At 73.4% G+C, this 57,671-nt stretch carries 39 protein-coding genes (2 of these 39 only partly in view); 14 read left to right on the top strand and 25 right to left on the bottom strand.

Going from position 1 to position 57,671, the window contains the following annotated elements:
- From ACH4D5_RS23470 to zapE, 3 genes are all read right to left on the bottom strand, one after another.
- A protein-coding gene (locus ACH4D5_RS23470; RefSeq protein ID WP_398305791.1) for a DinB family protein crosses the window boundary here: on the bottom strand, positions 1-160 show its start. 446 nt of this gene lie to the left of the window's left edge; only the first 160 of its 606 coding nucleotides appear in the window; its start codon is at positions 158-160; its stop codon lies beyond the left edge, outside the window.
- A gap of 89 nt (positions 161-249) precedes the next feature.
- Positions 250-1,611, bottom strand: a complete 1,362-nt coding sequence (locus ACH4D5_RS23475; protein ID WP_398305794.1) for a PhoX family protein — start codon at positions 1,609-1,611, stop codon at positions 250-252.
- Positions 1,612-1,773: 162 nt separating this feature from the next.
- Complete coding sequence (zapE, locus tag ACH4D5_RS23480) at positions 1,774-2,865, bottom strand: cell division protein ZapE (RefSeq protein WP_398305797.1); 1,092 nt, start codon at positions 2,863-2,865, stop codon at positions 1,774-1,776.
- Between the two features lie 36 nt (positions 2,866-2,901).
- Here zapE and ACH4D5_RS23485 point away from each other — a divergent pair, with 36 nt between their 5' ends.
- The 4 genes from ACH4D5_RS23485 to msrB all read left to right on the top strand — a co-directional run bounded on the left by ACH4D5_RS23485 (position 2,902) and on the right by msrB (position 6,281).
- Complete coding sequence (locus ACH4D5_RS23485; protein ID WP_398305800.1) at positions 2,902-3,738, top strand: pyrimidine reductase family protein; 837 nt, start codon at positions 2,902-2,904, stop codon at positions 3,736-3,738.
- A gap of 136 nt (positions 3,739-3,874) precedes the next feature.
- Positions 3,875-4,357 (top strand): indole-3-glycerol phosphate synthase, encoded by a 483-nt coding sequence (locus tag ACH4D5_RS23490; RefSeq protein WP_398305803.1) that lies wholly within the window; start codon positions 3,875-3,877, stop codon positions 4,355-4,357.
- Between the two features lie 90 nt (positions 4,358-4,447).
- Complete coding sequence (murC, locus tag ACH4D5_RS23495) at positions 4,448-5,860, top strand: UDP-N-acetylmuramate--L-alanine ligase (protein WP_398305806.1); 1,413 nt, start codon at positions 4,448-4,450, stop codon at positions 5,858-5,860.
- Between the two features lie 13 nt (positions 5,861-5,873).
- Positions 5,874-6,281: a peptide-methionine (R)-S-oxide reductase MsrB gene (gene msrB / locus ACH4D5_RS23500; protein WP_398305808.1), complete on the top strand. Its 408-nt coding sequence runs from the start codon at positions 5,874-5,876 to the stop codon at positions 6,279-6,281.
- A gap of 368 nt (positions 6,282-6,649) precedes the next feature.
- Here msrB and ACH4D5_RS23505 read toward each other — a convergent pair whose 3' ends face one another.
- Entirely contained in the window at positions 6,650-9,688 is a 3,039-nt protein-coding gene (locus tag ACH4D5_RS23505) for an AfsR/SARP family transcriptional regulator (protein WP_398305811.1), read from the bottom strand.
- Positions 9,689-9,932: 244 nt separating this feature from the next.
- Here ACH4D5_RS23505 and ACH4D5_RS23510 point away from each other — a divergent pair, with 244 nt between their 5' ends.
- A complete protein-coding gene (locus ACH4D5_RS23510) occupies positions 9,933-12,434 on the top strand; it encodes a tetratricopeptide repeat protein (RefSeq protein WP_398305814.1) in 2,502 nt (833 codons plus the stop codon).
- 351 nt (positions 12,435-12,785) lie between these two features.
- On the opposite strand, the gene ACH4D5_RS23515 is transcribed toward ACH4D5_RS23510, so the two are convergent.
- The 7 genes from ACH4D5_RS23515 to ACH4D5_RS23545 form a co-directional block, all read right to left on the bottom strand.
- Complete coding sequence (locus tag ACH4D5_RS23515) at positions 12,786-14,042, bottom strand: hypothetical protein (RefSeq protein ID WP_398305817.1); 1,257 nt, start codon at positions 14,040-14,042, stop codon at positions 12,786-12,788.
- Between the two features lie 144 nt (positions 14,043-14,186).
- A complete protein-coding gene (locus ACH4D5_RS23520) occupies positions 14,187-15,497 on the bottom strand; it encodes a M28 family metallopeptidase (protein ID WP_398305820.1) in 1,311 nt (436 codons plus the stop codon).
- A 195-nt stretch (positions 15,498-15,692) separates the two neighbouring features.
- Complete coding sequence (gene rbsD / locus ACH4D5_RS23525) at positions 15,693-16,082, bottom strand: D-ribose pyranase (protein ID WP_398305823.1); 390 nt, start codon at positions 16,080-16,082, stop codon at positions 15,693-15,695.
- Positions 16,079-17,020, bottom strand: a complete 942-nt coding sequence (locus ACH4D5_RS23530) for a ribokinase (protein WP_398305826.1) — start codon at positions 17,018-17,020, stop codon at positions 16,079-16,081. Before ACH4D5_RS23530 ends, rbsD begins: the two co-directional genes overlap by 4 nt.
- A 55-nt stretch (positions 17,021-17,075) precedes the next feature.
- Complete coding sequence (locus tag ACH4D5_RS23535) at positions 17,076-19,022, bottom strand: substrate-binding domain-containing protein (RefSeq protein WP_398305829.1); 1,947 nt, start codon at positions 19,020-19,022, stop codon at positions 17,076-17,078.
- Complete coding sequence (locus ACH4D5_RS23540; RefSeq protein ID WP_398305832.1) at positions 19,012-20,544, bottom strand: sugar ABC transporter ATP-binding protein; 1,533 nt, start codon at positions 20,542-20,544, stop codon at positions 19,012-19,014. Before ACH4D5_RS23540 ends, ACH4D5_RS23535 begins: the two co-directional genes overlap by 11 nt.
- Positions 20,541-21,635, bottom strand: a complete 1,095-nt coding sequence (locus ACH4D5_RS23545) for a LacI family DNA-binding transcriptional regulator (RefSeq protein WP_398305835.1) — start codon at positions 21,633-21,635, stop codon at positions 20,541-20,543. Before ACH4D5_RS23545 ends, ACH4D5_RS23540 begins: the two co-directional genes overlap by 4 nt.
- A gap of 324 nt (positions 21,636-21,959) precedes the next feature.
- Between ACH4D5_RS23545 and ACH4D5_RS23550 the strand changes: the two genes are divergently transcribed.
- On the top strand, positions 21,960-22,346 hold the full coding sequence (locus ACH4D5_RS23550; RefSeq protein WP_398305838.1) for an SH3 domain-containing protein: 387 nt from the start codon (positions 21,960-21,962) through the stop codon (positions 22,344-22,346).
- A 35-nt stretch (positions 22,347-22,381) separates the two neighbouring features.
- On the opposite strand, the gene ACH4D5_RS23555 is transcribed toward ACH4D5_RS23550, so the two are convergent.
- The 3 genes from ACH4D5_RS23555 to ACH4D5_RS23565 are packed head-to-tail and all read right to left on the bottom strand — an operon-like array spanning position 22,382 to position 25,960.
- Entirely contained in the window at positions 22,382-23,704 is a 1,323-nt protein-coding gene (locus ACH4D5_RS23555) for a DUF1266 domain-containing protein (RefSeq protein WP_398305841.1), read from the bottom strand.
- A 49-nt stretch (positions 23,705-23,753) separates the two neighbouring features.
- Positions 23,754-25,055, bottom strand: a complete 1,302-nt coding sequence (locus ACH4D5_RS23560; protein WP_398305844.1) for a cytochrome P450 — start codon at positions 25,053-25,055, stop codon at positions 23,754-23,756.
- Positions 25,052-25,960 carry an alpha/beta fold hydrolase gene (locus ACH4D5_RS23565; RefSeq protein WP_398305847.1) on the bottom strand — a complete coding sequence of 303 codons (909 nt, stop codon included), beginning with the start codon at positions 25,958-25,960 and terminating at the stop codon, positions 25,052-25,054. The genes ACH4D5_RS23560 and ACH4D5_RS23565 overlap by 4 nt, the downstream gene beginning before the upstream one ends.
- A gap of 201 nt (positions 25,961-26,161) precedes the next feature.
- Between ACH4D5_RS23565 and ACH4D5_RS23570 the strand changes: the two genes are divergently transcribed.
- The 4 genes from ACH4D5_RS23570 (at position 26,162) to ACH4D5_RS23585 (ending at position 31,686) form a co-directional block, all read left to right on the top strand.
- The gene (locus ACH4D5_RS23570) at positions 26,162-28,573 is read left to right on the top strand and encodes a GTPase-associated protein 1-related protein (protein ID WP_398305850.1); all 2,412 of its coding nucleotides are present in this window, start codon (positions 26,162-26,164) and stop codon (positions 28,571-28,573) included.
- Between the two features lie 172 nt (positions 28,574-28,745).
- On the top strand, positions 28,746-29,405 hold the full coding sequence (locus ACH4D5_RS23575) for a tellurium resistance protein (RefSeq protein ID WP_398306065.1): 660 nt from the start codon (positions 28,746-28,748) through the stop codon (positions 29,403-29,405).
- Entirely contained in the window at positions 29,402-30,313 is a 912-nt protein-coding gene (locus ACH4D5_RS23580) for a protein phosphatase 2C domain-containing protein (protein ID WP_398305853.1), read from the top strand. The genes ACH4D5_RS23575 and ACH4D5_RS23580 overlap by 4 nt, the downstream gene beginning before the upstream one ends.
- A 23-nt stretch (positions 30,314-30,336) precedes the next feature.
- Positions 30,337-31,686 (top strand): protein kinase, encoded by a 1,350-nt coding sequence (locus ACH4D5_RS23585; RefSeq protein WP_398305856.1) that lies wholly within the window; start codon positions 30,337-30,339, stop codon positions 31,684-31,686.
- 39 nt (positions 31,687-31,725) lie between these two features.
- Here ACH4D5_RS23585 and ACH4D5_RS23590 read toward each other — a convergent pair whose 3' ends face one another.
- The 9 genes from ACH4D5_RS23590 to ACH4D5_RS23630 all read right to left on the bottom strand — a co-directional run bounded on the left by ACH4D5_RS23590 (position 31,726) and on the right by ACH4D5_RS23630 (position 48,603).
- Positions 31,726-33,846 carry a hypothetical protein gene (locus tag ACH4D5_RS23590; RefSeq protein WP_398305859.1) on the bottom strand — a complete coding sequence of 707 codons (2,121 nt, stop codon included), beginning with the start codon at positions 33,844-33,846 and terminating at the stop codon, positions 31,726-31,728.
- Positions 33,847-33,849: 3 nt separating this feature from the next.
- On the bottom strand, positions 33,850-34,344 hold the full coding sequence (locus ACH4D5_RS23595; RefSeq protein ID WP_398305862.1) for a hypothetical protein: 495 nt from the start codon (positions 34,342-34,344) through the stop codon (positions 33,850-33,852).
- On the bottom strand, positions 34,341-35,729 hold the full coding sequence (locus ACH4D5_RS23600; protein WP_398305865.1) for a hypothetical protein: 1,389 nt from the start codon (positions 35,727-35,729) through the stop codon (positions 34,341-34,343). Before ACH4D5_RS23600 ends, ACH4D5_RS23595 begins: the two co-directional genes overlap by 4 nt.
- A 64-nt stretch (positions 35,730-35,793) precedes the next feature.
- Positions 35,794-38,100: an Hsp70 family protein gene (locus tag ACH4D5_RS23605; RefSeq protein WP_398305868.1), complete on the bottom strand. Its 2,307-nt coding sequence runs from the start codon at positions 38,098-38,100 to the stop codon at positions 35,794-35,796.
- A complete protein-coding gene (locus ACH4D5_RS23610) occupies positions 38,097-40,238 on the bottom strand; it encodes an Hsp70 family protein (protein WP_398305871.1) in 2,142 nt (713 codons plus the stop codon). Before ACH4D5_RS23610 ends, ACH4D5_RS23605 begins: the two co-directional genes overlap by 4 nt.
- Positions 40,235-40,666, bottom strand: a complete 432-nt coding sequence (locus ACH4D5_RS23615; protein WP_398305874.1) for a nucleotide exchange factor GrpE — start codon at positions 40,664-40,666, stop codon at positions 40,235-40,237. The genes ACH4D5_RS23610 and ACH4D5_RS23615 overlap by 4 nt, the downstream gene beginning before the upstream one ends.
- A complete protein-coding gene (locus tag ACH4D5_RS23620; protein WP_398305877.1) occupies positions 40,659-41,006 on the bottom strand; it encodes a hypothetical protein in 348 nt (115 codons plus the stop codon). The genes ACH4D5_RS23615 and ACH4D5_RS23620 overlap by 8 nt, the downstream gene beginning before the upstream one ends.
- A complete protein-coding gene (locus ACH4D5_RS23625; RefSeq protein ID WP_398305880.1) occupies positions 41,003-46,861 on the bottom strand; it encodes a CHAT domain-containing protein in 5,859 nt (1,952 codons plus the stop codon). The genes ACH4D5_RS23620 and ACH4D5_RS23625 overlap by 4 nt, the downstream gene beginning before the upstream one ends.
- On the bottom strand, positions 46,858-48,603 hold the full coding sequence (locus ACH4D5_RS23630; RefSeq protein ID WP_398305883.1) for a hypothetical protein: 1,746 nt from the start codon (positions 48,601-48,603) through the stop codon (positions 46,858-46,860). Before ACH4D5_RS23630 ends, ACH4D5_RS23625 begins: the two co-directional genes overlap by 4 nt.
- Before the next feature lie 669 nt (positions 48,604-49,272).
- Here ACH4D5_RS23630 and ACH4D5_RS23635 point away from each other — a divergent pair.
- On the top strand, positions 49,273-50,028 hold the full coding sequence (locus ACH4D5_RS23635) for a hypothetical protein (protein ID WP_398305886.1): 756 nt from the start codon (positions 49,273-49,275) through the stop codon (positions 50,026-50,028).
- A gap of 880 nt (positions 50,029-50,908) precedes the next feature.
- On the opposite strand, the gene ACH4D5_RS23640 is transcribed toward ACH4D5_RS23635, so the two are convergent.
- A complete protein-coding gene (locus tag ACH4D5_RS23640; protein ID WP_398305889.1) occupies positions 50,909-51,442 on the bottom strand; it encodes a hypothetical protein in 534 nt (177 codons plus the stop codon).
- A gap of 324 nt (positions 51,443-51,766) precedes the next feature.
- Between ACH4D5_RS23640 and cyc2 the strand changes: the two genes are divergently transcribed.
- Both cyc2 and phsA read left to right on the top strand, forming a co-directional pair.
- Entirely contained in the window at positions 51,767-54,001 is a 2,235-nt protein-coding gene (gene cyc2 / locus ACH4D5_RS23645; RefSeq protein ID WP_398305892.1) for a germacradienol/geosmin synthase Cyc2, read from the top strand.
- A 58-nt stretch (positions 54,002-54,059) separates the two neighbouring features.
- Entirely contained in the window at positions 54,060-55,976 is a 1,917-nt protein-coding gene (gene phsA, locus ACH4D5_RS23650; RefSeq protein WP_398305895.1) for an O-aminophenol oxidase PhsA, read from the top strand.
- Between the two features lie 38 nt (positions 55,977-56,014).
- On the opposite strand, the gene ACH4D5_RS23655 is transcribed toward phsA, so the two are convergent.
- Positions 56,015-56,764, bottom strand: a complete 750-nt coding sequence (locus ACH4D5_RS23655) for a hypothetical protein (protein ID WP_398305898.1) — start codon at positions 56,762-56,764, stop codon at positions 56,015-56,017.
- Positions 56,765-56,859: 95 nt separating this feature from the next.
- Here ACH4D5_RS23655 and ACH4D5_RS23660 point away from each other — a divergent pair, with 95 nt between their 5' ends.
- Positions 56,860-57,671, top strand: partial view of a LysR family transcriptional regulator gene (locus ACH4D5_RS23660; protein ID WP_398305901.1) — the 5' portion only. It continues 64 nt past the right edge of the window; only the first 812 of its 876 coding nucleotides appear in the window; its start codon is at positions 56,860-56,862; its stop codon lies off the right edge, out of view.

A 57,671-nucleotide genomic window follows, 5' to 3' on the forward strand; every position in this document is an offset into this window, starting at 1 on the left:
TGGGGAGTTCGCCGTCCGGGCTGCCGCCCTCGCTGTTGCGTGGGTCCTGGTCCGGGTCGGCCCACATGTCGGGATAGGTGGTCGCCCGGGTCCACCGCGTGGGGTGCTCGCTCCGGTCGTTCTCGCCGCTCTGGTCGCTCTGGTCGCTCATGCGGGTCATGGTCGACCGTGCGGGCCCGGCCCGTCCAGTGATTTGTCACCGGGGGCCGGGCCACCGGGCCGGGCCGGGGGCCGCTACTTGTGCCGGGCCTACTTGTGCCAGGGCCCCGTCACCGCGAACGTCGTGCCGGGCGTGTAGCAGTTCACGTACATCGTGTCGTGATCGGGGGAGAAGGTGACGCCCGCGAACTCGCCCCACTCGGGCTTATCGGGGGTGCCGATGTTCTGGCGGTTGCGGGCCATCGCGTAGACCTCGCCGCCCCGGGTGACGCCGTACACGTGCTGGGCGCCGTCGCCGTCCTCGCACACCATCAGGCCGCCGCTGGGAGCGAGGCAGATGTTGTCGGGGGACTCGCCCGGCAGCTGGATGTCGGTGCTCGGGCCGAACACGACGACGAGGGTGAGCCGTCGGCCGGACGGGTCGTACCGCCAGATCTGGCCGAAGTGGTCGGCCGCCGAGCCGTCGCCGCTGCGCGCGAAGGACGACACGAAGTAGACGGACGAGCCGCCCCAGTAGCAGCCCTCCAGCTTCTGCGCGTGGGTGATGCCCTTCTTGCCGAAGTCCTGGTGGCGGATGGGCGTTCGGACGGCCAGCGGATCGGGGACGTCGACCCATTCGATGCCGTCGAAGGTCGCGCCCGTCTCCTGGATCGAGGACAGGTCGGGCACGCCGGGCACCCGCATGGCCTGCAGTCGGCCGCCCGCGCGCAGCGAACCGCGGCCGCCCCCGGGCTTCTTGGGCAGGAAGCGGTAGAAGAGGCCGAAGGGCTTCTCGAAGGCGTCCTCGGTCTCGTAGACGACGCCGCGCTTCGGGTCGACGGCGACGGCCTCGTGCTGGAAGCGGCCCATCGCGGTCAGCGGCACCGCTCCGGTGCGCCGCGGGTCCACCGGGTCGACCTCGAAGATGAAGCCGTGGTCCTTGGTGTAGCCGTTCGTGCCGGCCTTGTCCTCGGTCTCCTCGCAGGTGAGCCAGGTGCCCCAAGGGGTAGGACCGCCCGCGCAGTTGACGGCGGTCCCGGCGATCGCGACGCGTTCGTCCAGGACCTTGTCCCGCCGGTCGAGCGCGAGCGCCGTACACCCGCCCTTGGCCGCCGGGTCGTAGGTCAGCTCCTTGACGGTCGGCACGCCGATCCTGCCGGTGACGCGGTTCTCGTGGTTGCGCACGAGGTGGACGCCGCCGTTCCTGCCCCGGAAGGCGGCCATGCCGTCGTGGTTGCTGGGGACTCTGCCCTCACCCGACCGCAGGGGCTCGCCCTCGCGGGAGAGGACCTGGTAGCGGAAACCTTTCGGCAGATCGAGCAGACCCTTGGGGTCGGGGACGAGAGGGCCGTAACCGGCCTTCCCGTGCGCGGCCGCGGTGCCCGCGAAGAGTTCCGAAAGGGCGCCGGTGAAGGCGATTCCGGCGCCGAGGGCACCGGTTCGGGCAAGAACCTGACGTCGAGTGGCGGACATGATGGGCAACCTCCTGCTGGCGGACAGGAATGTGACCGGATGTGTGTACCACGCGCATTAGTTCGCGGGAACCACGCGCGTAGCTTCCGTTTCACGTGCCGACTTCGCGCGCCGTCCCGTGTCCCCGCCGGGGCCCCGCCGGAGGTCTCCGCCGGAGCGGGGCTACTCGCCGACGAGGCCCTTCGCGTCCCGCGCGAGCGCCGTGAGCCGCGAGATGGCCCGGAAGTACTTCTTCCGGTATCCGCCGTTCAGCATGTCCTCGCTGAAGAGCCGGTCGAAGGGCACACCGGAGGCGAGCACCGGTACCTCTCGGTCGTACAGCCGGTCGGCGAGCACCACAAGGCGCAGGGCGGTCGACTGGTCGGGCACCGGCGTCACGTCGGTGAGGCAGACGGCGGCGAGCCGGTCGGTCAGCGCGCCGTACCGGCTCGGGTGGACCTTGGCCAGGTGTGCGAGGAGGTGCGGGAAGTCGTCGAGCGAGGCGCCGTCGGTGGCGTACGCCGCCTTGGTGACCTGCTCCTCCGAGTACGGGGCGGGCGCCTCGGGCAGGCCGCGGTGGCGGTAGTCCTCGCCGTCGATCCGCAACGCCTTGAAGTGGGACGACAGGCCCTGGATCTCCCGCATGAAGTCCGTGGCCGCGAACCGGCCCTCGCCGAGCTTGCCCGGCAGCGTGTTCGAGGTCGCGGCGAGCGCCACGCCCTGCTCGACGAGCTTGGAGAGCAGCGAGGAGACCAGGACCGTGTCGCCCGGGTCGTCGAGCTCGAACTCGTCGATGCAGAGCAGCCGGTGACCGCTGAGGGTGCGCACGGTCTGCTGGAAGCCGAGCGCGCCGACCAGGTTCGTGAGCTCGACGAAGGTGCCGAAGGCCTTCTGCTCGGGCGCGGCGGGCGCCGCGTGCCACAGGGAGGCGAGGAGGTGGGTCTTGCCGACGCCGTAGCCACCGTCGAGGTAGATGCCGCGCGGGCCCGCGGGGGCGGCGGCCTTCCTCTGGAACCAACGCTTCCGGCCGGAGCCGGAGGCGTGCGCCCCGCCGAGCCCCGCCGCGAAGCCGCTGAGGACGCGGACCGCCTCGGTCTGGCTCGGCTGGTTCGGGTCCGGAATGTACGTATCGAAGCGGACCGAGTCGAAGCGCGGCGGCGGCACCATCTCGGCGACCAGTCGGTCGGCCGGGACGTGGGGCTCACGGGCGCAGAGGGACAGCGGAGCCACTTCGGCTATGGGGCGGTGCCCGGAGGCGGCGGAGGAGGACGACACGGTTCCCCAGCTTAAGGGGCGTGCAAGACTGCGGATATGCGACGCCTGTTCCCTGTGACCGACCAGACAGCAGACCAGACGGCAGATCGGACGGCGGACCGGACTGCAGATCGGACAGCAGACCGGACGCCCCCTCGGACGGATGAGACGGCCGACCGGGAGTGGAGCCTCGACGAGCTGGCCGACGCCTACGCCTACCCCGAGGGGGAGACGACCTGGCTGCGCGCCAACATGGTGTCCACCCTCGACGGCGCGGCCCACCACGACGGCCGCGCCCACCCGATCTCCGGCGACACCGACATGCGGATCTTCGGCACCCTGCGCAGCCTCGCCGATGCCGTGGTCGTCGGCGCCGAGACCGTCCGCAAGGAGGGTTATCGCCCGGCGAAAGCACGTGCGGTCTTCGAGCGGCACAGGGCGGCGGCCGGACAGACGGCGGCGCCCGCCATCGCGGTCGTCAGCGCCGGTCTCGACCTGGACTTCTCGCTTCCGCTCTTCACCGCGCCGGTGACGCCCACGCTCCTGGTGACCGGGGCCTCCGCGCCCGCCGACCGGATCGCCGCGGCGGAGAAGGCCGGCGCCGTCGTGGTGATCGCCGGCGAGGGCGCGACCGTGGAGCCGGAGCGGGTGGCGCCCGCCCTGGCCGAGCGGGGTCTCACCCGGCTGCTCACGGAGGGCGGGCCCCGCCTTCTCGGGCAGTTCGTGGCCGCCGGGGCGCTGGACGAGCTCTGTCTGACGGTGTCGCCGATGCTCACGGCGGGGGACGCGCAGCGGATCGCGGGCGGGTCCGCTCTCCAGGTCCCCGCGCGCTTCGCGCTGGCGTCCGTACTGGAGGAGGCCGGGTTCCTCTTCACCCGATACCGTCGAACCTGACAATCAGCGGAATCAGCCGTTCCGTTTGGCTTCGGCTGGGCACACTAGATCTCGCAGACCCCGTGCGGCCACGGGGCAGGATGGTTTCCGCAAGGGCCTCAGGACGCGGGGCCCACGGATGAGAAGGGCGCCTGGCGTGTTCACAAGCGTATTGATGATCGAGAAGGCCCTGACCTCCGCCGACGTGGAGTTCGTCACCACCTTGCACGGGGACGAGCCGGTCGCCTTCCACGTACTGCTCCAGCCCAGGGGCGATCAGGCGGACCGGCTGCTGCGGGCCATCGACGACGTTGCCCTCGGTGAGCTGGACGAGGCGGCGCGCGAGGGCGAGACCCCGGAGGGCGAGGAGGCCACGGGCCCCGGCGAGCAGGCGCTGCGGGTCTCGCTGACCGCGCTGCGCGCGGCCGGCTGCGCGGCGCAGGGGCGGCTCATCGAGGACCACCCACTGGATGCGCTCAAGACCCTGGTCGAGGACGCCGGCGCCGACGAGGTGATCGTCCTGACCGACCCGCACTACGTGGAGGAGTTCTTCCACCGGGACTGGGCCTCGCGGGCGCGCCACAAGGTGGGCGTCCCGGTCCTGAAGCTGTTCTCGCACAGCCTGGCCGACGAGGCGTAGCCGGGAGCCGGGTGCCTCGGGCGTCGTGGGCCGCGCGAGGCCATAGGCTGGGGCCTGCTCAGTCGTCGTAACACCAGGGGAGACACACGCATGGCACCCGGCCTGCCCCAGTCCATGGCCGACATGGACCGACCGCACTTCATCGGCATCGGCGGCGCCGGAATGTCGGGCATCGCGAAGATCCTGGCCCAGCGCGGCGCCAAGGTCGCGGGCAGCGACGCCCGCGAGTCCGCCACCGCCGACGCGCTGCGCGCGCTCGGCGTCACGGTCCACATCGGCCACGACGCCGCGCACCTCGCGTCCGACGCGACCTGCGTCGTCGTCTCCTCCGCCATCCGCGCGGACAACCCCGAGCTGGCCCGCGCCGCCGAGCTGGACATCCCGGTCGTGCACCGCTCGGACGCCCTCGCGTCGCTGATGGACGGCCGCCGCCCGATCGCGGTGGCGGGTACGCACGGCAAGACGACCACGACGTCGATGCTGGCCGTCACCCTCGCCACCCTCGGCCTCGCCCCGTCGTACGCGATCGGCGGCGACCTGGACGTGCCGGGGTCGAACGCGCTGCACGGCGAGGGCGACATCTTCGTCGCCGAGGCCGACGAAAGCGACCGCAGCTTCCACAAGTACGCGCCCGAGGTCGCCATCGTCCTCAACGTGGAGCTCGACCACCACGCCAACTACGCGTCGATGGACGAGATCTACGAATCCTTCGAGATCTTCGCGGGCAAGATCGTCCCCGGCGGCACGCTGGTCATCTCGGCGGACCAGCCGGGCGCGGTGGAGCTGACCAAGCGCGTCCGGGACCTCGGACAGCTCAAGGTCGTCACGTACGGCGAGTCCGAGGACGCCGACCTGCGCATCCACAAGATCACCGCGCGCGGCCTGACCAGCGAGGTCACTGTGCTCCTCGACGGCAAGCTGCTGACCTTCACGGTCTCGGTGCCCGGCCGCCACTACGCGAACAACGCGGTCGCGGCCCTCGCGGCCGGCATCGCACTCGGCATCCCGTCCCGCAACCTCGCGGGCGCCCTGAAGTCGTACACCGGCGTCAAGCGCCGCCTCCAGCTCAAGGGCGAGGCGGCGGGCGTCCAGGTCGTCGACTCCTACGCCCACCACCCGACGGAGATGACGGCCGACCTGGAGGCGATGCGCTCCGCCGCGGGCGAGGCGGGCGACTCCCGCATCCTCGTCCTCTTCCAGCCCCACCTCTTCTCGCGCACCCAGGAGCTGGGCACGGAGATGGGCCAGGCCCTCGCCCTCGCCGACTCCTCCGTGGTCCTCGACATCTACCCCGCCCGCGAGGACCCGATTCCCGGCATCACCAGCGCCCTGATCATCGACGCCGCCCGCGCGGCGGGCGCCGAGGTCGCGGCCGCGCACGACAAGGCGGAGGCCGTGCGGATGATCGCGGGAATGGCGAAGCCCGGTGATCTCGTTCTCACGATGGGAGCGGGCGACGTCACGGACCTCGGCCCGCAGATCCTGGCCGAGCTGTCGAAGTAAGGGGTTCAGAGTCATGTCGTACGACGTCGAGAAGCCGGACGAGCAGTGGCGCGCGGAGCTGACCCCGTCGGAGTACGCGGTCCTGCGCCAGGCCGGCACGGAGCCCGCCTTCGTCGGTGAGTACACCGACACGAAGACGAAGGGCGTGTACTCCTGTCGCGCGTGCGGCGCGGAGCTGTTCACCTCGTCGGAGAAGTTCGAGTCGCACTGCGGCTGGCCGAGCTTCTTCGACCCCAAGGACACCGACGCGGTCGAACTGGTCCAGGACACCTCGCACGGCATGGTCCGCACGGAGGTGCGGTGCGCCCGGTGCGGGTCGCATCTCGGGCACGTGTTCGAGGGGGAGGGGTATCCGACCCCCACGGATCAGCGGTACTGCATCAACTCGATCTCGCTGCGCCTTACGCCGGACGAGGGCTGAGCCTCTCCGCGCGGGCACGGCGACGGGGTCTCCGTCGCCGTGCCGGGTCGCCGTCAGGCGCGAGGTGTTCCCGGATGGGGAGTCGCCGTCCGGGCGGAGGCCTGGGCGGCTTCTGTTTCCTCGGTGAACTTAAATGCAGAGGGCATGCAGATCAATGCTCCCACGGCAAAGGCGATGGCCGGGACCACCAGGAATAGCGGGACCTTCTTCGGGCGTCCCGCAAAGTGCTTTCGTGCCATGCGCTGACGTTCTCCGTTACTCAATAGTAGTCCGGGGCGGCGGTATTTCGCTGCCCGCCGGAATCAAAGCGCAGGGGCGGCACGCGACGCAAGAAGTTCGCCGAATCTCCCCATCCGCTTTTTTTGGGGCTAATCCGGAACGGAGAATTCCGCCCGGACCTCGGCGAGAGCGGCCCGGGCGCGCGCCGCTTCGTCCGCCGCCCCCGTGCGGTCCGCGGCGGCCACGGCGGCGGTGAGGTGGGCAGCCGCCGAAGCCGCCCGGCCCAGGCGGTGCTCGGCCGCCCCCAGCCCGTGCAGGGCCTGCGCCTCCTCGTGCGTCGCGCCGATGCTCCTGGCCAGTTCGAGGGCGCGCGTGTGATGCTCGGCCGCCTCACGGAAACGGGCCGCCGAATACAGCGCGCTGCCCATTCCGTGCAGCGTTATCGACGCGTTCCGTCGGTCGCCGAGACGGCGGAACGAGGTCAATGAGTCCTGGTACAGGTCGAGCATTTCGTTGAGTTCCGTCGACGCATTCATGGTGTTCGCCAGATTGACCTGTGCCATGGCGTGTTCCGCAGTGGTACCCGACGTCGCAAGTATATTTCGGGCCTGTTGGAGGAGGTGCCGTGCGGATTCCTTCTGCCCGATGCGGAGGGCGAGGTCGGATAAATTGTTGAGTACGTGCGCCTCTTCGTGAGAGTCACCCACTGCGCGGAATCTCACGAGCGCGGAATGGAAATGCTCGTCGGCGACCTTGTGGTTGCCGAGATAGAGGTGCGTGATGCCTAAATTGTTCTCCGAGCGGGCGATCTGCCAGGGGTCGCCCGAGCGCGTGCGCAGCGCCAGGGCCTCCTCCTGGTCGGCGAGCGCCTCCGGCAGGCGGCCGAGGTTCCACCGCAGTACGCCCCGCGCGTGCCGCACTTCGGCCACCGTCGTGTCGTCGATGCCCCGGGCCGTCCCGAGGGCCCGCCCGAGGGTGACGAGGGCCCGGTCGTAGTGGCCGCTGCGGGACAGCGCGGTGCCCAGGTTGATCAGCGCGTACACCTCGGCCGCCGGCTCGCCCGCGGCACGCCAGTGCGCCGCGGCCGCCAGGTGCATGTCCTGGGTGTGGGCCGAGTACCTCTCCTCGTGGAGGAAGCCCGCGAGCGAGCCGGCGAGCAGCGCCGCCTCGTGCGGTCGGCCGTTGGCCCGGCAGTGGCGCTCGGCCGCGATGAGCCCCGAGCACTCCGCCACCAGCCAGCGCCGGGCGTCCGCGGGGCTGTTCCACAGGGGTTTCCGGTAGGCGGAAACATGGCGGGGCAGATTCGGGCGCGGGCGGCGCGGGGCGATCAGCCGGTCCGCCGCGTCGGATGCCTGTACGTAGAAATCGATCAGTCGATGGAGTGCCTGTTCCCGTTCGGCGGCTGCCAGTTCGGAGGACGCCAGCATGCGCGAGTATTCGCCGAGAAGATCGTGAGTGGTGTAACGCTCGGGTGCCGGTTCCTGGACCAGGTGGGCGTCGAGAAGTCCCTCCAGAACACGCTCCGTACGGTCGAGCGGGAGATCCGCAAGGGCGGCCGTCGTGAATGCGTCATAATCCGGGCCGAGTTGGAGGCCGAGAATGCGGAAAACCGCTCTCTCTTCGGCGTCGAGTGTGTGGTACGAGACCTCGAATGCCCGCGCTATCTCCTGTGTGCCGTCCCGGATTTCCCGCAGTCTGCCGTGGCCGTGCGTGAGCCGGTGCAGCAGATGGCCGGCCGTCCAGGAGGGGCGGGAGGCCAGGCGCCGGGCGGCGAGCTCGATCGCGAGGGGCAGCCGCCCGCAGAGCCGCACGATCGCGGTGACCTCGCGGTCCGGGGCGGCATGAGGCTCGTCGGCCAGCTCACGGAACAGCGCGACGGCGTCCTCCTCGGGGAGTACGTCGAGCAGGACAGGGCGGACGCCGGGGAGCCCGGAGAGCCGGCGACGGCTGGTGACGATCATCAGGGAGGGCGAGGGGCCGGGGAGCAGCGGCCGCAGGTGGTCGGGGTCGGCCACGTCGTCCAGGACGATGACGGCGCGGCGGCGGCTGAGGAGCGTGCGCCACAGGCCGATGAGGTCGTCGAGTTCGTCGGGCAGGTCGCCGGGCGCGATGCCCAGCATCCGCAGCAGCGCCGTGAGGGCGGCCCGGGTGGAGAGGGGATCCTGGCCGGGCGAGTGGGCGCGCAGGTCGAGGTGGAGCTGGCCGTCGGGGAAGAGCGGCTCCAGGCCGCGGGCCGCGTGCAGGGCCAGCAGCGTCTTGCCGACGCCGGCCATGCCGGAGATGGCCTGCAACGCGATCACGGTGCCGGCCGACCGGCCCGGCGCCCTGCCCGCCGCCCGGATGATCGTCGTCAACTCCTCCTGGCGGCCGACGAGTTCCGCGTGCCGGGGCAGGGTGTGCGGGGTGGCGACCCGCGGTTCCCTGCGGGGGAGCAGCTCGCCCAGGGGAGCCCTGGTCAGGATGAGGTGGTGCAGGCGCGCGAGCGCTTCGCCGGGGTCGGCGCCGAGGTGCTCGCGGAGGTGGCGGCGGACGGTCTCGTACACCTGGAGGGCGTCGGCCTGCCGGCCGCAGCCGTACGTCGCGGTCATGAGCTGGGCGGCCAGCGTCTCGTCGCCGGGATGCCGGTCGAGGAGCGCGGCCACGTCGGGCACGAGCTCGGCGAAATGACCCCTGCGCAGCTCGATCCCGAACCGGGTCAGATGGGCGGCCAGCTGCTTCTGCGACAGGGTCGCGCGCACGCTCTCCACCCAGGGACCGCTCAGCCCGGCCAGCGGCTCGCCGCGCCAGAGGGCGGCCGCTTCCCGCAGCAGGTCGAGGGCCGCGCCGTCGTCGGCGTCGTCCGCCAGGGTGCGGGCCCGCGCGGCGAGCTGCTCGAACCGGTGGCAGTCGACCTGCTCCGGGCGGATGTCGAGCAGGTACGTGTGGGCCCGCTGCACGAGCGGTTCGCCGCTGCCGATGGCCCGGAGGCGGCGGCGGATCCGGGCGGCGTACGTGTGCAGGCCCGCGCGGGGTTTGGCGGGCGGAGTGTCCTCCCACAGGCGGTGGATCAGGGTGTCCAGGGAGACCGGCCGGCCCGCGTCGAGGGCAAGGGCCGCGACGATCAGGCGTTCTTTCGCGGAGCCGAGAAGATCGAGACGGCCGTCGTATTCCAGCGCGACGGTTCCGAGGACGCGAATTCCGATCTCCACCAGTGCCCCCGTCCGCCGGCCGGCCTGTGTTCTGAATAGGCGTCAAAGAATCGCATGATGTCAATATCGTTCAAATAGTGGCGCTAGATGGTTCACTTCATTGGCTTGTTTTGGCGTAAACACTCTTCAGTGCGCGGAGTTCGGTCTGACGGGAACGGCGGACGGGTAGGACGCAGGCGCGCCGTGAGAGACGCGGGCGCCTTGTGGGTCACGGCAGGCCGCGGAACGCGGGAAAGGGCGGGCGATGGACCAGGTGACGGCCCCGGAATTGCAGGCCGGCCTGGCGCTGGCGGCCGCTCGCCCTGCGGTGGCACGCGCTTTCCTGGACACCGTGCGCGCCCGGGCGGACACCGCGACGGCCGCACTCGCCGACGCGTGGGCGTCACCGCGGTCCGGCACCGACAGCGAGGAGCTGACCCGGTCCCTAGCGGTCGCCCTGGCCGAACAGGCCGCGCACCGGCCCGGACTCGCCGGGGACCTCCGCGCCTGGCTCGGCGCGGCACTGGCCTGTGCCCCGGCCGATGTCGCCAACGCCGTCGGCGGGGACGCCCGCGTGCACGGAACGGTCGTCCAGGCACACGGCATCCACGGCGGAGTGCACATCCACCCCGCGGCGCCCGGCACGGAACGGGCGCGTGCCGTGCCCCGCCAGATCCCCGCAGTGCCCGCCCACTTCACCAACCGCGAGCGGGAGCTGGCCGCCCTCGACCGGACGGCGGCGACGTCACCGGACGGCCCGGTGCTCGCGGTCATCAGCGGCCCCGCAGGCGTCGGCAAGACCACGTTGGCCCGCCGCTGGCTGCTCGGCCTCGCCGACGCCTTCCCCGACGGGCAGTTCTACGCCGACCTGCGCGGCCACTCCGACAGCGACCCCGCACGCCCGGGCGAACTCCTCGGGCAGCTCCTGCGGGCCGTCGGGGAGGACCGGGTCCCCGCGGACCTCGGGGAGCAGTCCGCCCTGTGGCGGTCGGCCACCGCCGGGGCGCGGATCGCCCTGCTGCTGGACAACGCGGTGAGCGCGGCCCAGGTGCGCCCGCTGCTGCCCGGCGGCGCCCGCGCGCTGACGGCGGTGACGAGCCGGGGGCGCCTGAGCGGTCTCGGCATGGACGGCGCGGCCTTCCATCCGCTGGACGTCCTCGCCACGCACGAGGCGGTGGAGCTGCTCAGCCGCCGGATCGGTGCCGACCGCGTCTCCCGGGAGCCCGAGGCCGCGCTGTCGGTCGCCCGGGCCTGCGCCGGGCTGCCCCTCGCCGTGTGTGTCGCAGCGGCACGCGTGGCGGCGCGGCCCCGGCAGCCGCTGGCCGCGATGGCGGGGGCGCTGGACGGCAGGGGAGGTGGCGGCGCCCTCGACGCGCTGAGAGTGGAGGGGGAGTACGCGGTGCGCGGCGCCCTCGACACGTCGTACCGCCTCCTGCCGCCCGAACACGCCCGCGGCTACCGCATGTTGGGGCTCGCCCCCGTGCAGCTGCTCGGCGTCGAGGTCGCGGCCGAGGCCTGCGCCCTGCGCGGGGACGAGGCGGACCGCCTCCTCGACGAGCTGGCCGAGGTGAACCTCCTGGAGGATCTCGGCCCCGACCCGCGCACCGGCACCGGACGGTACCGCTTCCACGACCTGGTGAAGACCCACGCGGCACAGCTGGCCGCGGACCACGACGGGCGCGCCGACGCAGAAGCAGCGGTGCGGCGCGTCGTCGACTTCTACCTGTACGCCGCGACCGAGGCCGAATCCCTCCTGACCCCCAGCCACCGCATCTTGCCCCGCCGCTACGCCCGGCACCCCGCCCAGCGCCCGCCGTTCACGGACGCGCCCGGCGCGCTCCGCTGGCTCGACGCCGAACGCACCCACCTCATGGCGGCGCTGCGCACCGCGGCGGAGCGCGGCTGGGACGAGACCGCATGGATGCTCGCCGACGCCATGTTCCCGCTCTTCCTGCGCCTGCGTCCGTACGACCTGTGGATCGAGGCCCATGAGATCGGCCTCGCGGCGGCCCGCCGCGCCGGTGACCGGGCGGCCGAGAGCCAGATGCTCACCTCCGGCGGCACGGGCCTGCGCAACGCGGGCCGGCACGACGAAGCGGTGGCCTGGTTCGGCCAGGCGCTGGAGGTGGCGCGGGAGAGAGTGGCCGCGCTGGAGAGCGGCCGGGCGCAGGGCACGGGCTCCGTCGGCCAGGAGGAGCGGACCGCCGCCCGGCGGGCCGAGGCTCAGGCTCTGCACGGGCTCGGGCAGTCGCACCGGCTGGCCGGGCGGCTCGCCGAGGCCACCCGGTACTTCCGGCTCGCTCTGCCGTTGCGCGAGGCGATCGGGTACCGGCGCGGTGCCGCCCTGACCAGGATCTGCCTGGGAGACGTGGCGTTGGCCGACGGGCGTCCCCAGGAGGCGCTGCCCCAGCTGGCCGCGGCCCGGGCGGAGTTGCTGGCCGAGGACGACCCTTACGACGCCGCACGCGCCCTGGCCTTCCTCGGGCAGGCCGCACTGCGGTGCGCGGGTGACGACGCCTCCGCCGTCGAGTCGGCGGAGGCGCAACTGAAACAGGCTGTAAGGGAGTTCGAGGAGACCGGTTCCGTGCACTGGCAGGCGCGTGTGCTGGAGATGCTCGGCGAGGCGGCCGAGGAGCGAAGGGAACCGGAGCGGGCCAGGCGCTGGTACGAGCAGTCCCTGGCCCGCTACGCATCCGTCAGCGCTCCCGACGTGCGGCGGATCCAGGAGCGGCTGCGGGGCCGGGGCGAAGCCCTGGGCCCGGAGTGACGAGTTCCGCGTACCACGCGCACAGCAGCCGCATGACCTCGCGGTGTGTCAGGGCTGCCGCGGCCGGGCAGCGCACGGGTGGGCGGTACGAACGGCGGGCGTGGGGGATCCAGCCGCCCTCCGCCCGGCGCACCACCACCAGCTCGCACCCCGGGTAGCGCCGCAGGGCGCGTGAGGCCAGTGACGCGGCGGCCCGGCACGGGCGCGGACGGCCCGCGTACAGCACGTCGGCGCACTGCCGCCACGTCTCGCCCGTACGGCAGCAATCGCACCCACCGGGCCGACCGGAGCAGCGGCAACCGCGGCAGTCCAGGCAGGCGATCACCGGATCGTCCGGGTCGGCGAGCGCGCTCATGCCGGGAGCTCGCCGGGAGGCGCCGGGACCGGCAGCGGCGGCAGCGACGCCTCGTAGGCGGGCTCGCCGAGTCCGAGGAGCCGGTACATCAACTTCCGTGTGTTGCGGGCGAACCGGCCGGGCTCGGAGGAGATGCGCCGACCGATCCGCGCGTACTCCGCGGCGGGGTACTCGGCCCGCGCGTAGGCGAGCTGCTCATCGAGCGGGTGCACGGGCGAGAGGGCGGGCGCGGTCCTCGCCAGCTCGGCCGCGGGCGAATCGGGGTTGACGTCCGCGGCGGGGAAGCGGGCCAACAGGACGGCCGCGCGGGTGAGAGTGGCGTACAGCGTGACGGAGCCGTGGTCGCCGATCACCCAGTCCGCGGCGATCAGCGGCACCCGCCAGTCGGTGTCCGGCGGCAGGACGACGATGCCCCGGCGCCGGGCGGCGGCCAGCCAGGACCGCACCTGCCAGTCGCCGTGCCCGGACCAGACGTTGGGGTGCACCAGGACCGCGACCAGATGGCGGGCCGGGTCGAGCTCGGTCAGGAGCCGGGGCAGCAGGGCGTCCAGACGGTTGAACGACGAACCGAGACCCCAGGTCGAGGAGACGAGGACCAGGCGCTGCCCGCGGCGCAGCCCCAGCGCCGCCCGGTACCGCCTCCGCAGCGGCAGGCTCGCCACCAGCCGGTCGTGGCAGGCGTCCCCCACGACTTCGCTGACGGGCAGGGCCTCCGGGCATGTGCGGGCGAGCGTGGCCAGCTCCTCGCGGTGGGCGAGCGCCAGCGCCTTCGGCACCACCTTCCCGTGCCGCGTCAGATACTGCCGTCCGAGCTCGCCGACGGTCCGGGGCGCGCCCGGGTCGCGGTCGTCCGTGAGGCGGGACAGTTTGATGTGTCCCGCGCCGTGCGGCATCCGCAGCAGCGGGCCCCGCAGCCGGTGGACACCCTGGGAGCCGGCCGCGAGGACGAGGTCGAACTCCATGCGCAGCGCCGCCTCCCACGGCAGGACCGTGTCGCCCAGGGCGCGCAGCACGCGCTCCGCCCCGGCGTTGAAGGCGTGGGGCGCGATCGTGAAGTGGGTCTGGATCCGCAGGTCCGACTCCAGGAGCGGGAGCAGATCCCGCAGCCGGCCGCCGTACACCTCGGTGTGCACGACGACCAGCACGCGCTTGCAGTCGGTCAGGGTGAGCCACTGCGCGTCGTGCCCGGATCCGGGGCGGAGCCCGGACCCGGGTAACGGCTTCGTCGCGACGGCTCTGCTCTCAACCACCATGGTGCCCCCCGGTGTTGTGTTCTCCTGATGGACAGGACGCTTCGGGTCGGGGGTGCCCCGGAGCGCGGGCGGAAAGCTTGCGCGAGGCTTGCGGGATCCTTGCAGGAGCCGCCCGCAGGCGGTTCGCCCAGCGGTTTCAGTGCCTCAGAACGTCAGCTTCCAGCTGTTGATGTAACCCGTGTCCTGCGCGGCGACGTCCTGGACGCGCAGTTTCCAGGCGCCGTTGGCCGGCTCGCTGGACGCGTCGACCGTGTACGTCGCGATGACGTTGTCCGCCGAGTCGTTGCCGCTGGAGTTCTTCAGGCGGTACGCCGTGCCGTCGGGCGCCAGCAGGTCGACGACCACGTCGCCGCGCCAGGTGTGCCGGATGTCGACGTCGACCTTGAGGGTCGCGGGCGCGTTGCCGGTGCGGCCGGTCACGTCCACCGTGGACGTCACCGCGGGGCCGTTGTCCGGGACGGCGACGTCCGTGGTGTTCTCGTACGTGTCGCCGGGCGGGACCGTGGTGCCTGCGCCGAGGGTCCAGACCGCGTGGGCGATGGCGTCGCTGTTGCGGTCCAGGGCGGTGTCGTTGATGTTCGACGTGGTGTCGCAGGACGAGTGGTAGCAGCGGTCGAAGGCCTGGCCGGCCGTGCCGCCCCACTTCTGCGCCTGGGCACTGGACTTGGCGCGTTCGGCGCCGGTGAAGAGACCGCCGACCGGGATGCCGACGTTCTTGAACGGGGCGTGGTCGGAGCGGCCGTCGCCGTCGGTCTCGATCTCCGTGGGGACGTTCAGGCCCGCGTAGAAGTCCTTGAACGTCTTCTCGATCGTGGGGTCGTCGTCGTAGACGAAGTAGCCCGGGTTCGGCGATCCGATCATGTCGAAGTTCAGATAGCCGCTGACCTTCGAACGGTCCGCCGTCGGCAGGTTGTTGACGTAGTAGCGCGAGCCGACCATGCCCAGCTCCTCGGCGCCCCACCAGGCGAACCGCAGGTGCTTCGTCGGCTTGAGCTGCGCGCGCGAGACGGCGAGCGCGGTCTCCAGGACCCCGGCCGAGCCGGAGCCGTTGTCGTTGATGCCGGGGCCCGACGAGACGCTGTCGAGGTGGGCGCCCGCCATCAGGACCTGGTTCGCGTCGCCGCCCGGCCAGTCGGCGATCAGGTTGTAGCCGGTGCCGCCGCTCGCGGTGAACTGCTGGATGCGGGTGGTGTATCCGGCCGCGTCCAGCTTCGCCTTCACATAGTCGAGCGATGCCTTGTAGCCGGGGCGGCCGTGGGCGCGGTTGCCGCCATTGGCCGAGGCTATGGACTGGAACTGGGAGAGGTGCGCCTTGACGTTGGCGAGCGGTATGTCGGGCGCCGCTAGCGTGGGCGAGGGGGCGGCCGGCGCGGCGACGGCGGGCGCGGCGGTGGCGAGCAGGCCGCCGATGGCCAGGGTGGCGGCACCGACGGCCGCACGTCTGAAGAGGTTCATGTGGGGCTCCGTATTCCGAACAGCGAGAGGGACGGAACGTGCGAGGCGCCCCGCGACGCGGGTGCCGCGGGGCGCCTTTGGAGCTGTGCGTTGCCTGATGTTGAGGGCGCGACGACCCACCGTCAAGAGCGGAAACCGGTCACATTGCGGTCAGCCGTGTTCGTATAGCGGACGACTCCTCGGCGGCCGTCGGGCTCAGAAGAAGACGCCGCACCTCAGCAGCACATTCGCGTACGGCCGTGCCTCGCCGGTGCGGACCACCAGACGGGCCGCGGCCGAGCGGCGCTTGAGTTCCTCGTGCGGGACGAGGTCGAGCGCCGGGAGGCACTCCCGCAGCAGCCGCGCCGCCGCCGGATTCGCCTCCCGCACCTCCTGCGCCGCCGTCCCGCCCTCCACCACCAGCTCGGTGAGGAGGCCGTCGAGGACCTCGGCGAAGGACGGGACCCCGGCCCGGAACGCCAGGTCCACCACGCGCGGGCCCGCCGGGATCGGCATGCCCGCGTCGCAGACGAGCACGGTGTCCCCGTGCCCCAACTCGGCCAGCGCGCCCGCGAGATGGCGGTTGAGGATGCCCGACTTCTTCACCGGGTCGAGGCCTCTCCTGCGGTGCCGGGCAGCTCCGAAGCCGTCGGGTAGGAGTCCTGCGCCCCCTTGCGGGTGACCGCCGCCGCACCCACCCGTACCGCGTACGCCGCCGCCGTCGGCAGGTCCTCGCCGAGCCCGAGGCGCCAGCCGAGCGCCGCGGTGAAGGCGTCGCCCGCGCCCGTCGTGTCCACCGCGTCGACCTTCGGGCTCGGCACCCGCACGGCCTCGGAACCGTCGGAGCCGTCCGCGGTCAGCGCGCCCTCGGCGCCCAGCGTGATCACCACCGAGCGGGGGCCGAGCGCGAGCAGCCCGCGCGCCCACTCCTCCGGGGTCTCGCCCGCCTCTTCGCCGAGGATGACGCGCGCCTCGTGCTCGTTCACCACCAGCGGGTCGCAGGCGGCGAGCACCTCGGCGGGCAGCGGGGCCGGCGGCGACGGGTTGAGGACGAAGCGGGTGCCGGGGCGCAGCGTGCGGACGACCTCGGCGACCGTGTCCAAGGGGATCTCCAGCTGGCTGGAGACCACCCGGGCCGCCGCGAGCAGGCCGCTCGCCGCGCGGATGTCCTCGGGAGTGAGGCGTCCGTTGGCGCCGGGGGAGACCACGATGCTGTTGTCGCCCGACGGGTCGACCGTGATCAGCGCGACCCCGGTCGGCGCGCCGCCCACCAGCACACCGGCCGTGTCCACGCCGGCCGCCCGCTGCGCGTCCAGGAGGAGCATGCCGTGGGCGTCGTCGCCGACCCGGGCGAGCAGCGCGGTGCGGGCTCCGAGGCGGGCCGCGGCCACCGCCTGGTTGCCGCCCTTGCCGCCGGGGTGGACGGCCAGGTCGGAGCCGAGCACCGTCTCGCCGGGCGCGGGACGCCGCTCCACGCCGATCACCAGGTCGGCGTTGGCGGAGCCCACGACCAGCAGCTCGTAGTCGGTGTTGTCGGCGTTCATGCGCTGATTCCTGCTTTCGTACGGTGTGGAGGCGAGAGTCACGAGACGTCGCGGGTCACGAGAAATTGTGCACGTTCTTCGCCGTGACGACCTTCACCGGGACCTTCACCGTCTCCTGGACCTTCTTGCCCTGCGTGGCCCGCACCGCGTTGCGGACCGCGATCTTCCCGAGCTCCTTGGGCTGCTGCGCCACCGACGCGTACAGCGTGCCCGCCTCGACCGCCTTGAGGCCGTCGGGCGTGCCGTCGAAGCCGACGACCGGGACGGAGTCGCCCGCCTTGTCGCCGAGCGCCTTGACCGCGCCGAGCGCCATCTCGTCGTTCTCGGCGAAGACGCCGTTCACGCCCTTGTTGGACTGCAGGAGGTTCGTCATGACGTCCAGGCCCTTGGTCCGGTCGAAGTCCGCGGGCTGCTTGGCGACGACGTCGATGCCCGGGTACGCCTTGATGCCCTCGGCGAAGCCCTGCCCGCGCTCGCGGCTCGCGGAGGTGCCTGGCGTGCCCTGGAGGACGACGACCTTGCCCTTGCCGCCGAGCTTCTCGGCGAGCGTCTTCGCCGCCAGCCTGCCGCCCGCGACGTTGTCGGAGGCGACGAGCGTCGCGGTCTTGGCCTTGTTCACCCCGCGGTCGGCCGCGACCACTGGGATGTCCTGCTTGTTGGCGCCGCGCACGGCGGGGCCCGCCGCGTCGGAGTCCACCGGGTTGACGATGATCGACTTCACGCCCTCGCCGGTGAAGTTCTGCAGCTGGTTGGATTGCTGGGAGGCGTCGTTCTGCGCGTCGGTGACCGTCAGGTCGATGCCCGCCTTCTCGGCCTCGGCCTGCGCGCCCTCCTTCATCTGGACGAAGAAGGGGTTGTTGAGGGTGGACAGCGACATGCCGATCTTCGTGGTCGTGCCCGACGAGCCCGAGTTGAAGAAGGAGACCGCGCCGACGACGGCCGCCACGACCACGGCGGCGACCGCGTACTTCACCGCCTGCGGCCCCTTCCCGCGGATGCCCCCGGCCGCCCCCGACGAGGCGCCCGGCGTCGCCCCGGCCCGCCGCCGCAGCGTGTCCAGGAGGACCGCGAGCGCGATGACGACACCGATGACGACCTGCTGCCAGAACGCCGACACGGAGAGGAGGTTGAGCCCGTTGCGCAGCACCGCAAGGATCAGTGCGCCGATCAGCGTCCCGGACGCCTTGCCGACGCCGCCCGCGAGGCTCGCGCCGCCGATGACGACCGCGGCGATCGCGTCGAGTTCGTAGCCCTGCGCGGCCTGCGGCTGCGCGGAGACGAGGCGGGACGCGAGGACGATGCCCGCGACGGCCGCGAACAGGCCGGAGAGGGCATAGATGACGAGCTTCTGCCGCTTGACGCGCAGCCCGGACAGGCGCGCGGCCTCTTCGTTGCCGCCGATCGCGTACATGGAGCGGCCGATGAACGTACGCCCGAGGACGACGGCCGTCACGAGCCCCATCACGACCATCACGATCACCGGGACCGGCAGCCAGCCGCCCACCGTGTCACCGAGGTGCGAGACCGAGTCGGGGAACGCGATCGGGCTGCCCTGCGAGATCACCAGGGAGAGGCCGCGGGCCACCGACAGCATCGCCAGCGTCGCGATGAACGGCGGGAGTTTCCCGTACGAGACGAGCAGGCCGTTGACGAACCCGCAGGCCATGCCGGTCGCCACGGCGAGGACCACCGCGAGCCAGACCGGCAGCCCCTCCGAGGTCGCCGTCCAGGCGAGGACGGTGGCCGAAAGGGCGGCCACCGAGCCGACCGACAGGTCGATGCCCGCCGAGACGATCACGAACGTGACACCGAAGGCGAGGATCGCGGTCACCGCGGCCTGCACGCCCACGTTGAGCAGGTTCTGGGTGGTGAGGAAGTCTCCGGACAGCAGCGACATCGCCACGACCAGGACGATCAGGGCGCTCAGCGCGCCGTTGTCGAGCAGCACGCGGCGGAGCGAGGCCGCGCCACCCGCGTCGCGCTTCAGGGTTTCAGTGGCCACGGGAGCCCTCCGCTTCTTCTTCGTTCCGTACCGCCGCGGTGCCGACGGCGAGCGCCATCACCGCGTCCTGGGTGGCCTCTTCGGCCGTGAGCTCGCCGGCGATCCGGCCCTGCGCCATGACGAGGACCCGGTCGCTCATGCCGAGCACCTCGGGCAGATCACTGGAGATCATCAGGACCGCGTGCCCGGCGGCCGTCAGTTCGTTGATGAGCTGGTAGATCTCGACCTTCGCGCCCACGTCGATGCCGCGGGTCGGCTCGTCGAGGATGAGGACCTTGATGTCGGCGAGCAGCCACTTGCCGATGACGACCTTCTGCTGGTTGCCGCCGGACAGGGTGCGGACGTGCTGGCCGAGCCCGGCCATCCGCACGCCCAGCTGTTCGGCGATCCGCGCGGCGTCCCGCTGCTGCCGCTTGAGGTCCACGAGCCCGGCGCGCGTCGCCGAACGCAGCGTCACCAGACCGAGGTTCTCCCGCACCGACGCGTCGAGGAGGAGCCCCTGGCCCTTGCGGTCCTCGGGGACCAGGCCGATGCCCGCGCCCATCGCCGCGTTCACGTCGTGCCGGGGCAGCCGCTCGCCACGCACGTCGACGGACCCGGCGTCGTACGGATCGGCGCCGAACACGGCCCGCGCCACCTCGGTGCGGCCCGCGCCCACCAGGCCCGCGAGGCCGACGACCTCACCGGCCCGCACCTCGAAGCTGACGTCGTGGAAGACGCCGTCCCGGGTGAGGCCCTCGACGGACAGCAACGGTGGTCCTGCGTCCGGGCGTTCGCGCGGATACTGCTGCTCGATGCTGCGGCCCACCATGAGGCGTACGAGCTCGTCCTCGTCGGTCGACGCGGGCACCTGGTCGACGCTGCGGCCGTCGCGCAGGACGGTGACGCGGTCGCCGAGCGCCGCGATCTCCTCCAGGTGGTGGGTGATGAAGACGATGCCGACGCCGTCCTCGCGCAGCGTGCGCACGATCCGGAAGAGCTTGTCGACCTCCTCGGAGGTGAGGACGGCGGTGGGCTCGTCCATGATGAGCACGCGCGCGTCCAGGCTCAGCGCCTTGGCGATCTCGACCATCTGCAGCCGGGCGATGCCCAGTTCGCGCACCTTGGCACGCGGCGACACCTGGACGCCGACCCGCGCGAGGAGCACCTCGGCGTCGGCCTCCATCTTCTTCCGGTCGACGAGGCCGAAGCGGCGCGGCTGCCGCCCGAGGAAGATGTTCTCGGCGACGGTCAGGTCGGGGACGAGGTTGAACTCCTGGTAGATGGTGGCGATGCCGAGCCGTTCGGCGTCCTGCGCGCCGTTGATGCGCACCTCGCGTCCCTCGGCGAAGATGCGTCCGCTGTCGGGCCGGTAGGCGCCGGAGAGCATCTTGATCAGGGTGCTCTTGCCCGCGCCGTTCTCGCCGAGCAGGACGTGCACCTCGCCGCGGCGCAGATCGAAGTCGACGGAGTCCAGGGCGACGACGCCGGGGAACGTCTTGCGGATGCCTTCGATGCGCAGCAACTCGCTCTGGTCACTCACGGGTTGCTCCTTCGAGATCGTACGGAAGTGTCCTCACCGGTACCGGTGTGCGCGCCGGCGCCCTCACCGGTCGCCTCACCGGTCTCCTCGCCGCAGGAACGGCGGACGACGAGGCGGGCGGGCAGGGTCACCGAGCGCGGGCTCCTGCCCTCGATCCGGTCGACAAGGGCGCGCACGGCGGCCCGGCCGAGGTCGGCGGTCGGCTGGGCGATCGCGGTGACCGGCGGGTCGGTGTGCACGAACCACGGGATGTCGTCGAAGGCCGCGAGCCCGATGTCGTGCGGCACGCGCAGGCCGTGCGCGCGGATCGCGTCGAGCGCGCCGAGCGCCATCAGGTTGTCGGCGGCGAAGACGACGTCGGGCGGCTCGGGCAGGGCGAGGAAGCGCTCGGTGGCGCGCCGCCCGCTGGCGGCCTGGAAGTCGCCCTGCCCGATGTACGCGTCGGGCAGCGCGGTGCCGTGCTCGCGCAGCGCGTCCCGGAATGCCTCGACGCGCTCGCTGCCGGTGGTGGTGGCGGCCGGGCCCGCGATGATGGCGAGCCTGCGGTGGCCGAGCCCGTGCAGGTGGGTGACGAGGTCGCGGACGGCCTGCCGCCCGTCGGAGCGGACGACGGGGACGTCGGCGCCCACGCCGGGGATCCACCGGTCCACGAAGACCATCGGGGTGCCGGCCCGCACGGCGTCGAGCATCAGCGGCGAGCCGCCGTCGGTGGGCGACACGAGCAGCCCGTCGATGCGCCGGTCGAGCAGGGTGCGTACGTGATGGTCCTGGAGCTCGGGCCGTTCGTCGGCGTTGCCGATGATCACGCTGTAGCCGAGCGCGCGGGCCGCCTCCTCGACGGACCGGGCCAGCTCGGTGAAGTACGGGTTGAGCACGTCGCTGATGACCAGGCCGAGGGTGCGGGTCTGGTCGGTGCGCAGGGACCGGGCGACGGCGTTGGGCCGGTAACCGAGCGCCTCGACGGCGGCGACGACCCGGGCGCGGGACGCGGGGCTGACGGAGGGGTGACTGTTCAGGACGCGCGACACGGTGGCAACGGACACACCGGCCTCGGCCGCGACGTCCTTGATGCTCACCGAACTCGGGGTCATCGTCGGTCCACCTCCTCGTGGAATCGATTACACGGAGGATTGGAAACGATTACACGGGGCTGTGACAAGGGGGGAGAGGGCGGTGAACGGCGAGTGAGACCTGATCGTGATGGTTGCCGGGGGGCCTGCGTACCGCAGAGGTGGCCGGGGGTGTGCCTGCGTACCGCAGAGGTTTACCCGCACTTGCACCGCTGGTTTGACGTGTCCTCGACGAGGCGTCCGTAGAGTCCTGCCGCGTCAGACCGTCAGACCATCAGATCGCCGGATCGTCAGCGGCCTGCCTTGCGGGACCGCCGACGCGTCCATGAACCGGGGGAGTCAGCCATGCGCGTTTCCAAGCCACGCATATGCGCCACCACCTTTGCCACCACGCTCGCCGTCGCGGCGGCCGTGCTCACGCCCGTCGTCACCGCGGCGCCCGCCCAGGCCGCCGCCCCGTGCGGCAAGACGGCCCCCGACCGGGACAACAGCACCTGGCGTGCCACGGCCAACGGGGTCAACATGCGCTCGGGCTCCAGCACGGGATGCCGGTCCAACGGCCTCGCCGCGCGCGGCGACAAGCTGGACTACCACTGCTACACCTGGGGCCCCTGGATCGGGGAGACGCGCACCGCGTGGACGTACGCGCGGAACACCCGTACGGGCGTCCAGGGCTGGCTGCGGACCGACACCATGAGTGACTTCGGCAGCGACGTGTACTGCGGCTTCTGACGGGGCGGGCGCGGGGCAAGGCCGAAGGCTACGGGTCAGGCCTGCTGGAACGGCACCGTGAGCCAAGGGCTGTCCGGGTCCGTCGTCAGAGCCCGGTGGGCGCGCAGCACGTCCGTGTACCAGGAGCCGAACGACTCCTCGTCGAAGTGGAGGCAGCGGCCCAGGACGTAGCCCGCGGAGAACGTCTCCCAGGAGGGGTACGCGGCGCGCGCGGCGTCGGAGGCGCGTTCCAGGGCCTTGATCAGTTCCGCGTGGGTGGCGTACCGGGCGCCGCGGCCCCAGCGGGCCATCTTCGATGCGCGGCCGATGTCCCAGGCCGCGACGGTGGTGACGTGACCGTCGGGCGGCAGGAGCCCGTCGGCGCGGAAGCGGGCCTCGTAGCGGAGCACCTTGCCGACGAGGCCCCGCAAGTGCCCGACGAACTGGTCCAGTTCGGCGTCCTCGCCGGGGCGGTGCGGTTCGTCGGGGCCGCCGGTCTCCACCACGCGGCGGCGCAGCGCCGCCTCCACCTCGTCGCGCCAGACCTCCGGGTCGACGCGGGGCCCGTGCCGCCGGATCAGGGCGGTGCGGGCGTCGAGGACGAAGTCCCAGTACCAGGGGCTGACGTCCCGGGTGAGCAGCCGCTCCTGGAGGGACAGCCAGTCGTCGCGGTCCTGCACGCCCCACCACTCCGCCAGGCGGCCGACTTCGTTGTGGTGGCCCGCGCCGTGCCAGTCGACGGTGTTCCAGGCGTCGCCGTTGGTGAAGCACAGGTGCGCGCCGCACGCCAGGCCGTGCAGGAGCGCGCTGCCGGGCTCGGGGGTCCTCGTGCGGCGGGTGTCGATGCGGTTCGCGAGACCGTCGGAGCGGTGGTACTTGTCGTGCAGGTCCGACCAGACCTGCCGCTCGTCGTCGGTGGTCAGATAGAACTGCTGGCACGGCGTCGCCGCGTTCACGACGAGGAAGTCGACGTCGTCCGGGCAGCCGACGGCGAGCGAGTCCAGCGTGACGTACTCGTAGACGACGGCGGGATGCGGGCGGGGCAGGACGCCCGCCGTGTACACCTGTGCGACCTTCCTGCCGTCCGGCAGGTCGACGGTGAGCAACGGGCTCTCGGTGGCGTCGCGTTCCGTCCCGGTGGCCGAGACCGGGCGGTACAGGCCCTCGACGGCTATCGCCCGCAAGTAGCCGTAGGCGTCGTCCGCCCGGCACAGCTCGTACAGGTGCTGCTCCAGGTCGGCGGGGGCCTGCCAGGGGCTGCCGTCCGCCGGTGCGGGGAAGTCGGGGAAGACCTCGTCGTGGAGCTCGTCGTCATGGAGCTCGCCGTCGTGGAGCTCGTCGTCGTGCAGCTCATGGTCGTGGAGCTCGTCGTCGTGCATGGGCGTGCTTCTCCGCTCGGGCGCTGCGCTGGTTTCGCGATCTTGCACCTTACGCGGGCGCCACCAGGCGCAGCGACTTCAGGCCGTTGATGAAGTGCGAGACCAGCCGGCGTGGCGGTGCGGCGAGCCGCAGGGTCGGCAGCGCACGGGCCGACTCCTCGTGGAACACGCGCAGTTGGAGCCGGGCGAAGTGCGCGCCCAGGCAGACGTGCGGGCCGTCGCCGAACGCCACGTGCGGGTTGGGCGCGCGCGACAGGTCGAGGCGGTGCGGGTCGGTGAAGGCGCGCTCGTCGTGGTGGGCGGACGCGTGGAAGACGACGACCTTGTCCCCGGCCGCGATGCGCGTCCCCGCCAGCTCGGTGTCGCGGGCCGCCGTGCGCCGGAAGCTGAGCACCGGCGGGTGCCGGCGCAGCAGTTCCTCCACGGCGGTGGCGGTGGTGACCGTGCCGGCCCGCAGCCGCGCGTACTCGGCGGGGCTCTCCGCGAGCGCCAGCAGCCCGCCGGGTGCCGCGCTGCGCACGGTGTCGTTGCCCGCGACGGTGAGGAGGAAGAAGAACATCTCCAGTTCGGCAGAGGTGAGTTCGGGGTCGTGGGCGAGTGTCGTCAGGACGTCGTCGCCGGGGTGATCGCGTTTGTGCGCGGCCAGCGTCCTGGCGTACGCGAACATGTCGCGCAGCATCGCGGGCGAGCGTGGGTTGACCGGCTCGCCGTCGGGTCCGAGCACGGGCGGCGCCGCCTCGTCCGGGTCCTGGTAGCCGATGACGCGCTGGGTCCAGTGCAGCAGCAGGCCGCGGTCGGACGCGGGGACGCCCAGCAGGTCGGCGAGGTTGAGCAGGGCGAACTCGTCGGTGACGGCGGTGACGACGTCGAAGGTGCCGTCGCCGTCGCGGGCGTCGGCCAGGGCGGCCGCGAGGAGCGTCCGGGCCCGCTCGCGCACCCGCGCTTCGAAGCGCTCGATCCGGCGCGGCGTGAACGCGCGGCTGACCAGCCTGCGCAGCCGCCCGTGGTCGTTGGGGCCCGTTCCCTTGTGCGCGGCGGGATCCTGGTTGAGCATCATGCGCCGGATGAACGGCAGGTCGTCCGGGGCGGGATCGCGGATCTGGGTGGCGCCCAGGTACGAGGAGTACGTCGCCGGGTCCTTCAGGACGCGTACGACGTCCGCGTGCCGGGTCACCGCCCAGAACCCCGGGCCCGCGGGCCAGCCGAGCACCGCGGGCTCCTCCTGCCGGGCCACGGGGTGGTGGTCGCGCAGCACGCGGTAGTGGTCGTGGGGGATGCCTTCCGCGTAGAGGCGGGGATCGAAGACGTCGGGAACGGGGGGTATCGCGGCGGGCGCGTCACGCACGCTCACGCGCGGCCGCCGCCGTCCCGGGGGTGGTCCAGATCCGCGGCCTCGCCGGTGCCGGTGGCCCCGCCGGTGCCGGCGGCCTCGCCCGTGCCAGTGGCCTTACCTGTGTCGGCGGTCCCGCCCGCGGCCTCGCCCCCGCCGTCCTCCGCGCGCAGGAAGTCCTCCACCGTACGGATCCGTTCGAGGGGCACCTCATCCATCGCGTAGTGCCCGGCCCCGGGCAGCTCCGCGAGTTCGCCGTGCGGGTACGAGCGCAGCCATGTGCGGCGCATGAGGTCTGCCGACAGGGCCGGGTCGAGCGCCCCGGTGACGGCGAGCGCGGCCACGGGCGAACCGTCGACCTCCGTGTGGAAGTCGTCGTTCGCCCACGAGTCCAGCCAGGCGCGGAACGCCTTCGCGTCGCTGACCTCCAGGGAGCGCCGCACCATCCGGTCGAGCCACGCCCGCGGACGTACGCCACCCGTGGTGATGTCGAGGATGGCGCGCCGGTTCTCCGGGGTGTGCGCGGCGGAGGCGAACAACTCCCATTGTTCCGGAGGGAGTTGCAGTCCGCTCGCGGGTACCGGTGACACCCCGACCAGGCGGCGCACCCGGTGCGGGGCCTCGGCCAGGACGCGCTGGGCGACGCTGCCGCCCATGGAGTGCCCGATCAGCGAGAACCGCTCCCAGCCGAGCCCGTCGGCCAGGTCGAGGACGTCGGCGGCGCCCTCACCCGTGGTGTACGCGCCGACGGCGTCCTTCGCCTCGCCGTACCCGCGCAGGTCCACCACCGCGTACTGGAACGCGGCGCCGTCCAGGTCCGCGAGCACCGGCCCGTACGCCGACCGGTCGGCGAACCAGCCGTGGACCGCGATCACCTTGTGCGGGCCTTCGCCGAGCAGGGTGTGGGGGAGCAGGAAAGGAGGCACAGCGACTCCGATCGCCGGGGAGGCCACGGACGGCACCGGTCGGTGCGGGACCGTGACCACGGTGTCCCCAACCGCGATGCCGCGCAAGGGCGCACGCCGGTACGCCCGGTGTTCGACCAGGTGCGAATGGCCTGCCCGAGGGGCGGGGGTGAACTTGGCGGACGGCCTGCGGTCCGGTGCCGCGGTTGGTCAGAATGTGGCATGGCCATCCGTCGCCTCAGCTACCGGCTCGGTCACGAGCCGGACACCGGAACCCTCCTCCTGGTCCCCGCGGACCAGGACGGGCGTGGGCAGCAACCACACGAGAACACGCCCGATGACGCGAGCGCGCTGCGTGCCGTCGTCGCGCGCGTCATGGGAGCCGGGACCGAGCTGAGCTACAGCCTCCTCCCGGACGGCGGCCGACTGCTGTGCGCCGCGCTTCCCGGCCGGCGCGTGGAAGCGCTGCATCTGAGCGCCGACACCCCCGGGCCCGGACCCGTGTGGCCCATCGACACCTGGCGCTCCGCGGGCTGGGAGGCGGACGCCGACGACACGCTCGGCGCCGGGTTCGTCGAGTCCGAACTGCCCGTGCCCGAGGCGCACTTCGACCGCGAGCTCCTGGTCGCGTTCGCCCGGGCGCGCGCCGACCGCGTCGCGCCCTTCCTCGCCGACGTGCGCCGGCTCTTCGAGGACCCCGCCGGGCGGCAGATCGTCCTCGTGGAGGAGGACTCCGAGACCGTCGCCCGCTGGATCGCGCTGGCGTGCGCCTCACTGCCCGAGGAGTACGTCGCCGCACTGACGTTCACCACCTGGACCACCGACCCGCGCCGGGCCCCGCAGCAGATCATCGGCACCGGCCCGGACACGGTGTTCGACCGCTCCGACGACGCCACGGTCGAGTACCTGTACCGCGTGCACGACGGCACGGGCGGGCCGGAGAGCCCGCCCGCCGAGCCCGACGCCTGGGCCCGGCTGACCGCCGAGCGGTGGCTCGCCGGGAACCCGCCGCGCCCCGCCCCCGGAGCGGCCGCACGCCCGGAGGGCCCCTTCGCGCTGCTCCCGCTGATCTCCGGAGGAAACACCGGGACGGCAGGCGGCGACGGGACGGATGCCCTCTCCGGACCCGGCGCCCTCTCGGGCGCCGAACTCGCCGGGCTCGGCGGCGACTCCCTCCGCGCCGTCATCGACGCCTTCGCCCAGAGCGTGACCAGGGGAGAGGCCGACCCGCGCACCCTCGACGAACTCGACAGGCTCTGCCGGGGACTCGACGGCGACCACGCCCTCGCGGCCCGGCCCCTCGCCCTCGCCCTCGTCAAGCACCGCCTCGACGCGTCCCGCGGCCGCGGCACACTGCCCGACCTGGCCGCCTTCGAAGGCCTGCCGCTCGGCCAGGAGGCCTGGCGGGAACTGCGCGACGAGTACGGCGGCCGCGCCGACGACGCCCTGCGCGCCAGGCTCCGCGACCCCATGTCCACCTGGACCGAGCCGCTGCGGCTCGCCCTCGCCGTGGGAGCCGACGGCGGCCCCGGCCTCGCCAAGGCCATGGAACGCCTCGCGGACGCCCTGCTCCACCCCGAGCGGCGCGACTGCGCACAGGCCGTCCAGGTCCTGACCGAACTCGACAGCCTCGCCCTCACCCGCCGCGTGCTCCGGCTGCTCATCGCCGACTTCACCGAGCGCAAACTGGACCGCCTGCGCGACCTCGCCGACTCCCCCCAGGGCGACTGGCTGCGGCGCCACATCGACGACGCGCCGCTCACCGTCCGCCTCGCCGCGGCCGCCGCCCACTGGAGCGGCCCCCCGGACCGGCTGCACGGCGCCGCACTCTTCGAGCGGCTCACCGAACTCCTCACCGGGCAGCGGGTCCAGGACACGACGACCCTGCTCCTGCTCTGGCGCATCGTCTGGCGCAACGACCCGCCGGACCGGGCCGAACAGCCCTGGGTGGCCCGCACCTGCACCCCCCGCCTGATCATCGAGGCGGACCTCGGCCGCCGCGTCATGGGCTGGCTCAAGGAACCCGACCACTGCGACCTCGAACTGGTCGAGTTCGCACGGGAGATGCGCAAGGACGGCAAGCTGGGCGCCCAGGACCGCGACACGGCCGACCTGCTCGTGACCGCCCAGGACCTCGCCGACGGGCGGCTCGCCCTGACCAGGGCGTCCGTCGCCCGCCTACGGGAACTCAACCGGAAGGTGCTGCCGCTCGGCACGGTCCTGCGGCGGGGGGTCGACGAGCGGGTGGGCCGCGCCCTCGCCGGGGCGAACCCGCTCGACGTGTGCGAGGCGCACGGACTGCAGATCCTCGTCGCTGCGAGCCCCGACCTGCTGCGGTCCTACCGCGCGCACCTCCTCGACGAGCGGACCCGAGACCGTCTCGTACGCGAACTGCCCGGCAGGCCCGCCGAGTTAGCCGCCTACTACCACATCTGGCGGCCCCGGCGGCGGCACGGCGTCAGCGCGGAATGGCGCGAGGTCGCCGCCGAACTGCTCGACCGGGCCCTCGCGCCCGTCCTCGCGCACCTCGACCACCACCACCTCGGGCAGGTGGCCACCGTCCTCCAGCGGGAGGAGCAGGACGTACAGGAATGGACGGCATGGCGTCACCGGGTCGCCCAGGAGCAGAGCTGACCTTCCCTCCCCGGCGGCAGAGCTGACCGTCCCCCAGCGGCAGAGCCGACCGTCGCCCGGAAGCAGAGACCGTCGCCCGGAAACAGAGCTGAGCGAGTTACCGACACCCCACGAAAGGACCAGTGTGAGCGACACCAGCGAGACCGTCGTCGACAACTTCCCCGGCGGCAGTATGGCGAGCCGCCCCGTGCACTTCATCTGGATGCTCGACTGCTCGGGCTCCATGGGGGTGAACGGCAAGATCGGCGAACTGAACTTCGCCATCCGCGAAGCCATCCCCGAGATGCAGCAGGCCGCCCAGTCCAACCCCGCCGCGTCCCTCCTCGTGCGCGCCATCACCTTCGCGAGCGGCGCCAGCTGGCACGTCGGTGATGCCACCCCGGTCGACCGGTTCACCTGGGAGGACGTCCACATCTACGGCGGCACGGACATGGGCGCCGCCTTCAAGCTGGCGGCCGGCGCGCTCCAGACCCCGCCGATGCCGCAGCGCGCCCTGCCGCCCGTGCTCGCCCTCGCCTCGGACGGGCAGCCCACCGACGACTGGCGGGCCGGACTGCGCGCCATCGACGGCACACCGTGGGGCAAGCGGGCCGTCCGCGTCGCGGTGGCCATCGGCGACGACGCCGACAAGAGCATGCTCAAGGAGTTCCTCGGCAACCCCGAGCTGGAGCCCCTGCAGGCGAAGAACCCGCGCCAGCTCGCCGCCGCCATCCGCTGGATGTCCACCGCGGTCGTCAAGGACGCCTCCACCCCCAAGGTCGACGACGGCGCGAAGCCCGCGACGCCGCTCGACGTGCCGTCGATGACCAAGGGCGAAGACGACATCTGGTGACCGGACCGGAGACGACGACCGGGCCGGGGCCCGCGGCGGCCGGGCCCTGGGCGCTGCTCAGCGGCGCGGTCAAGGGAGTGGCGAAGAAGTACAGCCAGGACCGCGGTGTCGCCCTGCCGGTGGCCGAGGGCCGTGCGGCCGTCCTCGCGGTCGCCGACGGGCACGGCAGCGCCGCGCACTTCCGCAGCGACCTCGGCGCGTACTGGGCGGTCGAGGAGTTCACCCGGTGCGCGGAGGCCTTCGCGCGCGAGGCCGCCCGCGTCGGCGCCGACGCGGCGGGGTGGTCCGCGCTGCGCGAGGAGGCCCGGCGGCTGCCGCAGCAGGTGGGGCACCGCTGGCGCGAGCGCGCCGTCCTGTACGACAGCAACTCGCCCGCCCACGGCGCCCGGCCGCTCGCGACGAAGGACAGGACCGGCCGCGGCGCTCGCCCGCAGGCCCCCGACCTCGCCGCGTACGGCAGTACCCTCATCGGTGCCGTACTGACCGAACACACATTGTTCTGCTGGCAGTTGGGTGACGGCGACATCGTGCTCGTCGACGACCGCGGTGTCCCGCACACCCCGCTCTCCACCGGGCCCGACATGGGCGACGAGACCGACTCGCTCTGCGAGCCGGAGCCCTGGCGCAAGATGCGGTCGCACTGGCAGCCCTTCACCGGCGGCGCGCCGCCGTGCGTGCTGCTCTCCACCGACGGGCTCTCCAAGAGCTTCGCCGACCACCAGGGGTTCCTGGACTTCGCCACCGGCCTCGGCGACCGCGCCGCGGGACAGGGCGTGGCGGCGGTGCAGGCCCAACTCCCGGACTGGCTCGGGCGGGCCGCCAAGTACTCCGGGGACGACACGACCCTCGTGGGCGCCATAGCGGTGCCCCCACAGCGCAGCGACGAACCGCGAGGGCAGCAGCCCTGAGCGCAGAGAGGAACAGAAACAGAATGGTGAACGGCATGCTCGCCGCCGGGAAGACCCTGGTGGCCGAGTCGGGGGAGAAGCTGAAGGTCGCCGACCTCTTCGGCTCGGGCGGCCAGGGCGAGGTGTACCGCGTCCAGACGGCCACCGGGGACCGCGCGGTCAAGTGGTACTACCCCCAGCTGGCGGACGCCCGCCAGCGGGAGATCCTCGAAGGGCTCATCGCCAAGGGCTGGGACGACCCCCGCTTCCTGTGGCCCCGCTCCATCGTCATGGACCCCGAGGGCAAGCAGCCCGGCTTCGGCTACCTCATGGACGTACGGCCCGCGCGCTTCTGCGACCTGCCCGCGCTCTTCCGCCGCGACCCGTCGGTGGCGTCCGCGACGATGCGCACCCTGGTGACGGTGGCGCTGCACACCGTCGAGGCCTACCGCGCCCTGCACTCCCGCGGCATCGCCTACCGCGACATCAACTGGGGCAACATCTTCTTCGACCCGCGCACCGGCGACGTCCTGATCTGCGACAACGACAACGCCGTCGTGGAGGGCGCAGAGGCCGCCGTCGCGGGCACCATGGACTTCATGGCGCCGGAGCTGGTCCGCGGCGACAAGGGCAAGGAGCCCGGCACCCAGACCGACCTGCACTCCCTGGCCGTGCTGCTCTTCCTGCTCCTGATGAACGACCACCCGTTCAACGGCGCCCTCGCCCTGAACATCCGCTGCATGGACGAGGCCGCCAAACGCAGGCTGTACGGCACCGACCCGGTCTTCGTCTACGACCCGTCCGACACCCGCAACCGCCCGGTGCCCGGCGAGCAGCCGACCGTCGTGGCGACGTGGGGCGCGCTGCCGCAGATCCTGCGCGACCTGTTCGTCCACACGTTCACCAAGGGCCTGAGCAACCCCACGCAGCGGGTGCGCGAGACGGTGTGGCGCGACGCGCTCAGCCAGGTCCTCGACGCCATCACCCAGTGCGGCACCTGCGGCAAGCAGAACCTCACCCAGCCCGACGGCGCGCCGCCCGACTGCTGGAAGTGCCGCACCACCCTGACGCTGCCGCCCCGCCTCGAACTGGTCACCGGCACCGGTTCGCTCCGCACCCGGCGCGGCATCCGCCTCGCCCCGAGCGCCCGCGTCTACGCCCACCACCTGCGCGACGACCCCGACCGCCACGACTTCTCCGCCGTGGTCGGCGAGGTCACCGAACACCCGCAGCAGCGCGGCAGGTTCGGCCTCACCAACCGCACCAAGTCCGTCTGGACGGCCCGCAAGGACGACGGCACGGTACGGGACGTCGACCCCGGCAAGACCATCGCCCTCCGCACGGGCCTCCTCATCGAGTTCGGCGGGGGCACGGAGGCGGTGGTGAAGGAATGACCGAGCGTTTCGCCCGGTGAGACAGCCCCCGCCCTCCTCTCAGGGGCGTCGGCGGCGCCAGTGCCGACGCCACCAGGTGGTCCAGCGGGACAGGGCGGGCGGCGGCGGAGGCGGCGGTGGCGGCGGTGGCGGGGGCGCCGCGGGCAGAGTGGTGACGGCAGGGGCGGGAGTGATCGCCACCGCGTCGGGGCGGGGGAGCGGGGTCACCGTGACGGTGCACTCCGTGGCCGGGACGGGGATGACGACGGGGTGTCCGGCACGGTGGGTGCTGCGCGCGACGCGCTGTTCCCCGCCCCGCCGCCCGTCGGTCCACGCGGCGCGCACCAGGACCGCCGGCTCCGGCCAGTCGAAGTGCAGCTCGGCCCGGTCGGCGGCGACCCTGCGGGCCGTCAACACGCCGATCCGCGCCGGGTGTTCGATGATGACGCTGGGGCCCGACACGGCCCGCCCGCCCAGCACGCTCACCGCCGTGACCCGGACCCGCTGCTCGGGCGCGGGCACCAGCTCGACGTGGGACTCCGCGCCCACCGCGGTCGCCGGGATCCGGTCCACGAGACCCACGACGTGGGAGACGTCCGTGCCCGGCTCGACGGGGCCCGCCGTCCACGGCAGGAGCAGCCCGTCGCCGAGTGCGGGCGGCCGCCAGGCAATGGTCACCCGCTCGCCGTCCGCGTGCCGCCGCACGGTCAGCTCCTCGACCGGTGACGGCCACTGCTCGGCGCGGGCGGTGACGGTCACGCCGCGGGACCAGACGAGGTCGCCGTCCGGGTCGCGGTAGCCGCAGCGCACTTCGTACGTGTACGTGCCCGGGGCGAGCGGCACGTCGAGCACCCGGTCGTGTGCGCACGGCACCCGCACCAACGACGACTCGCCCCAGCCGCCGGTCTCCGCCCCGGTCCCCGACCGGGTCACCCGCACCTCGGCCGCCGCCGGGTCGGGCCGCCACCGCAGCCGCAGCCCGCCCGGCACGACGGCGGCGCGCGCCTCCGTCACCACCGGGGTGAGCAGCACCGGGGCGGTCACGCGCGGCACACCGGCGAGGCGCTCCCCGCGCAGCGGGACGACGGCGTAGCGGAGGGGCCGGCCGACGGGCGCGTCCGCGTCGACGGAGTCGAGGCCCGTCTCGCCCGCAGCCGTCTCGACGGCCAGGTGCGGGGCGCCGTCGGGGAAGCGGAGCACGCGGTACGACACGTCGTCGAGGCGGCCGCCGCGCTCGGGCGCGCACCAGGACAGGCGTACGGCACGGTCGTCGGTCACGGCCGTCACCCGCGACCCCGCGGGGACGAAGGGATCGTCGGCGAGGAACGCGGCCACGCGCAGCAGCCCCGCCTGGGCCTCCGGGTCGTCCCTGGCCAGACGCAGCGCGCCCAGCCAGGCGTCGGCGGCCGTGCGCCACGCGCCGGTGGCCTCGGCCGCGGCGGCGTCGGCGGCGAGCCGCCCGACCTCGTCGGCCCGCGCGCGGATGCCGTCGACGAGTGCGGCAAGGCGGTGGTCGGCCGGTCCGTCGGGGTACTCGGACGCGCGCGGGAGCCGCGCCACGAGCCGTTCCGCCGCGCGCAGCCGCACACCGGGCCACACGTCGTTCAGGGTCTCGGCGGCGTGCCGGGCGGGACCGGTCGCGGGGAACCCGGCGGCGACGGCCGCGGCGAGCAGCCCCGCCTCGCTGCGGTGCACGCCGAGGGCGACGGCCTCGGCCTCACCGGGCCGCTCGCCGCCGTCCCTGAGGAGGCAGCACACCTCCCACAGGACCAGGCGCCGCAGCCCCATCGTGTCGTCCCGCACCAGGGTCTCCAGCGTGTCCACCACGGCCGCCGCGGTGTCGGCGCGCGGATCCGACGAGGACAGCCACTGGCCGCGTGCCCGCCGGACGAAGGGCAGGTCGACGCGGTGCCAGAGGCCGCCGCGGCCGGGGAACCAGAGCCCGTCGAGGACACGGAAGCCGTCGTCCGTGCGGGCCTTGGGGAGCGTGCCGAAGACGGCGTCGTGCGCGGGGGCGGGGGTGGGCGCGCGCAGGGCGTCCGCCGCGTGCCGGAAGTTCAACTGCCGGATCGCGTCGTGCATCTGGACGTAACCGCGCAGACCGGGGCAGCGGGGCAGGACGGGCAGCGGCGGGCGCGCGCCGCTCGCCTTCGGGTGCTCGCCGGGACGCAGGACCGCCATGGCTCAGCCGCCCGGCGCGGTGTAGAAGTAGACGCGGACCACCGCGGTCTCCGCGCGCTTGCCGAGGCTGTGGTAGTCGTCCGTCGCCGTCTTCCTGGTGAACATCTCCGGACGTGCCTTGCCGAGCAGGCCGTTGACGCGGTGGGCGTAGGCCGTGCCGTTCGAACTGCCGCCGAAGGTGAGGACGAGCGCGGCCTCGCGCCCCGCCCACTTGCGGGTGTCCTTCCTGATCTGTTCGACGAGGTCGCCCTTCTTGCGGCCCGCCACCTCGAACTCCTGGGGGTGGCGGTCGACGGCACGCGGTCCCGTCGGGGTGGGGGTGGCCGAACCGCTCTTGGAGGGGCGGGGCTCGGGCCGGTCGTCTGCCTGGGGGTCGGGCCGGTCGGCCATCGACACCAGCGCGAGCACGAGCAGCAGATCGGCGAAGAGCCACCCCGCGAGCACGACGACGCCGGGCCGGCCGCCGCGCCGCGGCCGGCTCCGGCCGCCTCGGCTCACGCGGCGCCTCCGTCCTGCGGCCGGGGCGGCGGCAGGCGCGTCGTCGGGGGATCGAGAGGTGTGTCGAGGGGTGGGTCCAGTGGTGCATCGACGGTTGTGCTCGGCGCCGGCACGGAACTCCCCTCGTTAGGGGGGTGGTTGGCGGCCGCCGCGCCGGGCGAGCGGCCCCCGCCATTCACAGAGCCACCGTTGCCACCGTACGCCCCGTCGCCCCCGCCGTACGTCCCGCTCCGCGGCGACAGCGGAGGCAGTGCGCCCGCCAGCGTGCCCATGCGGGCGTCGAGGCGGGCGGCCGCGTCCTGCCAGTGGGCCGCCGCCGCGTCCCAGCGCTCCGTGGCCTCACGCATGCCGTCCACCGCGTCGCCCGTGCGCCCCGTGCTCGTCACCAGGGCCTGCGAGGCCAGCTCGGTCGCCTTCGCCACCGACTCGGACTTCGCGACGAGCGACTGCTGGGCCGCGACGAGGGCCTTCAGGGACGCCTCGACCGTGTCGCCCGCCGTCTTGACGTGGTCGGCGATCCCGCGGGCCGCGAGCGCGTTGGCCCGGCCCGCCTTGGCGGTCTCCTCCGCGCCGGTGCGCAGCGTGGTGTTGATGCGGTCCGCCGCGTCGCCGAGCTTCGGCACCTCCTTCGTCAGGGACTGCGCCGCCTGCTTGAGTGCGTCGGTGGCCTGGCTGACGGAGGTCGTGGCGCCGGTGAGCGCGTTGTGGCTCCGCTCCGCCTTGTTCGTCAGCTGCTGCATCTTCAGGGCGGCCTTGGTGAGCTCCGCGGTGAACTGTTGCGGCGACGCGCTGCGGTGCGACGCGAGCAGCATCTGCGTGCGCGTGAGCACCGAAGCCAGCTCCGCGAGCAGCCGGTCCTGTGTCGCCTCCTGCGCGTCCTCGGCACGCTCGGAGCGCACCCGCACGCGCGCGTGCCACACGGAGAGCCCCACGAGCAGGGCGATCAGGAGGACCGCCATCAGGGCCACGTTCTCGAAGCGCCCGAGCGACGAGAGGTGCCCGCCGAAGCCGGACTGCCACAGCTGGAGGAAGGGTCGCGTGGACTGCTCGGGGTCCTCCTTCGCGAGTTCCCCGTACGCGCGCACGGCCTCCCGGAGGCCGAACCAGGTGATCAGCAGCGGTACGAAGACGAGCACACCGAGGGCCGCCTCCAGCAGGCGGTCGTGCCGCCCCGGCCGCCGGTCGGGGGAGACCCGGACGCTCTCCGGGCGTACATAGGCCTGGACGAGGTCGATCTCCGCCCACCGGTCGAGCTGGTTGCCGGAGCTCAAGTCCTGGTGCAGCACGGTCAGTTCGGCCGACCGCGGCGCGAGCGCGGGCAGGACCGCCAGCCGCCGCAACTCCTTGACGACCAAGGCTTTGTCGAGCAGTTGTGCGGGCGTCAAACGGAACCCTCCCTGGCGTACGGGCCTGGCTTACGGCGTGCTTGTGGAGTGCTTGTGAAGTGCTTCATGGGGGCGGATCGAGGGGTCTCTGCCCGAGGACGTCCCCCCTGCCGCGCCGGTTCCTGCCATCACGGTTCAATCGCCGCAACAGCGCATCCGCTTCGGCGTGTTCAGGATCCCACGTGAGGCACTTCCCCAGGGCCTCTATCGCCTCATCCCGCGCACCGCGCCGGTCCAGTTCCACGGCGTGCCGGAAGGTGCGCTCGGCGAGCAGGCCGCGTACGCGCACGTTCGTCGGATCGTGGTTGTACGCGCAGTTGAGCCACCGCTCGGCGTCGGCGAAGTGCTCGGGCGCCATGTCCGCCATCGCGGCCGCGCAGTGCACGTCGATCATCGCGTCCAGCATGTCGGCGCCGGTCGGCCTGGTCGCCGCGTCCTGCCACGCGAGGTGCGCGGCCTGCACGGCGTGGTCGTACCGGCCGAGCGACAGGAGGGCCCGGGCGCGGGCGAGCCGGCGCCGCGAGACGTGGTCGAGGGCCGGTCCTGAGGTGGGCCCGGCGGGCGGCGACGGGGGCGGGCCGGTCGAGGGGAAGGGGTCGGTCGCGGAGAAGGGGTCGTTCCTGGTGAGCGGGGCGGTGTCGGGGGCGGGCGGTACGGGATCGGGCGGCGGCGGTGGGGGACGCCGGTTCAGCTCGTCCAGCAACTCCCGCGCCTCCGCGATGATCTCCCGCAACAATGCGGCCGCCTCGCCCTCCCGCCCCTGCCGAACCAACATCCGCGCCTGCCGCACATCCCGCCCGACACGCACCTCACCCACAACATCCGGGCCGTGTCCGGCACCTCCGTCCCGTCCGGCGCCGGGATCACGTCCGGCACGCGGGTCGCGTCCGACACCTGTGTCCCGTCCGGTACCTGCGTCGCGTCCGGCACCGAGGTCGTGTCCGGCACCGGAATCACGTCGGGCACGCGGGTCGCGTCCGACACCTGCGTCCCGTCCGGTACCTGCGCCCCGTCCGGTACCTGCGTCCCCGGCACCCGTGTCCCGTCCGGCACCCGGCTCATGTAGGGCACCCCCGCCCCGTCCGCCACCCGACTCGCGCAGGGCACCCCAACCCCGTACATCACCCGATTCCCGTACCTCACCGGTCCTCGCCCCAGCCTCGCCCCGCGAACCCTCCGAAGCGTCGCCCCCGCGCGCACCCCCCCGTTCCTCCAGCCCCACCAGCGTCGCCGTGAGCGGCGGTGCGTCGGAGAGGGTGTCGTGGGACGAACCGGAGGGTTCCAGCGGGCCCTCCTCCAGGGCGGCGGGGCCGGAGGACGCCGCGCCGCCCGCGAGGCGCACCGCGTGCTTCAGGGCGCCGAGCGCGAGGAGTTCGGGCGGCGCCTGCACGCTCTGCCCGCCGAGCCCCGCGACCCGCGAACGAACCTGCTCCATACGGGTGTTGCCGCCCACGAGCAGCAGCGTGTCCACGTCCGACGGCGTCATCCCCGACTGGTCGAGCAGGGCCTGCGCCCGGTCGAGGGTGCGCCCCACGTGCCGGTCCAGATACGCGTCGAGGTCGGGCCGCGCGAACCGCACCCACAGCGCGGGCCCGGCGCCCAGCTCCAGGTCGAGCACGGCCGCCTCCGGGCCGCCCGGCGCGCCGAGCGCCTCCCGCGCCTCCTGTCCGCGCGCGCGAAGGCCCTGCCAGACGGCCGGGTCGACGCCCGTGACCGAGGCCGCGCCACGGTGCCTGCGCAGCAGCCGCACCGCCGACGACAGCGTCTCCGCGTCGAAGGCGCGCCCTCCCGATGTCGCCCCGCCCTCGTAGCCGAGGGAGCGGAAGTGGCCGCGGACACTGCGGATCAGGCCGAGTTCGTACCCCTCGTACCCCATGCCGTAGACCAGGCAGGTGCCGCTGTCCCGGTCCGTCATGTGGCCGATCACCGCGGCCATGGAGTCGCTGACGAGCCGCGCCGGGTCGAGGCCCGCCTCGCGCGCCGCGTCCCGCAGCGCCGCCCGCTGCGCCGAGCCGAAGCGCGCGGGCACACTGATCACCGTCTGTGCCACGCGGCCCGGCGCCGCCGCCTCCACTCGCTCCCGCACCGACCGCAGCAGGCGCACCACGACCCGGTCCGCGTCGACCGGCTTTCCCCCGACGTGCACCGGACGGCCGCTGCCCAGGCGGCTCTTGAGGCTCGGGAAGGTCACGGGCAGCTCGCCCATGTCGGTCGGCTCGCACAGCAGCCACGGCCCGTCGCCCCACTCCGCGTCGAGCCGCCGCCCCGGCCCGTTCGGCAGCGCGTGGAGCGCGCGGATGCCCGTGGCGCCGAAGTCGATGCCGAGGCTGACGGGGGCCGCCTCCCCCGCCGCGGGCCGCGCCTGTGTCATCCGCCCGCCGTCTCTTCGGCGAACCGCAGGATGCCTTCGTAGTCCGGCTTGTCGGGGAGCGTCGGCACGGCCCGCTCGGACTGGGCGACCGCGACCAGGTTCACGAGGTTGCGGGCCTGCTGGGCGGTGCCGACGCTGTTGCCCTGCCGGTGGGCCTGTTTGACGTACTCCACCGCTTCGTTGATCTGCCGGACCGTCTCCGGCGGGGCGCCCTCGGAGGCGAGTTCGGCCTGCCGGAACTGGCTGGCCAGACCGCACTGGCGGTACATGTCGTCGAGCAGCAGCTCGGTGAGGCGCTTGTACTCGCCGCTGTCGCCCATCGCGACCGCCCGCTTCGCCTGCTCGATGTCGCGGCGCACCTTCATCGCCTGCACCGGCTCGATGTAGGGCCCGTACCGCTTCAGGAAGTGGTCGGCCTCCCGCTCGGCGTAGCCCAGCTGCTCGCGCAGCACCGCGCTGTCCAGCTCCTCGACGGGCTCGGGCGGCGGGGTGCGCGGCTTTTCCCGGCTCGGCGTCGCCTCGTGGACCATGTCCGTGCCGCGCACCGAGATCTTCACCGTGATGATGCGGTCCGCCGAGTAGTTGAAGGAGACGTCCACCTGGCGGTTGACCTCGATCTCCTGCGGCAGCTCGAACTCGACGACGCCCTGCTCGTGGTTCTCGCTGGCCACCTTGCTGTCGCCCTCGTAGACCGGCACGCGGATGCGGCGGCTGTCCGTCGCGTGGAACGTCCGCCGGCGCGGCTCGGAGAGCGGATAGGGCGAGCCGGCCTCGATGATCTCGACGAACACATCGCGCTGGCTGCCTTTGATCGCGGCAATGCCCATCGCCATGGGCGTCGACTCGTACAGCCCCGTGTCGCCCTTGGAGCGCCCGTCGGCCAGGCCGCGGCCGCAGGCTCCGCAGGCCTCCGCCCCGTACTCGTTGACCTTGGCGCACTCCGGGTCAGAGCACTCGACGCCGCGCAGCGTCTCGGCGAGCACGCCCGCGCCGAAGGCGACGCACTCCATGGGGTTGATGTTCCTGCGGACCTTGTCCGCGCCGAAGAACGCCTCGACCGCCTCGTACACCGGGCGGGTGAGCGTGCCGCCGCCCACCAGCAGCACGTCCGAGATGTCGTCGGTGGAGAGTTCGTAGCGGGCCAGGGACTCCTGGACCAGATCCATGGTGCGGGCCACCAGCGGCGCGATCATCGACTGGAACTCGCCGCGCGTCAGTTTCATCTCGACGTCGAGGACGCCGTTCTCGCTGCGGTACGCCGCCGGGATCACGATGTACGCCTCGGGCATGTCGTTCAGCTCCCGTTTGGCGCGCTCGGCGGCCTTCTTCGCCTGGAACAGGAAGCCCTTGTCCCCGGCCGGGTCCACGTGGTGCTCCTCCCGCATCCACGCGATGATCCGCTCCACGATCGCCAGGTCGAAGTCGTCGCCGCCCAGCCAGATGTCCCCGGCCGCCCGCAGGACCTGGAACTGGCTGCGGCCCTCCTGGTCCTTGACCGTGTTGAGGATCGAGATGTCGAAGGTGCCGCCGCCCAGGTCGTAGACGAGCACCCGGCTGCGCGCCCCGCCCGGCTTGTGCAGGCCGAAGGCGACCGCGGCCGCCGTCGGCTCGTCGACGATCTTCTTCACCACCAGGCCCGCCTTCTCGGCGGCCTCGCGCGTGGCCGCCCGCTGCGCGTCCCGGAAGTAGGCGGGCACGGTGATCACGGCGTGCGTCACGGGCTCGCCGAGGACCCGCGAGGCGTCCCTGACCAGCTTGTCCAGGATCACGCTTGAGATCTCCGCGGGGGTGCGGGCGCGGCCGCCGAGCAGCACGTACGCCCGCGGGTCGTCGTCGGGGCCCGCCACGATGTCGTAACTCATCCGGTCGCGCGCCCGCGCCACCGACGCGTCGGCGAAGTCCCTGCCCATCAGGCGCTTGACGGAGACGATGGTCTCCTTGGGCTGCCTGACCGCCCAGTTCAGCGCGTCCTCGCCGACGAGCGGCTGGTCCTTGCCGTCGCGGTGCATGACGCCGACCACGGACGGCGTCAGCCGCTCGCCCTTGCTGTTGGTGAGCACCGCGATGCCCGCGCGGTGCGGATCGTGGGCGGCGACCGCGCTGTTCGTGGTGCCGAGATCGATACCGATGGCCTTCATTCCCGCTCCGTCCCTTGCTCAGTGCCGCCGTCGACGGCGACCACCACCCGGGCGGCGCGCAGCACGTGCCCCCGGTACCGACATCCGCGCCGCACGATCTCCAGGACCTCGTCGGCGGCCGCGCCGGGCGGCGCGGCGCGCACCTCGACGATGTGGTGCGTGGCCGGTTCGGCCGGCTCACCCACGTGCCCGACGCGTTCGAGCCCCTCCTCCGCCAGGTCCCTCTCCAGTTGTCCGGCGATCAGCGCGAGGCTGCGGCGGTACGTCTCCACATCGGTCGCCGCGCCGTCGGCGAGGAGCCGGTCGAAGGAGTCGAGGGCGTCGGCGCACCGCAGCAACAGCCGCTCGGTGAGCGCGCGGTGCGCGGCGTCACGGGCGGCGAGGTCGCGGGCGTGCTCGTAGGCGAGCCGGGCCGTCGGGTCAGACATCGAACCGGATCAGGTCGAGCAGCTCGTCCGGGAGGCGCACCGCGTCCCGTGGCGGCGTGTCCGGTTCGGCGGCGAGCGCGCGGTCGATGTCGTCCAGGGCCAGGGGGAGTTCGGCGGCCGGGTCCACGTCGTACAGGAACAGGTCGACGAGGAGTCTGCGGCGTACGCCCCGCAGCTCGTCCCACGCCTGCTGGGTGACCGGCGTCATCAGATGCCGGGCCAGCAGCTCGAAGGAGACGTCCTGCATGTCCTTGTGGGACGTCCAGGGCGTCACGCCCGCCGGGGCGAGCACTTCATAGGGTGAGGGTCCGCCCCCGTCGGCGGAAGGGTCCTCGATCACGCGACGCTGCCTCCTTCTCCGTTGTCAAGCGGCTTGGTGTCCGGGGCGAGTTCGGCGAGCCAGCGGTGCACGGCGTCGAGCAGGGCCCGTCTGATCCGGCTGTCGGTGGGCTCCGCGCGGGTGGCGCGGATCAGGTGGTGCAGGGCCCACAGGATGTCGCCGCGGCGCAGCGCCCGCTCCGCCCGGTCGGTCAGCTCGGCCGCCCACGACGCCAGGTCGTTGTCGTCGGGCGGCGCCTCCTGGCCGTCGCTGCGGATCAGGGCGCCCATGCCGGCGACGCCGAGGTGCCGGGTGAGCAGCTTCTCCATCTCGTCGAGGGCCTCGCCGAGCGTCTCGCGGTACCGGTGCGTCAGCGCCTGGCCGAGGCCCACGTCGAGGAGACCGAGCGCCTCGTGGAGCAGCTTCAGGCGCGCGGGCACCTCGTACGTCCGCTCGTCGAGCGTGAAGACGAAGGCCCGCGCGAGGTTGTCGCGGGCGTGGCTCGACTCCGGGTTGAGCGCGAGGGCGCGGCGCAGATCGGCCTCCGCGCCGTGCATGTCGGAGCGCATGCCGTGCTTGGTGCGGGTGTAGCCGCGCCACACGCCGCGCATGGACAGCAACGCGGAGAGTTTCGCGTGCAGTTGGCTGAGCAGGTCGCGGTCGAGCGGGTGCAGGACGGTGAGGGCCGACTCGACGAGCGTGACGGCCTCGTCAAGGCAGCCGCCGAGCTGCACGCCGTCCTCGTCGGTGAGCGCCTCGACCCGGCCGAGCACCGTGCGGATCACGGCCTTCTTGGAGCGGGCCTGCATCCCGGCGTTGCGGGACACCTTCACCAGCTCGCCCCAGTGCGCCAACGCCTCGTCGAGCCCGCCGTCGCCGCGCGTCAGGGCCGTCCTCGCGAGGGCGAGCCGGACGTGCACGGCGAGCTCGACGCCGTCCTGGAGGAGCCGGGCGTGCCGTCGCGGCAGCCGTACGTACGCGGGGTTGCGCCGCAGGAAGTCCTGGCAGTGCTCGCACTCCTCCAGGTGCGACGCCTGCGACGCGGGGCCTGCGCAGTCCTCCGGCAGGGTGGTCAGGGTGCGGAAGGCGGGCAGCGAGCGCAGCGCCGCCTCGAACTTCCGCACCTCCGACAGCGTGAAGCTCGGCGCCAACTCCGAGAACGCCCAGCGCAGTTCGCGCACCGCGTACTCGCCCGGGTCCTTGCCCTGCTGGGCGGCCGCGTCGAGACCCGCGGCCAGCTCCGCGAGCGGCTCCTGGAGGCGGAGCAGCCGCAGATAGCGCGGCCCGCAGGCCAGCGTGGCGCCCGCGCCCGGCACGGACGGCAGCCCGCCCACGTCCTTGAGGACCCGCGCGCCGCCCAGCTCGGACTCCAGAAGGGCCGCCAAGGCCTGGTAGGCGTCCGCCTGTTGGGGCCGGTCCTGCTCGGTGTGCCGCTGTTCGTACGCCGACAGCTGCCCGAAGAGGTGCTGGCTCAGCTCCCAGCGAAGCGACGCCATGTCGTCGTGCGTCACGTCGCGTTCATAGGCGGCGGCACGCTCGGCGCGCCAGCCGTCCCAGTACTCGTCGTCGCTGAGCAGCGTCGCCCAGTACGCGAGCGCCGACTCCCAGGCCCGCACCGCGTGCTCCCACGCCCCGCTCTGCTCCAGCTCCTGTGCCTGCCACAGCCGGGCCGCGGCGAGCCCGTGCAGCACGGCCATGTCGCCGGGCGCCGCCGTCAGCCGCCGCTCCCACTCGGCGACGGCCGCCTCCCGGTCCCTGGCCAGCAGGAGCAGCAGCGGGGCGTCCTGCGGGGACCGCTCGCACAAGGCGTCGAGGAGGCCGGGCCCGTCGTCCGGCGAGAGCCCGGCCAGCGCGTCCCGCAGCGCGGCGGGGGAGTGCCAGCGGTAGAGCAGCGCGTCGAGCTGAAGGCGCCGCCCCGGCAGCCGCAGCCGCTCCAGGGCGACCCGCTCGTGCCACGACATGGAGCCGCGCTCCAGGAGGGCGTACGAGGCGTTCTTGACGACGTCCATGGAGGCGCCGGGGTCGACGCCCGCGTCCCGCAGCGCCAGGTACGGGAACGCCTGGTCCCGCACGGCGAACGGGTCGGCGACCAGGGGAGCGCCGGTCAGCCCGTCCGCCCAGGGCAGCAGCCCGACGAGCCGCCGCAGCCTGCGGCACCGCACGTCCGCCCGGTCCAGGGCGCCGCCCGCCCGCTCGTACGCGGCGACGGCGGCGCTCCACCGCCCCGCCGCCTCCAGCAACCTGCCCTCCGCGTACGCCAGATGGGCTTCGGCGTCCCGGTGCCCGGGGCACTGCCGGAACGCGTCGGCGGCCCGCTGCCACTCCTGGTGCGCGTCGGCGAGGCGGCCGCGGGCGTAGGCGGCGACGGCGGGCGCGTCCCGATGGGTCCCCAGCGCGTCGGCCTCGGCGGCCACACCGGCCCAGTCCCCCTCGGCCTCGGCGGCCCGCACGCGCGCGTACCGGGCTCGCGCGGCGACGTCCACGCCCCGCACGCCCTCCCGCTCCAGCGCCGCGTACGCCTCGACGACCCGCCGCCAGGCCTCGGCCCCCACGGCCCTCGCCTCCTCGACGCGCACCCACACATACCGCCGCCGCACGCCGACATCGGCCCACGCGTCGTCCATCTCCCGATAGACGTCGTGGGCGTCCTGCCACCGCTCCCCGAGCTCATGGGTACGGGCGAGGGCGTAGAGGTACAGGTGGAGGGCTTCGTGGTCGGGGGGTTCGGGGGTTTCGGGGGGTTGGGGGGTGGTTGCGTGGTCGGGGGCTGCGGGGGATTGGGGGGTGGCTGCGTGATTGGGGGTGCTGGGAGGTGCCGGGGTGGCTTGGTGGTCGGGGGCTCCGGGAGGTTCGGGGGCGGCTTCGTGACCGGGGGCCCTGGGAGACGCCGGGGATGCTGCGTGGTCGGAGGCCTCGGGGGGTTCCGGGGCGGCTTCGTGACCGGCTGCTCCGGGGAGCTTCGGGAGGCCGTTCGGGAAGGCCCTGGCGTGGATGGCGCACGCCGTCTCCCAGTCGTCGTTCTCCTCCGCACGGCGGCCCTCGGCCTTCCGGCGCAGGGCGCCCACCGCGCCCTCCCGCGCCGCGTCCGGCACGCCGGTGAGGAGGCTGAGCACGGCCGACCAGTCGCCGCGCAGATCGGCGGCCACGCGTGCGCGTGCGTAGAGGCGCCGGACGCCCACCTCACCGTCCGCGTAATCGTCGGGCAGCCGCCCGAACCCGTCGATGACGCCGTTCCACTCGCCCCGCGCATCGGCGGCCCGCCCACGCGAGTACAGCACCCGGTCGGGTACGTCCCCCATCTCGGACGGCAGCCCCCCGAACAGCGCGAGTGCCTCGTCCCACCGCCCCTCCGTCTGACGGAGGCGTCCCCGGGCGTAGGCGCAGAGGTCCTGCGCGTCGGCAGGGACGTGTTCCGCCGCCCCGGGGCCCCCGCACCCCGCGAAGGCCTCCGCCGCGGCCGCCCAGTCACTCGCGGCCGCCGCCGACCGGCCCCGCGCGTACTGCCGCAGAGGCCGGGTGGCGCGGAAGTCGTCCGGCAGGGCGGCGAGGTGGGAGAGCACGGCCGGCCAGTCCGCGGCGTCCACGCGGGCCAGCGCCGCCTCGTACACATGCGCGCGCAGGTCGCCGAGGAACGGTTCCGCGGCACGCCACCCGTGCGCGGCCGCCGCCTCCAGGTCTGCCAGGGCCGCGGCGAAGCGGCCCTGTTCCGCCGCGCCGCAGCCCCGCGCGTACAGCAGCCGTACGCCGCCGTCCAGGAAGCCGTCCGCGGCCGCGAAGCTCTCGGCCGCCGCGGCCCACGAACCGGTCAACTCGGCCGCCCGGCCCGCGGAGTAGGCCACCCACGCGCCGTGGTCGGGTCCCGCCTGCGCGAAGGCCTCCCGCGCCGCGGGCCAGTCCCCGGCCTCCGCCGCCGCCCGCCCCCGCGCGTACGCCGCCCGCGGCGCCGCGTCGTCGAGCCCCGCGCACGCCGCGTACGCGGATTCGGCCGTACGCCAGTCGGAGCGCTCCTCGGCGGCCCGTCCTGCCACATAGGAGGACCACGCCGTGGCGGTGCCGTGGGCCGGGCGGAGCGCGAGGACGGCGGCGTAGCCATGGGCCGCGGCGCCCCAGTCGCCCGCCTGCCGTGCCCGCTCGGCGGCCTCGCAGGTGCGGGCGACGTGCAGCTCGTCCCGTGCCGCCGCGAGCCGCTCCGGCACGTCCCGCAGCCCGCCGGGCCGGGCGGCGAGCACCTCCTCGTACCGGCCGATGGCCGTGGTCCAGTCGCCGGCCGTCTCCGCGGCGCGCGCCTCGGCGACGAGGGAGGCGAGCCGCCGCAGCCCGGCGACCTCCGCGGCGAGCACACCCGGCACCGGCCCCGGCAACAGCTCACGCACCACGTCCAGCTGCGCCTCCGCGGCCGCCGCGTCCCGCTCCCCGGCGAGCAGCGCGCACAGCTTCTCCAGCTCGGGCCAGGCCAGTTCGAAGGCGGCCTCCGCCCGCATCCGGCGCTGCTCGTCGGCGTAACTCCGCGTCGCCGTCCGCAGGATCCGCAGCACCTGCCCCCAGTGCCCGAGGTCGCGCTGGAAGCGGGCCGCACCGATCAGGACCGTCGAGCCGACGTGGCCGACGGGGCTCTGGAAGGTCCGCAGCGCGTCCTCGCCCTCGCGCAGCGGGTCCGCCGCCGCCCCGGCACCGAACTCGTCGTCCCGCACCTCGCGCGCCTTGAACAGCCAGCCCTGCCGGCACCCCTCGTGCAGGAACAGCGCGGGCGTCGCCCACTCCACCGCCGTGTGCCCCGGCTGGTGGGAGATGCGCAGCCGTGCGGCGGCCACGGCCTCGTCGACGGTCTTGTTGGTCGCCATGCCCTTCAGCAACTCGGGGCTGAACACGCCCGCCGACACGTCGCTGACCCGCCCCCGCATCGCCACCACGGCGGGCACACCTCCGCCGATCAGGGCCTGGGCGAGCCCGGAGAAGGGTTCGAGGTGCGAACTGTCCGCGCCCGAGCAGAGGTTGAGAGCGACGAGCCGGAGTCGTCGCGCCTTGAGCAGCATCGCGCTGAGCAGATCGGCGGGCACCCGGTCGACGCCGCCGGTCTCCGTCTCCAGGGCCACCACGCCTTGGCCGATCTCCTGGTCGTACGAACCGTGCGCGATCAGCAGCACGGCCGTGGGGAGTTCGGAGTGCGCGCCGAGCGCCGACTCCAGGCCCGCGCGCGTCGCCCGCTCCAACACCGTGGTCTGTACGGCCACTTCGGGCAGGTCCTGGCGGAGCGCGGCCACCTCGGCGGCGGCCCGCAACGGGGCGAGGCCGCGCGGCGAGGCGCAGGCGACCAGGAGCCGGATCAGGCTCGGCTCGTCCGCGGGTTCGGGCAGTCGCTGCCCCAGCGGCCCGCCTGCCAGCGAGCGCACCAGGGAGTAGCCGTGGCTGAGGGCGAGCGACTGCTGGGGGCTGCCGGGCGGCGCGCAGAGCGACTCCAGGGGCAGGTCGCGCAGCTCCGGCGGCAGATCGAAACGGAGCCGCAGCCCGCGCGCCGGACGCATCCGCTGGGCGCGGTCGAGCGCCGCGTCGACGCACGCCCCGACGTGGGCCCCGACCCCTTCGCAGGCCTCGCCCTCACCGTCCTCCTCCACCGGTCCCGCCTCGCCGAACAGCAGCCGGAAGACGCCCCGGCCGAGCGTCCGCAGCTGCGCCACGGTGTGCTGCTCGCCCATCGGCGCGAGGCCGAGCTCCGCCGAGATCAGCCGGTCCCACTGCTCGCGGAACGCCGCGGGCTCACCGCCGACCGCGATGACCTCGGCCGCGCACGCCGGTCCGTTGGCGGTCACGAGATAGCGGGCGGCGCCGACGGGGCGGACCCGGATGCGGAGTTCCTCGTAGGTGAGCACGGCCGTCACTGCCCACTCTCGTCGGGCTGCCACATGACGTGGTCGAGGTCGGCGACGGCGGCTTCCCGCTGCTCTTCGAGGTAGGGGTCGTCCGGGAAGTACGTGAGGGCGGCGGTGAGTTGGTCGATGGCCTCGCGCAGGGTCGCCCGTGCGCCCGACAGGCTGCCCGAGCTCCAGCGGGCCAGGGCGAGCCCGCGCAGCACGACGCCGAGGCTGACCTGCGCCCGCAGCAGGTGCGGGTTGAAGGCGACGGAGCGGCGCAGGTCGGCCGCGGGCTGGTCGAGCAACGCCTCGTCGTCGTTGGCGACGGAGATCCCCCGATCGGCCAGTACCCGCGCCAACTGCCCTTCGATCCGCCCCCGTTCATTGGCCCCGATCACCGAACGGGTCATGTCCAACGTGTCCACGGCGAGGGTCAGCCGCCCCGCGCGGTGTGCGTCGCGCGCCGCGCCGAGCGCCATGTCGACGATGGCGGTCTGCGTCTCGCGGTACCGGTCCAGCTCCCTGCTGTGCACCAGCGCCCGCCGCCAGTACGCGGCGGCTGCCCCGAAGTCGGGGCGGGGCTCCCTCAGTTCGGCGCGCCCCATGCTGAGCCGCGCCTCCAGGGCCAGCCCGCGCGCGTCGAGGGCAAGCCTGCGGTGCTTGTCCGGGAGCCCCGCGTACCCCGGGTTCAGCTCATCGAAGCGCACACACCCCGGCTCACACACGGCCCCCGCCCCGGGCCCGCCCCGCGCCGCCCGGCACTCGGCACACCGCAGCTCGCTGAGCGCGGCGAGCGCGTCGGCCGCCTTGTCCTGCCGCAACAGGAGCTGGGCGAACCCGAGTTCGGAGAAGGCGAAGGCGAGGGGGCCGGGGTGGGGTGGGGGCGGCGCGGTCGAGGCGGCGATGTCGGCGCCGCTCGGTGCGAGGGGCTCGGCACCGTGCGCTGCGCCTCCGGTGCTGTACGCCCCGGCCCCGGCTGAGCCCCCTGTGCCGTATGCCCCGGCCCCGGCTCCGGCCTCGGTCCCGGGGGCTGCGACTCCTGTGCCGTACGCTCCGGCTCCGGCTCCGGCCCCGTGCGCTGTGCCCCCTGTGCCGTGCGCTAGGGCCGGGGCGCCTTGCGTCTCAGGCCCCGCGCTCTGCACTGCGGCTGTCGCGTTCTGCGCCATGGCCCCCGCGTGCGGCGCCGTGGCTGTCGCGTCGTGCGCCACGGCCCCCGCGCCCTGCGCCACGGCCCCTGCGTCCTGCGCCATGGCCCCCGCATCCTGCGCCACGTACCCCGTGCCCTGCGTCGCGGCGAAGGCGCCGAAATCCGCCGATCTGCCGAGTTCCGCGATGCGCAGCGGCCCGCAGAACAGCGGCGCCCCGCCACCCCCGGCGGACGGGAAGCCGCCGACAGCCGCGAGGAGCTTCGCGGCGTCGGCCTCGCGCTGGAGCAGTGGGCCGGGCGCGACGCGGGTGGTGGCGGTGTCGTCGGGCATGCGCTGTTCGAGCACCTCGCGCAACCCGGCGCGCAGGACGGGTACGAGGGAGGGCTCGACGGGGACGCCGTACCGACGGCTGGCGGCGCTCAGGACGTGCTCCCAGAACCCGGCGTCGTGCAGCAGGGCGGCCCAGGCAGCGACACACCGCTCCCACGCGCACCCACCCTCTGACGCGGGGGAGTTGAGGAGAGCCACGGCAAGTGTGTGGGTGACCCGATGGTCGGCGGGGTCGTGCTGGACGGCGTCCCCGAGCAGCGCGACGGCGGACGCGCGCCGTCCACTCCGCACCAGGGCGACGGCGTACAGCGGGGCGAAGGACCAGGGCCTGCGATCGATGCCCCGCGCGGCCTCGATCAGCTCCCCGACCCGCCTCCACCGCTGCAGGCCCCACGCCCCATCCGCTACGGGCTCCCGCCCGCTACGCAGGCCCTCACCCGGCTCCCTGCCCGTGCCGTCGCCCCGCTCGCTGTCCTGTTTCCCGCCCTGCTCTCCGTCCCGTTCTCCGCGAGGCTGCCCATCGGGTGCGCTGCCCGGCCCCTGGCCTTGGTTCCGGTCCTGCTTTCCGTGCCGTTCCGCGGCGTGTGTCCCGGCGTGCTCCCGGTCTTGGTCTCGGCCTTGTTCTCCGTCAGGTCGCCCGCCGGGTGTGCTGTCTGCCCCTTGGGCTTGGCCTCGGTCCTGTTTTCCGTGCCGTTCCTGGGCGTGTGTCCCGTCGTGGTCCGGGTCTTGGTCTCGGGCCTGTTCTGCGTGAGGTTGCCCGTCGGGTGGGCTGTCCGTCCCCTGGTCTTGGTCTCGGTCCTGTTCTCCGCGAGGGTGCCCGTTGGGTGTGCTGCCCGGCCCCTGGCCTTGGTTCCGGTCCTGTTCTCCATGACGTTCCTCGGCGTGTGCCCCGGCGTACTCCCGGCGTTGGCCTCGGCCCTGTTCTCCGCGACGCTTCCCGTCGGGTGTGCTGTCCGGTCCTTGGCCTTGGTGCCGGTCCTGTTCTCCGTGGCCTTCCTCGGCGTGTGTCCCGCTGCGCTCCCGGCCTCGGTCTCCGTCCCGCTCTTCGCGACGCTCCCCACCCGTTACTCCGCCTCGCCCGCTGCCAGGGGCCCCTCCCGGCTCCCCGCCCCGCGCCCCGCCTTGCCCCCCGCTCAGCGCTCCTTTCCGCTCCCCGCCCCTCTCTCCGCCCAGTTCCCCACTCCGGCGGCCGCCACCCCACACACAGCCCCCCACCCCGCCCTCCCCCGCGCGCCCGTCACTGGCGCTCGCCCGCGCAGTGAGGCCCGTCAGGGAGGTGAGGGCCGCCCTGCGCAGCCGCAGCGCGACCTCGCGCGCCGAGCAGCCCGACAGGGCCGCCACGACCCAGCGGGCCTCGTCGTCGAGCGGCCCGGCCAGGGCGGCGGCGCGCAGGTCGCTCAGCGCGGCGTCCGGGCGGCCCGCGCGGACATGGACATAGGCGCGCTGGACGAGGCTGCGGCGGTGCGGAACGGCGCAGGCGAGCGACGCGGTGAGGTGACGCTCCGCCGCAGCGAGGTCCCCGCGGTGCGCGGCCGCGCAGCCCAGCCAGTGCAGGGGCCCGGCGGCCGTGGGGCGCAGGCCGCGCGCCCGCTCGAACTCGGCCTCGGCGGCCTCGACATCCCCGCGGGCGAGCCGCACCCGCCCCACCCCGGTCCACGCCCGCGCGACGACCCGCGCACGCCCGACGACGTCACCTCCGCCAGCGCCGTCCCCTGAGGCACCGCCCCCGGAGGGCCCCTCTCCGGAGGGATCGCCCCCGGAGGCACCACCCCGGGAGGCACCACCCCGGGAGGCACCGCCTCCCGAGGCGTCACCCCCGACGGTGCCGTCCCTCGAGGTACCGCCCCCGGAGGGCCCGTCTCCGAAGGCGCCGTCTACGGAGACACCGCCCGCGTAGGCACCCTCTCCGAAGGCACCATCCCCGGCGGGACCCTCTCCGGCGGGGCGGCCCCCGACGGCATCACCCTCGGAGGCGTCATCCCCGACGGCGTCACCCCCGACGGTGCCACCCCTGGAGGTACCGCTCCCGAAGGGACCGCCTCCGAAGGCGCCATCCCCGTAGGCACCGTCTCCGGCAGGCCCGTCCTCGGAGGTGTTATCCCCGACGGTGCCGTCCCTTGAGGCACCGCCTCCGGCGGGACCGCCCCCGTCGGCGTCACCCCCGACGGTGCCGCCCCTGGAGGGGCCGTCTCCGAGGGCGCCACCCCTGGAGGCGCCGTCCCTGAAGGCGCCATCCCCGCAAGCACTATCTCCGGAGACAGCGCCCCCAGATCCACCACTCCTAGAGCTACCGCCCCCAGAGCCACCACTCCTAGAGCCACCACTCCCAGAGCTACCGTCCCCAGATCCACCACCCCCAGACCCCAACCCCCCACCGCCCCCACCCCCAACGGCACCCCCCATTACGCCCACCCCGACCAACGCCAGCGCATGCCGGAAGTGGGATTCCGCCGTCGTAGTCGCGCCCTCCGTCAGCGCCGACTCGCCGTCGATGCAGGCCTGTTCGGCCCGGGTCAGGTCCGTACACGTGATCCGCGCAGTCACAGTCAGCCCCCGATCCGCGGCGGCGGGACCGCCGCGTCCTCCGGCCGGCGGGTCAGCCGGCGGCCTCGTCAAGGACGGAACGCCAGCGACCCTGGGCGCGGTCGTAGTGCAGCGGCCCCACCGCGAACTCCGTCAGGTCCAGCGCGGTGAGCGTCTCGTACGCCTCGGAGGGTAGATCGGGCTCCAGGACGACATCGAGGCCGGTGACCGCGTCCCGCAGCACCATCGGCCGCGCCTCGCGGGCCTCGCCCAAGGTGCCGGGGGCGGGCGACGCGGGGCGCGCAGCCCGTCCTACGACACCCTTGAACGCGTCGTACGCGTCCTTGACCGCCTCGGCGCCGAGGCCGCTGAGGAACGCCTGGAGGGGCAGCGACGCCAGGACGATCCACGGGATGTCGGCCGCCCCGCGATGGGCGAGGGTGCGCCGGACCCGGACCGGTGGGGCGCCGAGCCGGTCGAACGCGGCGACCAGCTCCTGGCGCAGGTCTTCGGGGACCTCTCGGTCCAGGAGCAACTCCGCCCGCGGCGTCACATGCGGCGCATTCGGCGACTCCAGCGCGTCCAGCGCATCCGGCGCATCGGTCATGGAGGTGATTCCTTCCGGAGGGGGCGTGGACGGCAGCCTAGAGGCGTGAGCCGTGCGTACGCGGCGAAACCGGTGATTCGGTGAGACCGGTCCCGGCCTCGCCTCCGCCCCGCCCCGGACCGGTCCCAGACCTCGCCCCGGCCCGGTCCCGGGACCCCGCCCCGGCCCCGCCCCGTAACCGCGCCACCAGCACCGACCTGCCCGCCGTCGCCCCATACCGCCGCGCGCCCCCGACACGCCCCGAAGCGCCCCCGATTCACGCGATGGTGCGATCATCGGCCCGTGCGCGGATGCCGGCCGGAGGGCTCGGGTAGGGCGGGGCTCATGACGCAGCCGTTCGAACTGCCGCACTTCTACATGCCGTACACCGCGCGGCTCAATCCCCACCTGGAGGAGGCGCGCGCCCACTCCGCGGAGTGGGCGCGCGAGATGGGCATGCTGGAAGGTTCCGGCATCTGGGAGCAGAGCGACCTCGACGCGCACGACTACGGCCTGTTGTGCGCCTACACCCACCCGGACTGCGACGGGCCCGCGCTGTCGCTGATCACCGACTGGTACGTGTGGGTCTTCTTCTTCGACGACCACTTCCTGGACATGTACAAACGCACCCAGGACCGCGCCGCCGGCAAGGCCCACCTGGACCGGCTGCCGCTCTTCATGCCGATGGACCTGTCGATCCCGGTGCCCGAGCCGCAGAACCCCGTAGAGGCGGGCCTGGCCGACCTGTGGGCGCGCACCGTGCCCTCGATGTCCAAGGACTGGCGCCGCCGCTTCGCGGAATCGACGGAACACCTGCTGAACGAGTCGATGTGGGAGCTCTCCAACATCAACGAAGGCCGGATCGCCAACCCCGTCGAGTACATCGAGATGCGCCGCAAGGTGGGCGGCGCCCCCTGGTCGGCGGGTCTCATCGAGTACGCGACCGCCGAAGTGCCCGCGGCTGTCGCCGGGACCAGGCCGCTGCGCGTGCTCATGGAGACCTTCAGTGACGGCGTCCACCTGCGGAACGACCTCTTCTCGTACCAGAGAGAGGTCCAGGACGAGGGCGAGCTCAGCAATGGAGTGCTCGTCCTGGAGACCTTCTTCGACTGCTCCACCCAGGAAGCCGCCGACATCGTCAACGACATCCTGACCTCACGGCTGCACCAGTTCGAGCACACGGCCGCCACCGAAGTGCCCGCCCTCGCCCTGGAGAAGGGCCTCACCCCGCCCGAACTCGCCGCGATCACCGCCTACACGCGCGGACTGCAGGACTGGCAGTCGGGCGGCCACGAGTGGCACCTGCGCTCCAGCCGGTACATGAACGAGGGCGCGCTCGACGGCTCGCCGCTCGCCGGGCCCACCGGTCTCGGGACCTCGGCGACCGACATGGGCGCACTGCTCGCGGCCGCCGGGGCTGAACGGCTGCGGTCCTTCACCCACGTGCCGTTCCAGAAGGTGGGCCCCTCCCAAGTGCCCGACCTCTACATGCCGTTCCCGCTGCGGCTCAACCCGGGCCTGGACGCCGCGCGGCAGCGGCTCACCGGGTGGGCGCACGAGACGGGCATCCTGGCGGAGGGCGTCTGGGACGAGGACAAGCTCGACGCGTACGACCTTCCGCTGTGCGCCGCGGGACTCGACCCCGACGGCACGCAGGAGGCCCTCGACCTCAGCTCGCAGTGGCTGGCCTGGGGCACCTACGGAGACGACTACTACCCCTTGGTCTTCGGCCACCGCCGCGACCTCGCCGCCGCGAAGCTCTGCACGGAGCGTCTCTCCGCCTGCATGACCCTCGCGGGCGACCCCGTGCCGACGCCCGCGAACGCCATGGAGCGCGGCCTCGTCGACCTGTGGCGGCGCACGACCCGCGACATGACCGACGCGCAGCGCCGGGGGCTGCGGGACGCCGTGGGAGTGATGACGGAGAGCTGGGTGTGGGAGGTCTTCAACCAGTTGTACGGCCGCATCCCCGACCCGGTCGACTATCTGGAGATGCGCCGCGCCACCTTCGGCTCCGAGCTCACCATGAGCCTGTGCCGCATGGGCCACGGCCCGTCCGTGCCGCCGGAGATCTACCGCAGCGGACCCGTCCGCTCCCTGGAGAACGCCGCCATGGACTACGCCATGCTCGTGAACGACATCTTCTCGTACCAGAAGGAGATCGAGTACGAGGGCGAGATCCACAACGGCATCCTGGTCGTGCAGAACTTCTTCGGCTGCGACTATCCGACCGCGCTGCGCGTCGTCCACGATCTGACGACCCAGCGCATGCGGCAGTTCGAGCACGTCGCCGCGCACGAGTTCCCCGTCCTGTACGACGACTTCGCGCTGTCGCGGACAGCGAGGGCGGCCCTGGACGGCTATGTGGCGGATCTGCGGAACTGGCTGGCGGGCATCGTGAACTGGCACCGCGAGTGCCGGCGTTACGGCGCGGAGGACCTGGCGAGGCGCGCACACGGCTTCGTGCCCGACCAGGTGCCGCGGGTGCCGCGGGTGCCCTCGATCGCGGACCCCCTTCGGATGGTTTCATCCGGAATGCAGGATTCGTGGAACTTCCCTGGGGCGCCGGGAGTCTTCTGAAGTGAAGGCGGCCTTCGAGCGGCCGCGCAACGGGGGATGAACACGGGGGTGTTCCATCATGACCGACATCATCGAGCGCAGCACTGATCACGAGCGCGGCACGGACCGGCTGACGGGTGACCACGCCCAGGCCGAAGCAGAGGCGAAGGCGCCCGCCGACGGCGAACTGGTGCCGTTCGTGGCGCCGTTGACCGTCCCGCCGGTCCTGCGGCCCGATCCGGCGGACGTGCGGGAGGAGACCGAGATCGCGCTGCGGCCGACCTGGGTGCGCCTGCACCCGCAACTGCCGCCGACCCTGATGTGGGGGTACGAAGGCTCGGTGCCAGGACCCACCATCGAGGTGCGGCGCGGGCAGCGGATCCGCATCGCCTGGACCAACCGCATTCCGCAGGGCGAGTATCCCGTCACGGCCGTCGAGGTCCCGCGCGCCGACCCGCCGCCCAGCACCCTGCCCGGCCGCGCCGGCGTCGAGCCGAACAAGGACGTGGCGGCGCTGCCCGCCTGGTCGGTGACGCACCTGCACGGCGCCCAGACAGGCGGCGGCAACGACGGCTGGGCGGACAACGCCGTGGGGTACGGCGACGCCCAGCTCTCCGAATATCCGAACGACCACCAGGCGGTCCAGTGGTGGTACCACGACCACGCCATGAACATCACCCGGTGGAACGTCATGGCCGGTCTGTACGGCACCTACCTCGTCCGGGACGACGAGGAGGACGCGCTCCAACTCCCCTGCGGGGAGCGGGAGATCCCCCTCCTCATCGCTGACCGGAACCTTGACACGGACGAGGGCGACAACCGGCTGAACGGCCGCCTTTTGCACAAGACCACCATCGTCGACCCGAAGAACGCGGAGACGGGCAAGCCGGTCTCCCTGCCCTTCACCGGCCCGTTCACCACGGTCAACGGCCGCATCTGGCCGTACGCCGACGTGGACGCCGCCTGGTACCGCTTCCGCCTGGTCAACGCGTCGAACGCCCGCATCTACGACCTGGTCCTGATCGACGAGGACGACAACCCCGTGCAGGGCGTCCTCCACCAGATCGGCAGCGACGGCGGCCTCCTGCCGCGCCCCGTGCCGATCGACTTCGAAGGGGCGCTGCCGACGCTCACCGTCGCGCCGGCCGAGCGCATGGACCTCCTCGTCGACTTCAGGGGACTGGCCGGACAGCGGCTCCGCCTGGTGAACAAGGGGCGTGGCCAGGCCCCCGGCGTGCCCGACGTGGCGAACGACGTGCGCTATCCGGAGGTCATGGAGTTCCGCGTCGGTGAGTGCGCCGAGCCGGACACTTTCGAGCTGCCGGAGGTCCTCTCGGGTTCGTTCCGCCCGCTCACGCACGACGTCCAGCACGGCCACCGGCTGATCGTGCTGACCCCGCCCGCCACCAAGGGCGGCGGCGGCCACCCCGAGATATGGGAGATGGCCGAGGTCAAGGAGCCGGGCGACATCCAGGTCCCGACCGAGGGGATCATCCAGGTGCGCGGCGAGGACGGCAAGGTCAAGACGTACCGCCGCATCGCCCGCACGTTCAACGACGGCCTCGGCATCACCATCGCCGAAGGCAGCCACGAGCAGTGGAGCTTCCTGAACCTCGCCGCGAACCCGCCGGTGCTCCACCCGATGCACATCCACCTGGCGGACTTCCAGCTCCTCGGCCGGGACACGTACGACGTCTCGGGATTCGACGTCACCATCGGCGGCACCCGCACCCCGGTCGCCGCCGACCCGGGCCGGCCGATCCCGCTGGCGCCGAACGAGCGCGGCTGGAAGGACGTCTTCCGGGTCCCCGGCGGACAGATGCTGCGCGTCATGGGCAAGTTCGACGGGGCGTACGGCAGGTTCATGTACCACTGCCACTTCCTGGAGCACGAGGACATGGGCATGATGCGGCCCTTCGTCGTCATGCCGAAGGAGGCCCTGAAGTTCGACCACGGCGCGGGCCACGGCGGCGGCCACGGGGACCACTCCGGGTAGGCCCCTAGACGGGCACGGAGGCCACTCCGGATAGGCCCCTAGGCGGGCACGCCCGCGTGGTGCACGGCGGCTCGCGCCAGCGCCCGCACGATCGGGTGCGGCCGCGAGCCGTCGCCGCCCAGTTCCGGCTGGAAGAGGGTGACCAGGAAGAAGGGGTGGCCCGGGAGTTCGGCGATCCGGGGCCGGCCCTCCTCGTCCTCGCCCGTGAAGCGCAGCCCGTGCTCGCGGAGCGTGTCGAGGTGGGCGGCGGGGCCGTAGGAGCAGTGGTAGCGCTCGATCGACGTGCGGGCACCGACGACGGACTCGGCGAGCGAGCCAGGGGCGATGGTCACCGTGCCCTCGTGGCCCACCAGCGAGCAGGCGAGCGGAGCGATGAGGAAGTCGTCCGCGCCGGGGTCGTTCTCCGCGTGCGCGACACCGGTCAGGCCGCACACGTTCCGCGCGTATTCGAGGAGCGTGTGCTGGAAGCCGCCGCAGGTGCCGAGGAAGGGGGTGCCGCTCTCGCGCGCCGTGCGGATCGCGGTGAGCGCGCCCGCCTCGCTGCGGTAGGGGCTGCCCGGCAGCACCCACACCGCGTCGAAGCCGCGCACGGCGTCCGGGTCCTCGGCGTCCTCGGTCGATATCCAGTACGGGTCGAGCGCGAGGTGGTCCTGGGCCGCGAGGGAGTCCAGGAGAAGCGGGATCCGGGTGTGCGCGGTGACGTTGGGGGAGCGGTCGCCGACGAGGGCGATGCGGGCGGCGCGGGCCGCGGGGGCATCGAGGACTGAGGCGTGCGTTGCAGTGGTCATGCCGAACATCCTGGGCGCGGCCCGTGGTTCACGTCCAACGATGAAATCTGCACCCTCCATAAGCGCTGCTGATGCCCTGCACGATCCTTGGGGGCATGGATCCCCATCTCCTGCGCACCTATGTGACAGTGGCCCGCCTTGCCTCCTTCTCCGAGGCGGCCCGCGAGCTCGGCTACACCCAGTCCGCCGTCTCCCAGCACATCGCCGCCCTGGAGCAGGACCTCGGCGCGGCCCTGCTGACCCGCCGCCCGGTGGCCCCGACCCCGGCGGGCGCGCGCCTGTTGGAGCACGCCGACCCCCTGCTGCTGCGGCTGGACGCGGCCCGCGCCGAGATCGTCCGCATGGCGGCCGCCCCCGAGCAGGGCCTGACGCTCGCGGCCACGCCGACCGCGCTGACTCGGCACACCGTGCGGGCCCTGCCCCTCGCGGGAGTCACCCTGTCCGTACTGCCCCGCGAAGAGATACCCGCGGCCGTCGCGACCGGCACCGCCGACCTCGGCCTCGTCGACGGCCTCGCCGCCCCGAACGACCCCCTGCGTCTCCCGGACGTGGCGCCGTTGACCGCGCGCGGCATCGCGCAGGAGCCCGTCGCCGTGCTGCTCCCCGAGGGTCATCCGCTGGCCCGCCGCGCCGGTCTGCGGCTGGTCGACCTCGTCGACGCCCGCTGGCTCGACGCCCCCGGCACCGGCCTGCCGCTGGCCCGGCTCCGCACCGCCTGCGGCACCGCGGGCTTCCGGCCCGCGCTGCGCTACGACGGCACGGACCTGCGCACCCTCGCCGCGCTGGTCGCGGCGGGCCACGGCCTCGCCCTGCTGCCGCGGCCGGTCGCCGACGAGGCGCCGGGCACGGTCGCCGTGCCGCTGACGGCGCCCCGTGTCGTCCACCGCACGGAGCTGCTCCAGGCGGG

It is taken from the genome of Streptomyces sp. NPDC018029 (assembly GCF_044327655.1).
Lineage (GTDB): Bacteria > Actinomycetota > Actinomycetes > Streptomycetales > Streptomycetaceae > Streptomyces.

What these genes read in the sequence shown, in the direction of transcription:
- ACH4D5_RS23475 (WP_398305794.1), bottom strand. Translation starts at nt 1,611, where the DNA reads ATGTCCGCCACTCGACGTCAGGTTCTTGCCCGAACCGGTGCCCTCGGC.
- ACH4D5_RS23485 (WP_398305800.1), top strand. Translation starts at nt 2,902, where the DNA reads ATGCGACGCCTGTTCCCTGTGACCGACCAGACAGCAGACCAGACGGCA.
- murC (WP_398305806.1), top strand. Translation starts at nt 4,448, where the DNA reads ATGGCACCCGGCCTGCCCCAGTCCATGGCCGACATGGACCGACCGCAC.
- msrB (WP_398305808.1), top strand. Translation starts at nt 5,874, where the DNA reads ATGTCGTACGACGTCGAGAAGCCGGACGAGCAGTGGCGCGCGGAGCTG.
- ACH4D5_RS23510 (WP_398305814.1), top strand. Translation starts at nt 9,933, where the DNA reads ATGGACCAGGTGACGGCCCCGGAATTGCAGGCCGGCCTGGCGCTGGCG.
- ACH4D5_RS23515 (WP_398305817.1), bottom strand. Translation starts at nt 14,042, where the DNA reads ATGGTGGTTGAGAGCAGAGCCGTCGCGACGAAGCCGTTACCCGGGTCC.
- ACH4D5_RS23520 (WP_398305820.1), bottom strand. Translation starts at nt 15,497, where the DNA reads ATGAACCTCTTCAGACGTGCGGCCGTCGGTGCCGCCACCCTGGCCATC.
- ACH4D5_RS23530 (WP_398305826.1), bottom strand. Translation starts at nt 17,020, where the DNA reads ATGAACGCCGACAACACCGACTACGAGCTGCTGGTCGTGGGCTCCGCC.
- ACH4D5_RS23545 (WP_398305835.1), bottom strand. Translation starts at nt 21,635, where the DNA reads ATGACCCCGAGTTCGGTGAGCATCAAGGACGTCGCGGCCGAGGCCGGT.
- ACH4D5_RS23550 (WP_398305838.1), top strand. Translation starts at nt 21,960, where the DNA reads ATGCGCGTTTCCAAGCCACGCATATGCGCCACCACCTTTGCCACCACG.
- ACH4D5_RS23555 (WP_398305841.1), bottom strand. Translation starts at nt 23,704, where the DNA reads ATGCACGACGACGAGCTCCACGACCATGAGCTGCACGACGACGAGCTC.
- ACH4D5_RS23570 (WP_398305850.1), top strand. Translation starts at nt 26,162, where the DNA reads ATGGCCATCCGTCGCCTCAGCTACCGGCTCGGTCACGAGCCGGACACC.
- ACH4D5_RS23575 (WP_398306065.1), top strand. Translation starts at nt 28,746, where the DNA reads ATGGCGAGCCGCCCCGTGCACTTCATCTGGATGCTCGACTGCTCGGGC.
- ACH4D5_RS23585 (WP_398305856.1), top strand. Translation starts at nt 30,337, where the DNA reads ATGGTGAACGGCATGCTCGCCGCCGGGAAGACCCTGGTGGCCGAGTCG.
- ACH4D5_RS23590 (WP_398305859.1), bottom strand. Translation starts at nt 33,846, where the DNA reads ATGGCGGTCCTGCGTCCCGGCGAGCACCCGAAGGCGAGCGGCGCGCGC.
- ACH4D5_RS23605 (WP_398305868.1), bottom strand. Translation starts at nt 38,100, where the DNA reads ATGACACAGGCGCGGCCCGCGGCGGGGGAGGCGGCCCCCGTCAGCCTC.
- ACH4D5_RS23610 (WP_398305871.1), bottom strand. Translation starts at nt 40,238, where the DNA reads ATGAAGGCCATCGGTATCGATCTCGGCACCACGAACAGCGCGGTCGCC.
- ACH4D5_RS23615 (WP_398305874.1), bottom strand. Translation starts at nt 40,666, where the DNA reads ATGTCTGACCCGACGGCCCGGCTCGCCTACGAGCACGCCCGCGACCTC.
- ACH4D5_RS23640 (WP_398305889.1), bottom strand. Translation starts at nt 51,442, where the DNA reads ATGACCGATGCGCCGGATGCGCTGGACGCGCTGGAGTCGCCGAATGCG.
- cyc2 (WP_398305892.1), top strand. Translation starts at nt 51,767, where the DNA reads ATGACGCAGCCGTTCGAACTGCCGCACTTCTACATGCCGTACACCGCG.
- phsA (WP_398305895.1), top strand. Translation starts at nt 54,060, where the DNA reads ATGACCGACATCATCGAGCGCAGCACTGATCACGAGCGCGGCACGGAC.
- ACH4D5_RS23655 (WP_398305898.1), bottom strand. Translation starts at nt 56,764, where the DNA reads ATGACCACTGCAACGCACGCCTCAGTCCTCGATGCCCCCGCGGCCCGC.